Below are 57,671 nucleotides of genomic sequence, written 5' to 3' on the forward strand. Positions count from 1 at the left end.
GCCAACAGTGTCGGCAAAGTGTTGATCGGCGTCGGCATGCGCGAAGAAAACGTTCAGTTGCGCGGCCTCGGTAGTAGCCAGCCAGTCGCGTCCAACGACACCGCTAACGGTCGCACCGAGAATCGTCGCGTCGCCATCGTGGTCATCGCCGACTAATCGGCGAACACCATCTCCCGGCTGTTGCCCATCAGCAATGGCTGGTTCTGTTCGGTGACTTCCCGGATGTAATCCCACAACAGGGTGATCCGCTTGAGCTTCCTGAGGTCTTCTCTACAGTACATCCAGAACTGCCGGGTCACGGTGATTTCCTCTGGCAGTACCGGCAGCAAGCGCGGGTCTTGGGCGGCCAAAAAACATGGCAGGATTGCCAGCGACCGGCCTTGCTGCGCCGCCACGAATTGCGCGATCACGCTGGTGCTGCGCAGATGCGCGTGCGCGCCGGGGAGCACGTTGGCCAGGTAGAGCAGCTCGGAACTGAACGCCAGGTCATCCACATAGCTGATGAACGAATGCTTGCCCAAGTCTGCCGGGCGGTGAATGGGCGGGTGGTTGTCCAGGTATTGCTGGGTGGCGTAGAGCTGCAGTCGGTAGTCGCACAATTTGCAGCATACATACGGTCCGTGTTCGGGGCGTTCCAGGGCAATGACGATGTCGGCTTCACGCTTGGACAGGCTGATGAAGTGCGGCAGCGGAAGGATGTCCACCGAGATTGCCGGGTAGGCGTCGACGAAATGGCTCAACTGCGGTGTGATGAAAAAGCTGCCGAAGCCTTCGGTGCAACCCATGCGTACATGCCCGGACAGCGCGACGCCTGAGCCTGAAACCTGTTCGCAAGCCATGTGCAGCGTGCTTTCGATCGACTCGGCATAGCCCAGCAACCGCTGGCCTTCAGCCGTCAGGACAAAACCGTTGGTCCGGGATTTCTCAAACAGCAGCGTGCCCAGTGATGTTTCGAGCGAGCTGATGCGTCGTGACACTGTGGTGTAATCGACAGCCAGCCGTTTCGCCGCCGTGCTGGCCTTGCGGGTACGGGCCACTTCGAGGAAAAACTTGAGGTCGTCCCAATTCAGCGACCCGAGAGAGGTGATGTTTTTTTGCATGATGGACCGGTTTTTATGTGCGTTCTTATTAGAAGTTTGCACATCTATACTCCAAAAACCGTCTCGTCACCAAGGTGTCTGTGTACCTTGGTCTTTGCTGAACCAGCGCTCTCTTATAAGAACAAATCCCGGAGGCCAGCATGAACGTTTCCCTTACGCCCAGCGACACCACTCTGCAAACCGTCAAGTTGTTGATCAATGGCGAGTGGGTTGAATCCCAGTCCAGCGAATGGCATGACATCGTCAACCCGGCCACGCAACAGGTGCTGGCGAAGGTCCCGTTCGCCACTGCGTTGGAAGTCGACGCTGCCATCGCCGCCGCCCAGCAAGCGTTCCAGAAGTGGAAGCTGACGCCTATCGGTGCGCGGATGCGCATCATGCTCAAGCTCCAGGCGTTGATCCGTGAGCACTCCAAGCGCATCGCCGCGGTGCTCAGCGCCGAGCAGGGCAAGACCATTGCTGACGCCGAGGGCGATATTTTCCGCGGCCTGGAAGTGGTCGAGCACGCCTGTTCCATCGGCACCCTGCAAATGGGCGAGTTTGCCGAGAACGTCGCCGGTGGCGTGGACACCTACACGCTGCGCCAGCCGATCGGTGTGTGCGCGGGCATCACCCCGTTCAACTTCCCGGCAATGATTCCGCTGTGGATGTTCCCGATGGCCATCGCCTGCGGTAATACCTTCGTGCTCAAGCCGTCCGAGCAGGATCCGCTGTCGACCATGTTGCTGGTGGAGCTGGCCATCGAGGCCGGCGTGCCGGCGGGCGTGCTCAACGTGGTGCACGGCGGCAAGGACGTGGTGGATGCGCTCTGCACCCACAAGGACATCAAGGCGGTTTCCTTCGTCGGTTCGACGGCGGTCGGCACCCATGTCTATGACTTGGCGGGCCGTCACGGCAAACGCGTGCAATCGATGATGGGCGCCAAGAACCATGCGGTGGTGCTGCCGGATGCCAATCGCGAGCAAACCCTCAATGCCTTGGTCGGTGCCGGTTTCGGCGCGGCGGGCCAGCGCTGCATGGCGACCTCGGTCGTGGTGATGGTGGGCGCGGCCAAGCAATGGTTGCCGGAGCTCAAGGCGCTGGCGCAGAAACTCAAGGTCAACGCGGGCAGCGAGCCGGGTACCGACGTCGGCCCGGTGATTTCCAAGCGGGCCAAGGCGCGTATCCTCGAATTGATCGAAAGCGGCGTGCAGCAAGGCGCGGAGCTTGAACTGGACGGCCGCGACATCAGCGTGCCGGGTTTCGAGCAGGGCAACTTCGTCGGTCCGACCCTGTTCTCCGGCGTAACCACCGACATGCGCATTTACACCGAGGAAATCTTCGGCCCGGTGCTGGTGGTGCTGGAGGTCGATACCCTCGATCAAGCGATCGCCCTGGTCAATGCCAATCCATTTGGCAACGGCACCGGCCTGTTCACCCAGAGCGGAGCGGCGGCGCGCAAGTTCCAGAGCGAAATCGACGTCGGCCAAGTGGGCATCAATATCCCAATTCCGGTGCCAGTGCCGTTCTTCAGCTTCACCGGTTCCCGCGGTTCGAAACTCGGCGACCTCGGCCCATACGGCAAACAAGTGGTGCAGTTCTACACTCAGACCAAGACCGTTACCGCGCGCTGGTTCGATGACGACAGCGTCAACGACGGTGTGAACACCACCATCAATTTGCGTTGAGGAGCCGGACATGAATATCGCATTTATCGGCTTGGGCAACATGGGCGCGCCGATGGCGCGCAACCTGCTCAAGGCCGGCCATTCGCTGAATCTGTTCGACCTGAACCAGAGCGTGCTGGCCGAGCTCGCGGCGTTGGGCGGCACCATCAGCGCCTCGCCTCGTGATGCGGCGCAAGGCGCGGCACTGGTCATTACCATGCTGCCGGCTGCCGCTCATGTGCGCAGTGTCTGGCTCGGTGAAGACGGCGTGCTCGCTGGCATCGCCGCCGGCACGCCGGCGGTGGATTGCAGCACCATCGACCCACAAACCGCCCGCGACGTAGCGGCTGCCGCTGCCGGGCAAGGCGTGGCCATGGCCGATGCGCCTGTCTCGGGCGGCACCGGCGGCGCAGCGGCAGGCACCCTGACCTTCATGGTGGGCGCTACGCCGGAGTTGTTCGCGACCTTGCAGCCTGTGCTGGCGCAAATGGGCCGCAACATTGTGCACTGCGGCGAGGTCGGCACCGGGCAGATCGCCAAGATCTGCAACAACCTGCTGCTTGGGATTTCCATGGTCGGCGTCAGCGAAGCCATGGCGCTCGGTGATGCCTTGGGGATCGACACGCAAGTGCTGGCCGGCATCATCAACAGCTCGACGGGGCGTTGCTGGAGCTCGGACACCTATAACCCATGGCCCGGTGTGATCGAGACGGCTCCGGCGGCGCGAGGTTACACCGGCGGTTTCGGTGCCGACCTGATGCTCAAGGACCTGGGCCTGGCCACCGAGGCCGCGCGGCAGGCGCGTCAGCCGGTGATACTCGGCGCGGTGGCGCAGCAGTTGTATCAGGCGATGAGCCAACGGGGCGAGGGCGGGAAGGATTTTTCGGCGATTGTGAACAGCTATCGCAAGCCGCAACAGGATCATTGATATCGGGAGGCTTTTGTGGCGAGGGCGCGGGCTCCCTCGCCACAGGTGGTCTCTCGTTTTTTTGTTTCAGGCAAACACGAAATACTTACGCACGGTCTCGACCACTTCCCACGTGCCTTTCATGCCCGGTTCGACAACAAAAATGTCACCGGCGCGCAGGTGAATCGGCGCCATCCCGTCCGGGGTAATCACGCAGTAGCCTTCCTGGAAATGGCAGTATTCCCACTTCACGTAATCCACGCGCCATTTGCCAGGTGTGCAGATCCAGGTGCCCATGATCTTGCTGCCGTCTTCGCTGGTGTAGGCGTTGAGGTTGACGGTATGCGGGTCGCCTTCGAGTTTTTCCCATTTGCAGGCATCGAGTACGGGCAGCGGATGGGTGTCGCGCAGGACGGTGATGGGGGCGGTCATGTGAGCTCCGAAAGGGGCAGGAAAGAACCTGCACCCTAGCGCGCAGAGAAACCGGGCAAATGCCTGTGCTCGACACCGGGTTGTCCAGAAGCGCGCATCACTCGGCCAAATGCCTGGCCAGGGCCTTGGCATACGCGGGTAAGCGTTCGAAGTTCCGTGCGCATAACAACAGCGCCCGGTGGGCCCAGTCTTCCTGCAGCGCGACGCAATGATACGAAGGCTGGCGCGGGCGGCGCTCGATCGCAGCCTTCGGCACGACGGCAATACCCGCGCCATGGGCCACCATGCGAATCACCCCGTCGAAACCGTCGGCGCGAATGCGGATCTGCATGCGTGAGCCGATGTGCAATGCCTGCTCCTCCAGATGGATTGCCAAGGCGCTTGATGCGTTCAGGCCTACATAATCGTGGCTAAGGGTTTCGCTGAAACTTGGCGTGCGGCCGTCAGCCAAAGGGTGTCCGGCCGGTAGGATCAAGACCAGTGGATCGTCGCGAAAAGGCCAGGTCTGAAGGCCGCTGGTATCCACCGCGTCGGAAACGATACCCAGGTCCGCCGCGCCTTGGCGCAGTGCATGAGTGATTCGGGCGCTGGGCAACTCCTGTTGATCGATGTCGAGGTTCGCATGGGCCTTGAGGAAACCCGCCAGCAACTCCGGCAGGTATTCGGTCATGGCGCTGGTGTTGCACAACAGCCGCACCCGCCCTTTGACGCCCTTGGCGTATTCGCCCAAGTCCTGCTGCAGATGCTCGACGTGTTGCAGCAGCACCCGGGCATGCTGGGCCAAGGCTTTGCCCGCCGGCGTCGGGGTGACGCCGCGCCGCCCGCGTTCGAGCAAGTCGATGCCCAGGGACGCCTCCATCGCGCGGACCCGCGCGCTCGCCGCCGCCAGGGATAAATGGCTGTTGGCGGCGCCGGCGGTGATATTGCCGGTCTCGAGGATGTTCAGGTAGAGCCGCAAGTCAATGAGGTCGAAGTGCATGGAAAACTCCAGCCTCTTGCAGGAAGAGAGGCTGCCTGAGTATATGACGGATTTTCAAGCAAACGCTCGCGGCGCAGGATACGCCCATGAATACACTTATCGCGTTTTATCAAAACCTCGGTCCGGTGCTGTCCCTATTGGTCATTGGCACCTTTTTTCTGGCTGGCACGATCAAGGGCGTTATCGGCCTGGGCCTGCCGACCATCTCCATGGGTTTGCTCGGGCTGGCTATGGCGCCGACGCAGGCTGCGGCGTTGCTGATCATTCCGGCAACGCTGACCAACGTTTGGCAATTGGCATCTGGCGGGCATCTGCGAGCGCTTATCCGGCGGTTATGGCCGCTGCTGCTGGCGATTTTTATCGGCACCGGTCTCGGCACGCTGTGGATCGGCATGGTGGGCGGCGCTTGGGCGGTGCGGGCGCTCGGTGCCGCGCTGGTATTGTATGCATTGAGTGGGCTGTTATTGCCGACGCTGCGGGTCAACGCCAGCAGTGAATACTGGCTCGCTCCGCTCTGCGGCCTGCTGACCGGTGTGATCACCTCGGCGACTGGCGTGTTCGTCATTCCGGCGGTGCCGTACCTGCAAGCGTTGGGCCTGAGCAAGGATGAGCTGGTGCAAGCCCTCGGCCTGTCATTCACCGTCTCGACACTGGCCTTGGCGACCGGCCTGCTATGGCGTGGCGCCTTGGGCGGCGGCGAGTTGAGCGCTTCGCTGCTGGCGTTGGCGCCGGCGTTGTTGGGGATGTGGCTGGGGCAATGGCTGCGCCAGCGGATCAGCGCCGTACTGTTCAAGCGGGTCTTTTTCATCGGCCTCGGCGTGCTTGGCGGCCATCTGTTGATCAGCGGCTAGCCGAGGATGGACTGAGCATGTCGACGCGGCGGATATCGAAGTCGCGTTCCAGGTAGTCCATGCGTTGCTCAAAAAACTGCTTCATATGCGGCAGGTTCGAATGCATCTCCAGGTCAGCCTGGGACGCCCAGATCTCATAGAAGATGAACAACGTCGGGTCCTGCTGGTCGCGCAACATGTGGTATTCGATGCAGCCGGTCTCGGCGCGACTCGGTTCTACGTAGGCGCGAAACAGCGCTTCGAAGGCTTCGGATTTTTCGGGGCGGGTCTTGGCGTACAGGATAAAGCCGTGCAGCTGGTCCATCGTAGGTCCTGAAATTAACGTTTGTACGGATTCTACGGCAACAATCGGAGGCTTATTCTTGCGTATTGGTCAAATGAGTTTTGCTCCCGCAGTGCTTATTCCTCGCGTCACTCCCCGGTACTCTGCCGCCATCATTTTCAACCGTCCCTTCGCTGCCCGCTCCACGGCGCACGTCATGGGACCTGATGAGGCACTATGAAAAAAGTCCTGCTGCTCAATGGTGGTAAACAATTTGCCCACTCCGACGGTCGCTACAACGCCACCCTTCACGACACGGCGGTCAGCGTATTGGACCGCGGCGGTTTCGACGTGAAGACCACCTTCATCGACGGCGGCTACGACGTGAAGGAAGAGGTCGCCAAGTTTCTCTGGGCCGACGTGATCATCTACCAAATGCCTGGCTGGTGGATGGGCGCGCCGTGGACCGTGAAGAAATACATCGACGAAGTGTTCACCGAAGGCCACGGCAGCCTCTATGCCAGCGACGGCCGCACCCGTTCCGATGCATCGCAGAAATACGGCAGCGGCGGCCTCGTGCAGGGTAAGCAATACATGCTGTCGCTGACTTGGAACGCCCCACAACAAGCCTTCGACGACCCGACTGATTTCTTCGAAGCCAAGGGCGTGGACGCCGTGTATTTCCCCTTTCACAAAGCCAACCAATTCCTCGGCATGACCGGCCTGCCGACGTTCCTGTGCGTGGACGTGATGAAGCGTCCGAACATCGAAGAGGATGTGGCGCGGTATGAGCGGCATTTGATTGAGGTGTTCGGCCTTTCGCGTTAATCCGGCTAGTATCGGAACTTACCCGAAAGCAATCCCGCACCCAAGGCGAGGGGGCTTCTGTGGCGAGGGAGCTTGCTCCCGCTCGGGCGCGCAGCGGCCGCCTTTTTAGGGCTGCTACGCAGCCCAGCGGGAGCAAGCTCCCTCGCCACAAAAGCATCCTTCACACTGGATGTGCATTCCAACGAGAGGGCGTCTGTGAAAGCCAGATCCGACGAGTTGCAGATATTTGTCTGCGTGATCGAATGCGGGTCGATTTCCGCCGCCGCCGAGCAGGTCGGACAGACGCCGTCGGCGGTCAGCCGCACGTTGTCGCGCCTGGAAGCCAAGCTCGATACCACATTGATCAATCGCACCACGCGCCGCATGGACCTGACCGAAGAGGGAAAGTATTTCTTCGAGCAGGCCAAGGGCATTCTCGATCAGATGGACGAGCTGGAGGAGCGCTTGTCGTCCCGTCAGAAGAACCCCGCCGGGCGCTTGCGGATCAATGCTGCCTCGCCGTTCATGCTGCACGCCATCGTTCCGCACATCGAAGAGTTCCGCACGCTCTACCCGGACATCCAGCTCGAACTCAACAGCAACGACCTGATCATCGACCTGCTGGAACAAAGCACCGATATCGCCATCCGTATCGGCACCCTCACCGACTCGACGTTGCACGCGCGGTCGCTGGGCTGCAGTCCGTTGCACATCCTGGCCAGCCCGGCGTACCTCAAGCGGCACGGTACAGCTACCAGCGTCGCCGAGCTGGCCGAGCATTCGCTGCTGGGTTTCGCCCAGAACGACGGCCTCAACCAGTGGCCGCTGCGCCACATTCATGGGGATCGCTGGGCAATCCAGCCGGCCATCAGCGCGTCCAGCGGCGAGACGGTGCGTCACCTGGCGCTGCAAGGGCAGGGCATCGCCTGCTTGTCGGATTTCATGACCCGCGACGACATCAGCGCCGGCCGTCTCAAGGTATTGCTGGCCGATGCCAACAGCGGCTACCGCCAGCCGATCAACGCGGTGTATTACCGCAACTCCCAACTGGCATTGCGGATCCAGTGCTTCCTGGATTTCATCCAAGGCAAGCTCGCCGGGTACGCTTCGCGAGAATTCCACGGCTGATTCGTGACGTCCAGGTCAATCAACCAACCAGGTGTTGAACTCAGTCGTGATGCACACCCGCGCGCTTGAGCATCTGCTTGCAACGCTCCGACAGATGAAATACCCGCAAGTGCTTGCCAGCTTTGCTGTAGCGCTCACGCAAGGTCTTCAGCGCGGCGATGGCCGAGTAATCGACGAAGCTCAGATGACGGCAATCCAGCGTCACCAGCTCCGGGTCGTTGGCCGGATCGAACTGGTTGAGGAACGGCGTCGTCGAGGCGAAGAACAGCGTGCCGTGCAAGCGGTAGAGCTTGCTGCCGTCGGCTTCCAGATGCGTATCGGCGTACAGCTCCCGAGCCTGTTGCCAGGCGAAGTTGAGCGCCGCAATGATGATTCCGCACAGTACGGCCATCGCCAGGTCGGTGAACACGGTGATGGTGGTGACCGCAACGATCACCAGCACATCATTCTTCGGCACTTTGTTGATTACCCGCAACGAGGCCCAGGCGAAGGTCTGTTGCGACACCACGAACATCACCCCCACCAGCGCTGCCAACGGAATGCGCTCGATCATTGGCGACAGGAACAACACGAACAGCAATACCATTACCCCAGCCACCACGCCGGATAACCGGCCGCGACCGCCAGAGCTGAGGTTGATCACGGTCTGGCCGATCATCGCGCAACCGCCCATCCCACCGAACAGGCCGGACGCCAGGTTTGCCGCACCCAACGCCACGCACTCACGGTCCGGGTAGCCACGGCTTTGAGTGATTTCGTCGGTCAGGTTCAAGGTCAACAAGGTCTCCAGCAAGCCGACCATCGCCATCACCAGCGCATAGGGCGCGATGATTTGCAGGGTTTCCAGGTTCCAGGGAATGTCCGGCAAGGCAAAGACCGGCAAGCCGCCGGCGATGTGCGCCATGTCGCCCAGGGTGCGAGTCGGCAGGCCGAGCAAGTAGACCGCCAGACCAACGCCGAGGATCGCCACCAGGGCCGGCGGCACGCTACGGGTCAGGCGCGGTAGCACGTAGACGATAGCCATCGTCAGCGCCACGAGGCCGGCCATCAAATACAGCGCAGCGCCGCTCAGCCAACTTCCGTCATTTTTGAAATGCTCCAGTTGGGCCAGGGCGATGACGATGGCGAGGCCGTTGACGAACCCGAGCATTACCGGGTGTGGGACCATGCGCACCAGCTTGCCCAATCGCAACAGTCCGAACGCCATCATGATCAGCCCGCCCAACAGGATCGTGGCCAGCAGGTATTGCGCGCCGTGTTGCACCACCAGCGCGACGATCACCACAGCCATCGACCCCGCTGCGCCCGACACCATGCCGGGCCGTCCGCCGAACAGGGCGGTCAGTGTGCAAATGATAAACGCGCCATACAGCCCCATCAGCGGGTTGAGGTGAGCCACCAAGGCGAAGGCGATGCATTCGGGCAGCAAGGCGAAAGAAGTGGTGAGGCCGGCAAGGACGTCGGCGCGAAGGCGAGCTGGTTTCATGGTTTACCTGACTGGGCGTCGGTTGAGAGTCGACTGCCGGGAGTAGTGCGGAAAAACAGGCGGCGATGGTACGGAATTGTGGGGCGGGCGGCCAGCCATCTACGGCGAAGGGCGATGAAAGTCTTGTGGGGAATTTTCATCCACGCCGCGTCGCGATATCCGTCAGCGACATTTCTTGTCTGCGTACGAAAATTACTTTCAGTGGGTTTGAAGAATCGTCGTCGAAATGATTTATGAGTTTCACAACACATCGACGTGACCCCATTCGAGGAGTAACGCATGGCACCTGCTTTCGCTTATTGGCTGTTGGTCTACGCGGCTATCGCGATCATTGCATTGATCGTCCTGATCGCCCGCTACCGGCTCAATCCCTTCATCGTGATTACCCTGGTTTCCATCGGCCTGGCGCTCTTGGCCGGGATGCCGCCGTCCAGCGTCGTCGGCGCCTACGAGGCGGGAGTGGGCAAAACATTGGGGCACATCGCGCTGGTGGTCGCGTTGGGTACGATGCTCGGCAAGATGATGGCCGAGTCCGGCGGGGCGGAGCGGATGGCGCAGACGCTGATCGAGCGCTTCGGCGAGCGTAACGCTCACTGGGCAATGGTCTGCATCGCGTTCCTGGTGGGCTTGCCGTTATTTTTCGAGGTCGGCTTCGTGCTGCTGGTGCCCATTGCCTTCACCATTGCCCGGCGTGTCGGTGTGTCGATCCTCATGGTGGGGCTGCCGATGGTCGCCGGGCTCTCGGTGGTTCATGCGCTGGTGCCGCCGCATCCGGCGGCGATGCTGGCGGTGCAGGCGTTCCAGGCCTCGGTGGGGCAGACCTTGCTGTACGCGATCCTGATCGGCATCCCCACCGCGATCATCGCCGGTCCCCTGTACGCCAAATTCATCGTGCCACGTATCCAACTGCCGGCGGATAACCCGCTGGAGCGGCAATTCCTTGAGCGCGAACCCCGAGCCAAGCTGCCAGGTTTTGGTCTGACCCTGGGCACCATTTTGCTGCCGGTGGTCCTGATGCTGATCGGCGGCTGGGCCAACCTGATCTCCACACCAGGCAGCGGCTTCAACCAATTTTTGCTGTTCATCGGCAACTCGGTGATCGCCTTGCTGCTGGCGACGATCCTAAGCTTCTGGACCCTGGGCCTGGCCCAGGGCTTCAACCGCGAATCGATCCTCAAATTCACCAACGAATGCCTGGCGCCGACGGCCAGCATCACCTTGCTCGTCGGCGCGGGCGGTGGTTTGAACCGGATCCTGGTGGACGCCGGGGTGACCCAGCAAATCGTTGGCCTGGCCCAGGAGTTCCAATTGTCACCGCTGGTCATGGGCTGGTTGTTCGCCGCATTGATGCGCGTCGCCACGGGCTCGGCCACGGTGGCAATGACCACGGCTTCGGGGATCGTCGCCCCCGTGGCGATCGGCCTGGGTTATCCCCATCCCGAGTTGCTGGTGCTGGCGACCGGCGCCGGGTCGGTTATCTTTTCCCACGTCAACGACGGCGGCTTCTGGCTGATCAAGGAATACTTCAATATGACCGTCACCCAAACCTTCAAGACCTGGACCGTGCTCGAAACGCTGATTTCCCTGGTCGCGTTCGGCCTGACCCTCGGGCTTGCGCGCGTGCTCTGAGCGCGCCCCAACAGAGGTGCCGTCATGGACATCCTTTATCAGATCCGCTCCCGTCAGGATTCCTTCAGCGCCGGGGAAGGACGAATCGCCCGGCTGATGCTCGACGACGTCGGCTTTGCCGCCTCCGCCAGTCTGGATGAACTGGCCCAGCGCGCCGACGTCAGCAGCGCCACGCTGTCGCGCTTTGCCCGCACCGTTGGCTGTCGCGACTTGCGCGATCTGCGCCTGCAGCTGGCCCAGGCCAGCGGCGTTGGCAGCCGTTTCCTCGACCCCGCCGGCGCCCCCGAGCAATCGGCGTTTTATGGACAGATCGTCGGCGATATCGAGTCGACCCTGCGCCAGCACTTGTCCGCGTTCGAGGAGTCACGGTTCGGCGACGCGGTACGGATGATCGGCAAGGCGCGGATGATTCACGCGTTCGGGCTCGGTGGCTGGTCGGCGTTGTGCAGCGAAGAATTGCAGGTGCGGCTGGTGCGTTTCGGCTATCCGATCGCCGCGTGCCGCGACCCGGTGATGATGCGCATCACGGCCACTTCGTTGAGCGACCAGCATCTGGTCATTGCCTGTTCATTGACCGGTATCACCCCGGAATTGTTGGGTGCGGTCGAGCTGGCCCGCAGCTACGGCGCAGCGATCCTTGCCATCACCCGCACCGACTCGCCCCTGGCGCGCCTGGCCGATGTGCTGTTGCCGCTGCAGGGCGCCGAAACCTCTTTCATCTATAAACCGACGGCGGCGCGCTACGGCATGCTGCTGGCCATCGATGTGCTCGCCACTGAACTGGCGCTGGCCCATCCTGAAGACAATCAAGAGCGTCTGCGGCGGGTCAAGCTCGCCTTGGACGACTACCGCGGCGGCGATGACGATTTGCCGCTGGGAGACTGACATGCAATACGACACGCTTATCCGCAACGCCTTGGTGATCGATGGCACCGACAGGCCCGGCTACCACGCCGACGTGGCGATCCGTGCCGCTCGCATCGCGCGCATCGGCGATCTGCGCGATGCCCAGGCGACTGAGGAAATCGACGCCGCCGGCCGTGTGCTGGCGCCGGGGTTTATCGACGTACACACCCACGACGATACGGTGGTGATACGCCAGCCGCAAATGCTGCCCAAGCTCAGCCAGGGCGTGACCACGGTGATCGTCGGCAATTGCGGGATCAGTGCTTCGCCGGTCAGGCTGCGCGGCGATCCGCCGGACCCGATGAATCTGCTTGGCACCGCCAGCGCGTTCGCCTACCCGCGCTTCGGTGATTATCGTTCGGCGGTGGAGGCCGCCGCTCCGGCGGTCAACGTGGCGGCGCTGGTCGGGCACACGGCCTTGCGCAGTAATCACCTGGACGATCTGCTGCGCACTGCCAGCGCGGGAGAAATCGCCGCCATGCGTGAGCAGTTGCGCGAAAGCCTGGAGGACGGAGCGCTGGGGTTATCCACTGGCCTGGCCTACGCCAACGCGTTTTGCGCATCCACCGATGAAGTCATGCAACTGACCGAAGAGTTGGCCGCGTTCGGTGCGGTCTACACCACCCACTTGCGCAGCGAGTTCGAGCCGGTCTTGGAAGCCATGGACGAGGCGTTCCAGATAGGCCGTCACGCACGCAGCCCCGTGATCATTTCCCACCTCAAATGCGCCGGCGCTGGAAACTGGGGCCGTAGTCCACAGGTGCTCGCCGCCCTGGAAAATGCCGCGAAGAACCATCCTGTCGGTTGCGACTGCTATCCCTACGCGGCGAGCTCGTCCACCCTGGACCTCAAGCAAGTGACCGATGCCCATCGCATCACCATCACCTGGTCGACGCCACATCCGCACATGGGCGGTCGGGATCTAATGGACATCGCCGCCGAATGGGACGTGCCGCTGATGGAAGCGGCGCGCCGCCTGCAACCGGCCGGCGCCGTTTATTACGGCATGGACGAAAGCGACGTAAGACGAATCCTTGCTCACCCGTTGTCCATGGTCGGCTCCGACGGTCTGCCCGAAGACCCGTTTCCCCATCCGCGCTTGTGGGGCGCTTTCCCACGGGTGCTCGGACATTTCAGTCGAGATATCGGGCTTTTTCCATTGCACACCGCCGTACACAAAATGACCGGGCTTTCAGCGGCGCGCTTCGGCTTGAAGGGCCGTGGTGAAGTTCGTGAAGGGCATTGGGCGGACCTGGTGTTGTTCAATCCCCAGACCATTCGCGACGTTGCCGACTTCAACGAACCGCAAAGGGCCGCTGAGGGCATTGATGGCGTTTGGGTCAACGGCGCCCTGATTTACCGCGATGGGCAAGCCAATGGACAAAGGGCGGGACGGTTCCTGGCGCGTGAAGGTGATTTGCGCCAAGGATTTTCAGCTGTTTTATAGCGATTGGAGGCGGTTAAGCAGCTGATTTTGCTTTAATTGACGCCACAATAATGGCATTGCGACACTAAAGAAGCCGGAATCAAGGCCGAAGCATTGGGGTCAACCCATCTAAACTGGGTCTATTTCAGCCAGGGAGCAACCCATGAGCTTCGGTAAAACCACCCCAATCCTGCGGATTTTCGATGAAGCCAAGGCGTTGGAGTTCTATGTCGACTTCCTGGGCTTTACCGTCGACTGGCAACACCGCTTTGGTGACGACTTTCCGCTGTACTTGCAGGTCTCCCGTGGCGATTGCGTGCTGCACCTGTCCGAGCACCACGGCGACTGCACACCGGGCTCGGCGCTGCGGATCGAGACCGATGAGTTGGAAGCGTTTCAGCAGCAACTGCTGGACAAGCCATACCGCTACGCCCGTCCACAAATCCAGGCCATGCCCTGGGGAAGCCAGGACATGACAATCAGCGATCCGTTTGGGAATCGGTTGGTGTTTACCAATGCGATCAGTGTGTAACAGGCAGGGCCGAACAGTGCAACGGCATGCTAGTCTCGTTTCCCCAATATGAAGGCGAAGGAGAGCGCGCATGATTGATCATCGCCCAGACTCTCAAGAGTCGTATGACTTGAAGACCGATGCCGAGCGTTCCAAGAGGAACGTTTGCCCAACTCCCCGACAAAGAGCCGGAAGCTATTAATATGGTTTCGGGATTGGGGACACGAATCCACGGGCGGTTCCGAGACATCGGCGGAGTTGAGCTGGATTTACCCGCTCGATAATTCAACACCACACGAATGCTGGCGCGTGAACTGTTCGCCCGCTTCCTGTTGGAAGCGGGCGCTTCTGTAATCAAACCCTGAAATGGCTGACCATCTGCTGCAACTGGCTTCCCAAACGCGCCAGTTCAACACTGGACGCCGCCGTTTCTTCACTCGCGGCGGCGGTCTGTTCGGACACGTCGCGCACGTTGATGATGCTGCGGCTGATTTCCTCGGCCACGGCGCTTTGCTGTTCGGCAGCGGCGGCAATCTGCTGGTTCATCGACTGGATGTTCGACACCGTGCGGGTGATGTTCTCCAGTGACACACCCGCCTTGCGCGTCAGGGCGACGCTGCTGTCGGTAAGGTTGCGGCTGTTGTTCATCACGGCGGCCACTTGCTGGGTGCCGTTCTGCAGGCCGGCCACCAGGCCTTCGATTTCCTCGGTGGATTTCTGCGTGCGCTGGGCCAGGCCACGCACTTCGTCGGCAACGACGGCGAAACCACGACCGGCCTCACCGGCGCGGGCGGCTTCGATGGCGGCGTTGAGTGCCAGCAGGTTGGTCTGTTCGGCCACGGCTTTGATCACGTCCATCACCGCGCCGATCTTGTCGCTTTCCTGTTGCAGCACGCTCATGGCGTCGGTGGAACGTGCCACCTCGCTGGCCAGGCGTTCGATCTGGGCAATGGCTTCGTTGACCACCTGGTCGCCGGCACGGGCTTCGCCGTCTGCGGCGGCCGCTGCCTGGGAAGCTTCTTCGGCGTTGCGGGCGACTTCCTGGACCGTAGCGGTCATCTCGTGCATGGCGGTCGCTACCTGGTCGGTCTCGACTTTCTGGCTGTTGACCCCGGCGCTGGTCTGCTCGGTGACCGCCGATAACTCTTCGGCGGCGCTGGCGATCTGAGTCACGCCATCGCGGATGCCGCTGATCAGGTCGCGCAGGGTCACGCCCATGCGGGCGATGCCTTGTTGCAGTACACCCAGCTCATCGCGACGGGTGACGATGACGTTTTGCGACAGGTCGCCACCGGCAATGCGTTCGACCACGGCCAGGGTTTCGCGCAGCGGGCGGGTGATCTGGCGGGTGATGATGACCGCGGCAATGATGCCCACCAGCAACGCCAGCAAAGTGCTGACCAGTTGCAGCGTGCGGGCCTGGGCGCTTTCAACGTCGCGACGATCGAGCTGGATCTGGTACAGCTGTTCGCTCAAGGACACGATGGTCGCGCCCTGGTCGGTCATTTCCTTGCGCGCCTGCACCACATCGGCCATGGCCGATTTGAATGCCTGCACGGCGCTGCGGTATTGGATCAGGATCGCTTCCAGCTGACGCAGCTCATTTTGCCGAGTGCTGGCGAAATGTTCATTGAGCGGCTTGAGCGAAGCGATGGCGGCGTCCAGTTGGGCGAAGGCCTTGCGTTCGGTATCGGCCGTGCTGTTGGCGGTGTAGCCGCGTACTTCGTAGCGGGCCAGCATGAATGCCTGCTTGGCCTGGGTGATGGCCTGGAACGGGGCGAAGCGTTCATCGCTGAGGGTCATTTGCTGCACATCGGCGTCGATCGCTTCGATCAGCTTGTTGGCCGCCTCGGCATCCGCGCCCATGGTGTCGCGGGCGCTATTGCCGGTGCGGTAGGCGCCGCGCATTTTGTTCAGCGACACTTGGTAAGCGCTGATGGTCGCGCTCTGCTCCTTGAGCAGCTTGACGTTCTCGGGGCTCTTGAAACTGCTGAGTAGCGCGTTCTGTTGCGCCACGAAACCATCGAGGGAAGTCTGCACGGTCTGAGCGACGGTTTCGTCGCCGTTGGCCAGCATGTATTGCAGGCGCGTGACGCGAAGTTTGGTCAGGCCGGCGTTGAGTTGGGTGATGTCGCTCATCCAGTTGCTGCGGTCGATCAGACCGCCCAGGCTGGTCCAACTGGTCAGGGCCAGGAGACAGGTCAGTACCAGCACCAGGCCAAAGCCCAGGCCCAGTTTCATGTTGACGCTAATGTTGCCAAACCAGCTATTCATCAAATTCCTCCAGGAACGTTGCGCTGCTTGTCGTCGGTTGGCTGGAAGATTGTTGTTGTTAAGCCAGCAAATACGTTTAACGGGGATGTATCGGCGGCAAGTCCTGAATCTGAACGTTTTTTTGCCTGGATGAGGAAATTTTGAGCAAAAAAAAGCCCGCGGGAGAGCGGGCTAAAACCTTAGTTTCTTGAATGAGCGAGGAGACTGTACCGGATCGCCTGGGCCCGTGTGGTGAAGAAAAGTTCATGCGGCGCAGCGTCATGCAGTACGAAAAAGATCCTCGCAAGAGAGGAAGTTTCGGACCCGTCCTGTGAGATACGTCTCTTTTTTGATCAGAAAATGTCCGCTCTCTTGAACCGAAGGCGATATGCAGGGTCTGGTGTGCTCGAAGTAGGTATCCGTTTTCGCCTGCTCGCAAGCTTGCTGTCTTTTTGTATCGAGGGATTGAACATGTCCGTATATGCCTTAGGGACGAGGCTTATCATTTCGTCGCTGTGTTTTTTAGCGATGCATGCTGCCGTCGCCGCGCCCACCCCCGGCGACACGGACCTGATCCGCGAACGCCAGAATCGCTTGCTCGAAGAACAGCGGCGGCGCCTCGAAGAACTCAAGGAATTGCCAGGCAAGGAAGCCAAGCCGACCCAGCCGACAAAGCCTGCCGATACCCGTTGCTTCCCCATAACCACCATCGAACTCAAAGGCGCCGACGCCTTGTCCGAGCGTGAGCGCCAACGTCTGCTTGAGCCCTACCTCAACCAATGCCTCGGTGTGCCGCAGCTCAACGAACTGCTCAAGGTCATTACCGACCGCTACCTCGAAAAGGGCCTGGTGACCAGTCGCGCCTACTTGCCGCAACAGGACCTGTCCAGCGGTCACCTGCAAGTGTTGGTGGTCGAGGGGCGGCTGGAAGGCTTGAAGGGTGACGAAGGCAGCGGCCTGTCCGAACGGGAGCTGGCGATGAGCTTTCCCGGCAAGCCCGGCGAGTTGCTCAACCTGCGGAACATCGAGCAGATGGTCGATCAACTCAACCGTCTGCCGTCCAACAATGCCCAGATGGAGTTGACGCCGGGGCAGAACATCGGCGGCAGTGAAGTGCTGGTCAAAAACACCCCGCAGAAGCCTTGGCGCGCCGGCCTTTCCCGGCACAACGACGGACAGAAAAGCACCGGCGAACAGCAATGGGGAGTCTCCCTGGACTGGGACAGCCCCTTGGGCCTGGCCGATCAACTGGCCTTGCGTGGCGGTCGCGATGCCATCAGCGATCACGACAAGACCTCTCGCAACGGCATGCTCTATTACAACCTGCCGTTTGGCTGGTGGAACCTGGCCTACAGCTACAGCCAAAGCGAGTACCGGGCATTGGCCCAGGCCAACGGTTTCAACTTCAAACAGCGCGGGGACAGCCAGAATCACCAGTTGGTCCTGGAACGAGTGGTCCATCGCGACGCCGTGAGCAAGACGTCGCTCAATACGGGCCTTTCGTACCTGCGCACCAATAATTTCGTCGCAGACAGCAAGCTCACGGACAGCAGTAATCGCATCAGCGAGGCGCAGTTCGGCATCAACCATGGCCGGCGGATCGGTAACGCCTTCGTCAACGTCGACCTGGGCATGCAGAACGGTATCGGCGCCCTCGACGCCCAGGGCGACCACGACCCGGGCCCTGGCCTGCCGGATGCGCGCTATCGCAAATACACCGCCACCCTGAGTTACTTGCAGCCCTTCATGCTGGGCGGCGAGTCCTTCAGTTTCAGCAGCCTGATGACCGGCCAGCGCAGCGAGGACGCGCTGTTCAGCCCGCAGCGCATGAGCCTGGGCGGGCTCTCCTCGATTCGCGGCTACAAGGACCAGACGCTTGCCGGTGACAGCGGCGGCTACTGGCGCAACGACCTGCGCTGGAGTCGTCCGGTGACGCTGGAATGGCTGCGCCCGGTGTTCGCCGAATACGGCACCGGCCTCGGTTACGACCAGGGTGTTATTCGCGGCACCCGCTACAACGGTAGCGAGCACGGACGCATGTCGAGCAACTCCCTGGAGTTGTTCGCCCGTGGTGAGCACCTGAGCGCCAGCGTGACCTTTGCCCATTCCCTGGAACGCCCGGATGCCCTGACCGAGCGCGAAGCGCCGATCTACTTCCGCTTGGATTTATCCATCTAATTTTTGCTGCAACGAGACCTGATCATGGACGACCGCCAATACGCTTTTCTGGCCCGCCAGCCTTCTACCGCCCTGCAAGCCCGCGACGCCTTCTGGGGCATGCCCAAGCGTGGCTTGGCGTTCCTGTTGATCAACGTCATGTTCTGGCAACCGCTGTGGGCCCAGGCGGATGGCATCGTGGTCAGTGCCCCCGGCACCAGTATCGGCAAGGCCGGCAACGGCGTGCCGGTGGTCAACATCGCCAAGCCCAACGGCAGCGGCCTGTCCCATAACCGATTCAAGGATTACAACGTCGGCAGCAACGGCGTGATCCTCAACAACGCCACCAACCCCGCCCAATCCACGCAACTGGGCGGGATTATCCTCGGCAACCCGAACCTCAAGGGCACGGCCGCCAAAATCATCCTCAACGAAGTCAATGGCGGCAACCCGAGCCAGTTGCGTGGCTACACCGAGGTGGCGGGCAAATCGGCCCATGTCATCGTCGCCAACCCGTATGGCATCACCTGCAACGGCTGCGGTTTTATCAACACGCCGAAGGCGACGTTGACCACCGGCAAGCCGATCATCGAAAACGGCCAGTTGAACCGCTATCAAGTGGATCAAGGCAGCGTCTCAATCGAAGGCGCGGGCCTTAACGCCAACAACGTCGACCGCTTCGAAATCATCACCCGTAGCGCCAAGATCAATGCCGAGATCCAGGCCAAGAACCTGACAATCGTTGCCGGTCGCAACGACGTCAACGCCAGCACCCTCAGCGCCACCGCCCGTGCCGACGACGGCAGCGCCAAGCCGGAACTGGCCATCGACTCCTCGGCGCTGGGCGGCATGTACGCAGGCGCCATCAAGCTGGTGGGTACCGAGGCCGGGGTCGGGGTGAAGCTGGACGGCAAGATGGTTGCCAGTGGCGGGGATATTCAGCTTGATGCCAATGGGCATCTGAGCCTGGCTGAGACGGCGGCTGCCGGTGCGGTCGATATCCAGGCGAAAAGCCTGGAAACCCGGGGTGAGGTGTATGCCGGTAGCCGGTTGGTGGCAAAGACTCAGGGCGACCTGACCAGCCAGCAGAACCTGGTGGCGCGTGACAGCATTCACCTGGACAGCGGCGGCACGCTGACCAACAACGGCATTATCGAGGCCGGGGTCAACGTCGATAACAGTCGCAATACCTTGGGCGATGTCACCCTCTCGGCTAGACAGCTGAACAACAGCGGCAAAACCGTCATTGCCAGCCGCGACCTGAATGTCTCGACCACCGCTGCACTGAACAATCAGGGCGGTACGCTCAGTGGGCAGCGCAAGACCACGGTCACCGCCGGCGTTGTGGATAACCGCAACAAAGGCCGGATCCTCGGTAAAACCGAACTGCACCTGACGGCCAACCAAGTGCTGAACGCCCAGGGCGGCCTGATCAATAGCCAAGGCATTTTGACTGCCAACCTGAGCCATCTGGACAACAACGCGGGCGAACTCTCCAGCCTGAACAGCGCGACCCTGATCCTCGGCAGCCTGGACAACCTGACCGGCCTGGTCATGGCCGGCCAGAACCTCGACATCACCAACGCCGGCGCGATCAACAACCAGGGCGGCGAGTTGTCCAGCCAAGGCCTCGTGACCGTGCGCACCGACAGCCTGGGCAACAGCAACAAAGGCACCGTCGCCGCCAATGGCAAGCTGCTGGTTACGGCGACCGGCAAGGTCGACAACGCCAACGGAGGCCTGATCGCCAGCCGTGCTGCGCAGGCCGAGCTCCACGCCGACAGCCTGGATAACGCCAAAGGCACGCTGCAAGGCAAGGGCCTGGTGACCGTGGATGTCACGGGCGATATCGGTAACCAGGGCGGCAGCATCATCGCCCAGGACGCCAACCTGAATGTATTCGCCACTAATCTGGACAACCGCGGCGGCGTGCTAGCCAGCGTCAAGGGCGCGCTGGAGGCGCGAGCCACCGGTGTGCTGAAAAACGGCTATGACGCGAATGGCCAGGGCGGCACGATCCAGGCGCAAGGACTCAACATCAAAGCCTTGGCTGGGTTGTTCAACGACGGCGGACGCATCGCCGCACAAGCGGGCGACATCGTGATCAGCAATGCCGGTGCGGATATCGACAACCGCAACGGCGGGATGTACGCCACGGGCAAGGTCTGGGTCATTGGCCGGGCCATGGACAACAGTGGCGGCGGGCAGGTCAGTGCCGGTCGCATCGACTTTGACCTTTCGGGCGCACTGAACAACAACGCCGGCATCATCGAGAGCCAGGACAGCCTGGATATTCTTGCCGCGAGCCTGAGCAACCAGAAAGGCCAGCTGCGCACCCTGGGCCAGAGCAGCACGACGACATTCGAAATCGGCGGCTTGTTCGACAACATCAATGGCACTCTGGAAACCGCCAGCCAAGACGTGGGCCTGGACACCGGTAGCGTCCAGAACGTGGGTGGCGAAATGTTGCACACCGGCCTGGGCGTGTTCGGCATCAGCCAGGCCAACCTGGGACAGGCCGGTGGCCGCCTGGTGACCTACGGCAACCTGAACGTGATGGCCGATAGCTGGACCAACAGCACCGCGATCCAGGCGGGGCACCTGGTCGTTCATGTCAACCAATTGACCCAGACCGCCACCGGCCAATTGCTCAGCGCCAATGGCATGGAAGGCCGCGGCAGCAACTGGCGTGTCGACGGGCTGATCGGCAGCGATGGGGCGCTCGACCTGCAACTGACCGGCGCCTATACAGGCAACGGCCGCTTGAGCAGCCTCGGCACCTTGGGCCTCAAGGCCGCGCTGATCAACCTGGAGCAAAACGGCAGTATCGCGGGCGGCGGCAACACGACCGTCGTGGTCGATGGCGTGCTCAACAGCTACGGTCGCCTGACCTCGGCGGCGGACATGAGCGTCACGGCTGCCACGATCAACAACTACGGCACCCTTGGCAGCGCCGGGGCGCTGGGTGTATCGACCGGCGACCTGCTCAACGAGCGTGGATTGATCTTCAGCGGCGGCACTACCAGCCTGCGCGTCAATAGCCTGACCAACCGCTATGCCGATATCTACAGCCTGGGTGATCTGAGCATCGATCGCGACGGCTTCGGCACACGTGCCAGCCGCATCCTCAACAGCTCCGGCACGCTGCAAAGCGACGGCAACATGCGCCTGGCGGCCAGCACTATCGACAACGTCCGCGAGGTCTTGACCACCCACGATGCAGGCATCTACACCGCCTCAATCAGGGAAGTGGCCTGCGTCCCAGGTGATTGCGACGGCCCCAAGCAAAACCACGTCTGGCAGATCATCCAGCGCGACAAGTTCGGAGTCACCGCGGCCAGTGCCGCCTCCAGCATCACCACCGGCGGCAACCTGAATATCCAGGGCGACACCCTGAGCAACCGGAGCAGCAGCATCGGCGTCGGCGGCGCACTGACCGCCAACCTCGTCAGCCTGAACAACATCGGCATCGAGACCGGCGAGATTGAAACCTCGCGCACCTTCAGGTCCCAACGCACGCGCCGCCCGGGTAGCTGGCGCGCCGCCGCCAATGACTTCACCAACAAATACTGGTTGCAGAGCCCCGGTTACAACGCCAATGACCTGAGCGGTCTTGAAGCGGCGATGAGCCATTTTATCGGCAGAACCGAACGTGAGCTGCCGCAGTTCCGTACTGAGACAGCCACCACCGACAGCCAAACCTATGCCGCGATTATCCAGGCCGGTGGCGCCATCGACATTCCTACCCAGGGCGACCTCAACAGCGGCGTCGTGCGTGGCGGCTACAACTACGTCGGTGCCGGCCCGCGCACCGACACCCAGGCCGACAACGCCTTCTCGACCCGCATCAGCGTCAATCGGCAGCTACCCCCGAACCTGACCCAGCAACAGGTCGATCCGCTGGCCTTGCCGGGTTTTGACTTGCCCACCGGGCAAAACGGCCTGTTCCGCATGAGCGGCGACGGCTCGGCCACGCCAACCCAGAGCACGGGCCTGACGCCAGTGCGCGGCCTGCCGGACAGCTCGTTCCAGGCCAACCCGCAAAAATACCTGATCGAGACCAATCCGGCGCTGACCAACATGCGCCAGTTCATGAGCTCTGACTACCTGCTGACGAACCTGGGCTACGACCCCGACGTCGCCGCCAAGCGTTTGGGTGACGGCTTCTACGAACAACGCCTGATCCAGCAAGCCGTGATCGCCCGCACCGGCCAACGCTTCCTCGACGGCCAGACCTCCGACGACGGCATGTTCAAGTACCTGATGAACAATGCCATCGCCAGCAAGGACAGTCTCAACTTGTCCCTGGGCGTCAGCCTGACCGCCGAACAGGTTGCGGCCCTGACCCATGACATCGTCTGGATGGAAAACCGGACGGTGAATAATCAACAGGTGCTGGTGCCGGTGCTTTACCTGGCCCAGGCCAACCATCGTTTGGCGGCTAATGGGGCGTTGATTCAGGGTTCAGACGTGAGCCTGATTGCCGGCCAGAACCTGAATAACGCCGGCACCCTGCGAGCGACCAGCAACCTGAGGGCAAGCGCTGGCGACAGCCTGGTTAACAGCGGGTTGTTGGAGGCAGGGAATCGGCTTGAGGCGTTGGCGGGTAAGGATCTTACCAACCGGGCTGGTGGTGTTATTGCTGGGCGGGATGTCAGTGTTGTTGCCGTGGCCGGTGATTTGACCAACGAACGCACCATCACCCGCCATGCCAGCAGCACCGGCTACAAGACCGAACAACGCGACTTTGCCGACAGTGCGGCGCGGATCGAGGCCAGTCATGACCTGACAATGGGCGCCGGACGGGATATCGCCAACAAGGGAGGGGTGGTTAAGAGCGGTAATAACATGGGCTTGCAGGCAGTGCGCGATGTAAACATCACCTCCGCCGAGCAGGTGGACAGCAACACAATGGGCAGCAGGCACCGGGACCAAACCATCACCCAAAACGGTTCCAGCGCTACCGCCGGCCGGGAGCTGAAGGTGACGGCCGGGCAGGATCTGCGGGTCGTCGCCAGCAACGTCATCGCCCAGAGCGCCCTGGCGCTGACAGCCGGACGCGATATCGCGATCACGTCTGCCGCCAACGAAAGCCACCGCTCGTCCCAGAGCAAAAAAGTCAAAAGCAGCAGCGACCTGGTGCGCCAGCAATCCTCAGTCGTCGAATCGGGCGGGGACCTCAGCGCGAAGGCGGGGCAAGACCTGAGTCTTGTCGCCAGTCGCCTGACAGGGGCCAATAATGTTGCGCTCGACGCCACACGCGACATCAGCCTGTTGTCTGCAACGGACGAAGCCGCAGAGTTTTACTCGAAGAAAAGCAAAGGATCCTTTGGCCGCAGTAAAAGCGAGCAACGGGAAAGCTATGACAGCACCAACGTCGCGTCGGTGGTGGAGGCGGGGCAAGACCTGACGGTCAATACCAGCCAGGCCGCCAGTGGGGGTGTCACGCTGGACGGCGGTCGCAACGTTACGGTGATCGGCAGCCAGTTGAACGCCGGCAATGATTTGGTGGTGGGGGCCACCGGTGATGTGGCGGTGCTCTCGGGTATCGAAGAACACGGTTCCTACAGCAAGAAAACCAAGTCGGGTTTCCTCGGCTTGTCCAAGAGCGGCAAAAGCGAGCTGAAAACCACCGCCTCCCAAGTGGCCAGCGAGCTGGAAGCAGGCAACGATGTGGTGCTGGTCGCGGGCAATGACTTGCGTTTACGCGCCAGCGAAACCACCGCCGGTAATGACGTGGAACTGCGTGCGGGCCTGGTCAAGGACAGCGGCGACATCAACCTCGTCGCGGCCAATGACACCGCTTACAGCCATAGCGAGCAATACAAGAAGAAAACCGGGCTCTCGGTCTCGGGCGGCTTCCTGTCGTTCTCCTCGGCGAAAGAGTCGGGCCGGATCGCGCAAAGCAGTACCAGTGTTGGCAGTCAGGTGACGGCTGATCGTGATGCGACTTTGCAGGCAGAGCGCGATATCAACCTGGTGGGCAGCGGAATCGAGGCTGGGCGTAATGTCAGTCTGAATGCCGGGCGTGATGTGAATGTCCTGGCGGCGCAGAACAGTCATTCCGAGCGGGATTGGGAGAAGAACAAGCAGGCTGGGATTGGTGTTTCTTCGGATGCTAATGGCATCAATTTTTTTGCTGGTGCCGATAGCCTCAAGAACAAGAATCGTCTGGAACAGCAAACCGCTGCCGCTAGCCAGATCAGTGCCGGGCAAGATGTTGCAATCAACGCTCAACGCGATATCAACCAGACGGGTTCCGATTTGCGTGCCAGCCGTGACATAGGCCTCACGGCAGGACGCAATATCAACGTGGATGCTGCGCGTGAAACCCAACTGACCGAGCAGGAGCGCGAAGCCAGTCGTAATGGGCTTGGCATTTCGTTCAATCATAACTACGGCAACACCAAGGATGCGGTCAGTGGCGCAGGGAAAGGGGAGGACGGCGTCAGTAAGGCGTCCAGTACCCTAAAAGGCGTCGATGCCGTCGCCCAATTCGTCAACGGACCGACCGTCGACGTCAAGTTTGGCAACAGCACGCAAACCAGTAGCCAGCAGGTCATTGAGCAGACCAATCGCGCGTCGACGTTCGATGCGGGCAACGACCTGAATCTCAATGCCGGCAACGACGTCACGGTCAAAGGTGGTCAGCTAAAGGCCGGGCGGGATATCAACGTCAAAGGTCGCGACGTCACGCTGGATGTAGCGAAGGGAAGTGTCAGCCAGGAAAGCACTGATCGCCAAAGCTGGAGTGGGATTCATGGGGGCACCAGTGGAGGCTTCAAGCTAGGTGTCGGCGGCAGCTACGGTGTTGCCACCGAGGATGGCGTTCACGGCAGTTCGACAGCCACTCAGGTTGCCGTTGGAAGGGATGTCAATGTGGACGCCCGCCACGACATCAACCTGATAGGCACTCAGGTCAAGGCTGGGCGAGATATTGCGCTCGATGCTGGTAATGAGTTGAACATCCGGTCGGCGCAGAACGCCAGCGACAGTGAGAGCAATCGACACAACGGTGGTGGTGAGGCAGGCCTGACGTTCGGCTCTCAAGGCGTAGGCGTCTACGTCAGCGTGAACATCGGCAAGGGCAATCTCGACCGGGAAGGTAACCGACAGCAAGAAGCCTACCTCTACGCGGGCAACCGCCTGGGCTTCACCAGTGGCCAAGACACCAACATCAGTGGTGCCACCCTGCGCGGCGATGAGGTCGTTGGCCGTGTCGGCGGTAATCTGAATATCTCCTCGGCGCCTGACACAGGCGAAGTCAAAGGCAAAGAGTTCGACCTCAGCGTTACCGCGACCGTTGGTCCAGGGGCTGGCATCAGCGGCTCGGTGGGATATGGACAAACGACCGGTGAGACCCATTGGGTCGAACAGCAAACCAGCATCACCGGCAAAAACAAAGTCGACATCCGGACCGAGGATCACACTCAACTGGATGGTGCGCTGATCGCCGCCGATAACGGCAACCTCAAACTGGACACCGGAACCCTGGGCTTCAGTGACATCGCCGGTAAGGACAAGGAGCACGGCTATTACCTGAACGTGGGTGGCAGCTACTCCCAGGGTGGTGGCGGCGCTCAGGACAGCAGTCAAGTTGGCAAAGGCGAGAAAGATAAAAACGGCTGGAGCATCAGCGGTTGGGAGTATGAGAAGGATCGTCAGCAGACCGTCCGGGCCACTGTCGGGGCCGGCGAAGTTATGGTGCGCAATGATGCTAAAACCGGGGCCGATTCGACGGTTGCGCTCAACCGGGATGTAAGCAAGGCCTACGAAATCACCAAGGATGATGAATCTCGGACCGACTTGTACGTCACCAAATCCTCGGTAGACGCGGTGATGGATCCTTACGGGACGGTGCAGGCTTGGAAAAACAGCATCAAAAGCTACCCCGAGAGCACCGTGAAAGCGTATGAGGACGCACTCAAGCTGGTCAGTGGGCCGGTGCAGGCCACCAAGCAGATCTGGACCAACATCCAGGCGCAGCGGGTTTCAATTGATGAGGTCCCTGCTTCCGCGAGGGCTGCGTTGGGGGATGAAGTTGCGCTGAACGTTGCGAAGAATCTGGTTCGAAATGGTAAGGATCCGGATGACATCGCGAAGCTGGAGCCTAAGGATGTAATTGCTATCCAATACTTTGCGGACCTATTCACAACGTTTGCCAAGCAACAAGAAAGCTGTGGCGCTACAGGAGGCTGTGCATCGGGAGAGGAAGGCCAGAAGGATCCAGTCCACTATGTTGATGCGGATGGCAACAGCAGGATTGTGAATTTTAAGCCGGTGGTACCAAGTACCCCCGGCGGAAATGTGTTGGTTCAAACTGACGCTTTACAGACCTATCTCGATAAATTGAACCCAGCGCAAGCGCAGCTTGTACGCTTGGGAATACAAGCCGTCATGGGACCAGCCAAAGCCGCGGTGAGTCTGGCCGGTAATGTAGTGGTAGATAAGCTGTTCGGAGACAAAATCGCCGACGCTAAAGATGCTTTGTCAAAATCCCTAGCGAGCGAGCTCAGTGGTAAAAGCAAGGAAGACTTGGAGCATAGCGATGATCGTTTCAAGGAACTTTTCAAGCGTGGGGCAACTGATCAAAAAGGTGATGTATACGTTCGTGGTGCAACGACGCTACTGGATATTGCCTTGGGGACCGTCACCAACGCTGCCGGGTCTGTAGCCGGCAAGGCCATTGGTATTGTGGGTAAGGGGTCTTCGGATGGTGTAACGAAAGGGCGCGATGAGCTGGGGGGTGGTCCGAAGGATGCTGATTGGGACAAGAAGTTTGCGGAGAGTCCGCCGAAGGGGTGGGTGGAAACGGGTGGTGCAAAAGCGACAGGCCAGATTGTACCTGACGCAATTAGCCCTACTTATCGAGAGCTTCAGGGATTAAACAAAGGATTCCAAGCCCATCACACCCTGCCTCAATATTTGGGGAAAATGCTGGGGTATACGAAAAATGACATGCTAGATCACCCTGCGACTCTAATTACCCAGTACTCTCATACGGGAAAGGTGAATCCTGATGCTATGCATAAAGCTATCAGTAAGTATTTGCCACCCATGGTACGTGGTAAGCCGGCTACGTATACTCCTGGGCAAATAAGCTCGGGGTTGCAGAAAGCCTATGGCGATATAGGGCGGCCCGAATTGTTTGACTCAATCAAGCACCTGATTAAATAGGTATGCAAACATGACTGATAAACAAATATATGAATTAACCATTGATGATCTTGCTGATTTTGGTGTTTGGTACTTTCCTATGGATGAATCTGCGGAAGATGAGCTAACAGTCCGTCCTCTCCTTGATAAGGAGACTTGTACTGACGCTCAAATAATCGTTCGCGCTAGTTTTGTTGGGAAAAATGGTTCTAGTTACTTAGGTTATCTGTACTGGGATGGTGGTGGGGAAGTTGAGTACTTAAAACCTGTCATCCTTCTTGAAGATGGCTCCTTTGTTACATTCTGGAATGGGATGATTGAGCCTTCTTGGGCAGACTACTCTGCAAGAGCTCAAGAGCTAAGGAGTGGACTTCCTTTTTCATATATTTCAGAGTCTCTTCTCGAGCTGCCTAAAATTTCAGGGAGGCTTGAAGGACTATATTATTTAGATGGAGATCACATTTCCTGGGTAAGTTGATGGTGCAAAAGGGCCCGACCAAGCTCTGCCCAATAACCAAAGGCTGCTTTCAGGAACTCCTGGTCAAGTAACTGGCGGTAGCTCAACAAAGCTAGGGCAGAATCTGAACCAAGCAATGGGGAGAAATCGCACAGACTCGTGGGCTGGTTATCAGGCTCAGCACCTGATTCCTTCGGAGTTAAAAAATCATCCTATTCTGAAGAAGGCAGGCATTGATCTGGATGACTCCTCTAATGGCATATTTTTGCCGGCAAGCAAGGCTAAGCCAGAGGGCGCCATAAGCGGTATGCCGAGACATACAGGTAGCCATCCAAGCTATACTGAGGCTGTACGAAAAAGTTTGAATGTAAAAAAAAGGGGACAGATTTATTTTTTTTCGCTAAGTACTTAAATAAATCAGTCCCCTTTTTTGTGCCAGCGACAGTGAGAGCAATCGACACAACGGTGGTGGTGAGGCAGGCCTGACGTTCGGCTCTCAAGGCGTAGGCGTCTACGTCAGCGTGAACATCGGCAAGGGCAATCTCGACCGGGAAGGTAACCGACAGCAAGAAGCCTACCTCTACGCGGGCAACCGCCTGGGCTTCACCAGTGGCAAAGACACCAACATCAGTGGTGCCACCCTGCGCGGCGATGAGGTCGTTGGCCGTGTCGGCGGTAATCTGAATATCTCCTCGGCGCCTGACACAGGCGAAGTCAAAGGCAAAGAGTTCGACCTCAGCGTTACCGCGACCGTTGGTCCAGGGGCTGGCATCAGCGGCTCGGTGGGATATGGACAGACCACCGGTGAAACCCATTGGGTCGAGCAGCAGACCAGCATCACCGGCAAAAACAAAGTCGACATCCGCACCGAGGATCACACCCAACTGGATGGTGCACTGATCGCCGCCGATAACGGCAACCTCAAACTGGACACTGGAACCCGGGGCTTCAGTGACATCGCCGGTAAGGACAAGGAGCACGGCTATTACCTGAACGTGGGTGGCAGCTACTCCCAGGGTGGTGGCGGCGCTCAGGACAGCAGTCAAGTTGGCAAAGGCGAGAAAGATAAAAACGGCTGGAGCATCAGCGGTTGGGAGTATGAGAAGGATCGTCAGCAGACCGTCCGGGCCACTGTCGGGGCCGGCGAAGTTGTGGTGCGCAATGATGCTAAAATCGGGGTCGATTCGACGGTTGGGCTCAACCGGGATGTAAGCAAGGCCTACGAAATCACCAAGGATGATGAATCTCGGACTGACTTGTACGTCACCAAATCCTCGGTAGACGCGGTGATGGATCCTTACGGGACGGTGCAGGCTTGGAAAAACAGCATCAAAAGCTACCCCGAGAGCACCGTGAAAGCGTATGAGGACGCACTCAAGCTGGTCAATGGGCCGGTGCAGGCCGCCGGACAGGCCTGGAACAGCATACAGGCACAGCGGGTATCAATAGAGGAGGTTCCAGCTTCTGCAAGAGCTGCGTTGGGGGATGAGGTTGCGCTGAATGTTGCGAAGAATCTGGTTCGAAATGGTAAGGATGCTGGGGATATCAAGGAGCTGAAGCCTGAGGATGTAGCCGCTATCCAAAGCTTCGCGAAGAGATTTGCAGACTTTGCCAAGCTGCAAGAAAGCTGCGATGCCAAGGGGGGCTGTGTATCAAATGATTCGGAGACACAGCCTCGTACTCTTGCTTGGTATACGGATACCGATGGTACCTTAAAGTGGCGGAAGGTCGAAGACGTGCGGGTCGACACGCCGGGCAGAAAGCTGCTGCAAGAAACCGCGCGATTGCAGACGTACTTGGACGGTCTACCAGTAGAACAAGCGCAGCTCCTGGGCTTGGGGATTCAGGCAGTCATGGGACCCGCCAAAATGGCGGTCGGTCTCGCCGGCAACGTGGTGGTCGACAAGCTGTTTGGCGACAAAATCGCTGCGGCAAAAGATTCAATATCGAAATCGATTGCAAGCGAACTTAGCGACAAAGATAAGACTGACTTGGAGATTAGCGATAATCTCTTCAAGACTCGCCACGAGCAGGACCGGGATAAACAGTCTGGAGATGTGTACGTTCGTGGCGCAACGACGCTGCTGAATATCGCGTTGGGGACTGTCGGGAATGCTGCGGGGGCTGGGGCGGGTAAGGTCGTTGGGATTGTTGGGAAGGGGTCTACGGATGGTTTAACGAAGGGGAACGACGGGCTGGGGATTGGTCGGGGAGATCCTGATTGGGATAAGAAGTTTGGGGAGAATCCGCCGAAGGGGTGGGTGGAAACGGGTGGGGCAAAAGGGCCCGACCAAGCTCTGCCCAATAACCAAAGGCTGCTTTCAGGAACTCCTGGTCAAGTAACTGGCGGTAGCTCAACAAAGCTAGGGCAGAATCTGAACCAAGCAATGGGGAGAAATCGCACAGACTCGTGGGCTGGTTATCAGGCTCAGCACCTGATTCCTTCGGAGTTAAAAAATCATCCTATTCTGAAGAAGGTAGGCATTGATCTGGATGACTCCTCTAATGGCATATTTTTGCCGGCAAGCAAGGCTAAGCCAGAGGGCGCCATAAGCGGTATGCCGAGACATACAGGTAGCCATCCAAACTATACTGAGGCTGTACGAAAAAGTTTGAATGAGATGGACCGAAATCTACCTGTGGAGCAGTTGCAAAAACAGGTTTTCGACTTGCAGGGTCGGTTGAGGAATGTTACTGGGTCGGGCATGCCTGTCCGCAACGTAGACGGCGCTAAGACAGAGGTGTGGTTGAAATGGTTAGGGAAGTAGAGTTGGGTGAAAATAGCAATCTGGTAAATGAAGTTATTGGCTTTGTAAATAGTGGGATGCTCTTGAGATCTGTCAATCAGGTTGTTTTGGGGGATGCCGAAATTGCTGATCTTGCAACGGCAAAAAAATATGCCTGGGTTCAGGTCTATGGGGGAGAATCTTTCACTTGGGCTGACTTAAGATCTGAGAGAATGAGTGAGGTTTGGGATGTTGTTTACGGTGGGGGCGAAAAATATACTGAGATGGATACTAAACTATCCGAACTTTTGGATGAGTTAAGTCACTCAGTTCAAAAGCAGCTCTCCCCGAAGCATAGAGAACTATTGGATGATGTTGTCTCGGATCTAAAGTGCTGTCTGTATAGTCGAGCTGTTCAAGGTAAGACTAATAATTTTTTTGAGGGAATATTTTCCGCCTATTTAAGCGGTGGGTGGCCATGTGGCTGGGTAGGTGACTGGCCCAAGGGCGGTCTCCTTGTATATCGTGACGATGCAACAAATACGAGGGGGGGCAGGGGCAACGCCTGAGATTCTCCACAGATTTAATGGAGAAAAGGGAGATTTGTTTGTTTTCTAGGTTCTAGATCTCCGTACAGAATCGCGAATTGATTCATCGCACTTTTCCAGTCATGTGCCGCAGAGCCCCAGTTTGCAGTGCGAAAAGGGGACAGAAAAGGGGGCTGTTCAGAATGGCACTTACTTAACGGCTAACTAGCTGATACGCCTGTAAAAAATGAAAAAAGGCTGGCCTGCTAACCTGCGCATGGCTGCCACCTACTGACGGGAAAGGGGAGAGATTTATTTAAAGAAAAGGTGAAAGCCATCGCTCTGTTGGTTAAATAAATCTGTCCCCTTTCTGATAAGAATTACCTAAGGTATGGGATCGCCTGATTGAGCAAAGCTCTTCGAAAGCGCGGGTATTAACAAGCAAGGAGTTTGTTGATGAATTTGGTAAATGATTTTGACAGCCTGCTTGAAGATATTTTCGAAGGAAGGAAGGACTTGGCTGTGTTTGTCGTTAGCGGTAGGTGCTACTACCTCGCAGATGATAAAGAAAATTTTTGCATTGATGTAAGACCTGAGTATCGAGAGTATGTTGAGCGCGGTGTTATGGATGGTGATCTTTATGATGCTGCCATTTCTGCTTTTAGAGGTGGCGTCCCGGTCCTAGATGTGAATACATTTCAACGTTATCTAGATAACAACGGGGTTGAAGTTTACTCTTCGGCTTGGATGGGGGATTTTTTTAAGTATGGTCACTCCGTTGCCTATTTTGCTGAGTTCTATAGACATATAGAAGACGTTCTGTCTGGTAGCGCAGAAGCTCGTCTGGACGAGTGGGATAAGCTAAGGATGAGGCTGCCTCGATTCTACATAAATCTTGATGATAGGACATTTCAACATGTTGATTGGGATCGGTCGCATGAGTCTTATGTCCCTTCAGATTGGAATGCAAAAGCGTCTAGTGAGTTCGGAGAGTTGATTCCGAGCGAGGAAAAATATTGGATAGTGGATGGAATGGATTTTTGGCGTTTGCAATCTCAGGGGTAATTCTGAGGCGGTAAAAAATACTGGAGTAGTGGAAAAAATGGCAGTTTTATTTGCTTCTTCCAAAAAAAGGGGACAGATTTATTAGTTTGCTCATTTCTTAAATAAATCTGTCCCCTTTTTTGCTTTTTTGTGATGGGGTTATATTTTCAGTCGGTGGGTTTGAAAGGCTATAGTTTTTATATTGAGGCCGAGAATGAGAAGAAGTAGACTTGTTAGCGCAGTGATGCTGGCTTTTGCATTGTTGGCAGTCGTGTGGGGGGTAAGTACATTTTTTGCGATGATGGTTGCGGTTTTAATAGCACTGTTGTTTCAGACTGATTCAAATTGGGTTTTTATTTGGGTCGGGTTTCCCTTGTCATGGGGCCTTGCATTGTATTGGGTTGTTACTCGCTGGGACTACGTTAAGTCTTTTATCTCCGGGCGGGGAGGGTGGTAGCGAGTGCGATAAAGGGGCGTTAATTGTTGATTTTTATCTTTAATAAATTTGTTCCGCTTTTCACTTTTTCCAGACTGTGCTCCAGGGATTGGGAAGGAAGTCCCCTTTTTTATTCTAGGAATACCGATCCCGGAAAAATTCTGAAGAAATAGGGGTCAGATTTATTTTGTGTGTGTGAAAAAAAGGGGGCAGATTTAATAGTTTGCTCATTTCTTAAATAAATCTGTCCCCTTTTTTGATTTTTGATGATGTAACAGCGTTCGATACGCGAATATCGATTGGCGCTTTTAAATCCACAACTTACGAAGGGCAAATGAAACTTGCAGCCAAAGAGTTGTCGGGTGCTATTCAGCAAGGCCAAGTGAGAGCCTCAAGCTTTACTGCTAAGCAGCTCCAGCAGATTAACGACGGAGCAAAGAAAATCGATGGATACACATGGCATCATCATCAGGATAGTGGGCGGATGCAGTTGGTTCCTGAGTTGATCCATAAAAAAACGGGACATATCGGTGGTGAAGCTATGGGAGGTGGGATGTGATTTTGAATGAGCCGGGGTACTTTAGTGATGAGTTGATGGCTTTCGTTATTACTTGTCTTTTCTGTGAAGCTATAAACAAGGATGAGTTTAATGTCTGGTGTGCTCAGGCTTCGTCGCTGAATGCTGCTCCAGCATTTTTATATGACTTGATGGTTTTTCATGATGAGATTTTAAAAGTCTATAAAGTTGTTGGCTATGTGCCCTGCTGGGAGCATGAGGAGGATGACGAATATGCGTTGTACGGTATCGCCGTTCGGCGAGGGTTTGAGCCGTTTGATATGCCCGTAACCCCAAGTGAAGCACTTGATTTCCTTAACGCGTCACCAAGAATTGAACTGCTATTTGATCAGGTTTTTGACTTTATAAAGCTATAGCTTTAGTGCGAAGAAAAAAAGAGAGAAAAAGGGGCCAGATTTGAATGGCACTTACCATTCTGCTGTTGTCGAAAATACTTCGATAGTCTCTGGTCATTCAAATTTTGCAGGGAAGTAATCATGAAAAAAACCACCTTTTTAGTTCTAGCCATGGCCCTGGCAGGCTGTCACTCAAACGTCAGGGATTCCTCGCCAAGCCTGCTCAAGGATGGCGTGCAGTTGCAACAACCCAAGGTCGTCGCTGACGCAGACCACGCCAAGATCATCATGAAGGCGACAGGGTTCACTCACCCTGTGCAGTTCATACGACGCAGTTCCGATGCGGATCAGCGTGCCGAGATCTTGGGAACCGTGGTCGATTCCGGTCGTGGCAAAGTATTTGGCTGGATCGCCAAAGTGAACGAGGTTGCCAACAGCGCCACCGTAAAACGCTTCCCCCAGCTGGAGGTGCAGGCTGATCCCGGGCAGGCGATTGAAGTGATCGGTGAATCGCGGGTCTACGACTCGAACTACAACCGCTATGCCGAAAAAATTGTTTATGCATGCGGCCCTATGAGTTCCACCTTCAAGCCCGAGAAGCAAAAGGTTTACCTGGTGGAGTTCGTGATCATTGGGGCAGGTTGTGAGCAGCATGTTTACGATGTCACTCAGCCACAGGAGCGTATTCCCGTAGCGAGCATCCAGGGGCACTGAGTCCGACTAAGAATTACTGACCGCCGGGCGCGATATCGCTATCACCTCCGCCGCCAACGAAAGCCATCGCTCGTCCCAGAGCAAAAAAGTCAAAAGCAGCAGCGACCTGGTGCGCCAGCAATCCTCAGTCGTCGAATCGGGCGGGGACCTCAGCGCGAAGGCGGGGCAAGACCTGAGTCTCGTCGCCAGTCACCTGAAAGGGGCCAAGGACGTTGCGCTCGACGCCACGCGCGACGTCAGCCTGCTGTCCGCAACGGACGAAACCGCAGAGTTCTACTCGAAGAAAAGCAAAGGCTCCTTTGGTCGCAGCAAAAGCGAGCAACGGGAAAGCTATGACAGCACCAACGTCGCGTCGGTGGTGGAGGCGGGGCAAGACCTGACGGTCAATGCCAGCCAAGCCGCCAGTGGCAGTGTCACGTTGGACGGCGGCCGCAACGTCACGGTGATCGGCAGCCAGTTGAACGCCGGCAATGATCTGGTGGTGGGGGCCACCGGTGATGTGGCGGTGCTCTCGGGTATCGAAGAACACGGTTCCTACAGCAAGAAAACCAAGTCGGGTTTCCTCGGCTTGTCCAAGAGCGGCAAAAGCGAGCTGAAAACCACCGCCTCCCAAGTGGCCAGCGAGCTGGAAGCAGGCAACGATGTGGTGCTGGTCGCGGGCAATGACTTGCGTTTACGCGCCAGCGAAACCACCGCCGGTAATGACGTGGAACTGCGTGCGGGCCTGGTCAAGGACAGCGGCGACATCAACCTCGTCGCGGCCAATGACACCGCTTACAGCCATAGCGAGCAATACAAGAAGAAAACCGGGCTCTCGGTCTCGGGCGGCTTCCTGTCGTTCTCCTCGGCGAAAGAGTCGGGCCGGATCGCGCAAAGCAGTACCAGTGTTGGCAGTCAGGTGACGGCTGATCGTGATGCGACTTTGCAGGCAGAGCGCGATATCAACCTGGTGGGCAGCGGAATCGAGGCTGGGCGTAATGTCAGTCTGAATGCCGGGCGTGATGTGAATGTCCTGGCGGCGCAGAACAGTCATTCCGAGCGGGATTGGGAGAAGAACAAGCAGGCTGGGATTGGTGTTTCTTCGGATGCTAATGGCATCAATTTTTTTGCTGGCGCGGATCGCACCAAGGAGAAAAACCGGCTTGAACAGCAAACCACTGCGGCCAGCCAGATCAGTGCCGGTCAGGACCTGATCATCAACGCCAAGCGCGATATCGCCCAGACTGGCTCGGACCTTGAGGCATTCAACGATATCGATTTGACGGCAGGTCGGGACATCAAGATCGACGCCGCCCGTGAAAGGCTGCTGATCGAGCATCAGCGCGAGAGCGAGCGAAACGGCGCCAGCCTGAGCATGAACCACAACTACGGTCGGACTCGTGATGCGGTCAAAGGAGCCGGTCAGGGAGAAGACAATGTCAGCAAGGCCTCCAGCACGCTGAGGGCAGTGGACAGCGTTTCCCAATTCGTTTCAGGGCCCACGTTCGACGCGAAGATCGGCAACAGCAAACAGAGCACCAGCGAACAGAGCACCAGCGAACAGATTGTTGAACAGACTCGCCGCGCATCGACGCTGGACGCGGGCAACGATCTAAATATGATTGCCAACAATGATGTTCGGGCGAGTGGCAGCCAGTTGATCGCTGGGCGCGATATCAATATCAAAGGTCGCGATGTCACCCTCGATGCCGCCAAAGGCAGCTATGCCGAAGAAACGCGTGAACGGCAAAGTTGGGGCGGGATCCACGGTGGTACCAGTGGCGGCTTCAAGATTGGTGTTGGCGGCAGCAATGGCATTGCCAGCGGCGACAACGAGCAGCAAACCTCAACCGTCACAGCCCTTGATGCGGGGCGAGACGTCAACCTGCGTGCAAGCAATGACCTGAACTTGATTGGTACTCAAGTCAAGGCTCAGCGTGACATCGACCTGCGTGCTGCAAACAACCTGAACATCCGTGCTGCTCAAAACGACAGCGCCAGCGACAACACCCGCAAGAGTGGCGGCGGGGAAGTCGGCCTCAGCGTCGGCTCTGAAGGCGTCGGTATCTATGCCAGCGTCAACTTGGGCAAAGGCAATCTGGAGCGTGAGGCCCAGCGGCAACAACAGGCCTATCTGTATGCGGGCAATCGCCTGGGCTTCACCAGCGGCAAGGACACGAATATTGCCGGTGCGGACCTGCGCGGTAATGAAGTCATCGGTCGCGTGGGCCGCGACCTCAATGTTTCGTCGGTGCCTGATACGGGCAAGGTCGAAGGCAAAGAGTTCGACCTCAGTGTGACGGTGACCGTGGGGCCGGGTGCGGGCGTGAGTGGCTCGGTCGGTTATGGCCAGACCACCGGCTCGACAGAATGGGTCGGGCAACAGACCCGTATCACCGGGCAAGACAAGGTCGACATTCGTACCGAAAACCATACTCAGCTGGACGGCGCCTTGATCGCCTCGGACACCGGCAAGCTAAAACTCGACACCAGCACGCTGGGCTTCAGCGACATCGCGGGCAAGGACAAGGAGCATGGCTATTACCTGAACGTCGGTGGCAGCTACTCCAAGGGTGGCGGCGGAACCCAGGACAGCAGTCAGGTCGGCAAGGGCGAAAAGGACAAGAACGGCTGGAGTGTTGAAGGCTGGAACTACGAGAAGGACCGCCAGCAGATCGTACGGGCCACCGTGGGTGCTGGCGACGTTGTGGTGCGCAATGACGCCGGGACCGGAGCCGACTCGACGAAAGGCTTGAACCGCGATGTTGACAAGGCCTACGAAATCACCCGGGACGATGAGCACCGTACAGACTTGTACGTGACCAAGTCCTCCGTGACGGCGGCCCTTAGTCCGTATGAGACCGCCAAAGAGTGGACCAGACAACTTCGCAATTACGACGAAACGGCCAAGCAGAACTTCCAGCAAGCCGGTTACGACTTCAACGCGGCGGTCAACAAGATCGAGGCGGGGTTGGGGCGAAAGATGGATGCAAGTGCCTCGGCGATGGTGGGCGTTGATTTCGCCGAAGAAACCATGGAAGCGTTGATCATCGGCGGCCTTACGCGTGCCCAGGCCATGAAGACCATGAGCGATCCGGATTTTCAGAACCGGGTGTTGGCTGAGGTGGGGATGCTTGCTGGCGTGGATGTGAAGCAGGTCCAGGACATCAGCAATAAAATTCAGGCGTCTTCGTCTGATACAGAGGCCAAGAATAACTCAGGCTTAGTCCTCCCCCCCACTGACGTCGTGGCCAATGATCAGAACCTCAGCCTGGGCCAAGTCATTCTACGTAAATCCTCTGCGATTAATGATTACGTTGCCCAGCATGAGGACGAGAAGCAGGCAATATCGATGGTCATCGCCATGGCACAAGGCCCCAAAGGGCTGGTGCAACTGGTTGTCATCAACGCCGCCTCTGAAACCAAGTCGGGCAAAGCCCTGCTTGAAAAAACCCAACAATTCAGCGAAGCCGTCGGGAAAGAAATCGCAGCTGAAATAGAAAATGATCCGGGCTTCGAAACGGATGAATACCTGATCGGCGGTGGCCAGTTCATGGCTTCGGTGCTGACGGGAGTTCTTTCGAAAGGCAGAGGTGCGAAAGAGCCTAAGTCTGTTTCGGTGGTGGATGGGAAGGGTGCATCAGGTTCAAACGAGGTTTTGGGTGGCGCGCATCGCGATACATCGAAACCTGTAAACGACAATCTTGACTCTCATCATTGTCCTGCAAGATCCTGTTATACGGATGCTCCGATCAGTTCTGTTGATGGTCCTGCGATCAAAATGGACCCAAATGACCACAAGTTTACTGCTAGCAATGGAAATTCAGATGCTGCAAAATCTTATAGAGCGCAGCAAGAGGAATTGCTAAAACAAGGGAAGCTTGATGAAGCTATAAAAATGGATGTCGACGACATACGAAGTAAGTTTGGTGATAAATACGACGCGGCTATTGAGCAAATGTTAAAGTATTCAAAAAGTCTTAATCCTGAAGATTTTAAACCGAGGTAGATTTCATGAGGTTAAATTACAGTCAGTCTAATGGTCTCGAAAATTTCTTTTGCGGGCAAGGTAGAGAGGAAGTCAGGAAAGTTATTGGTTTGCCATATAGGGTTTTTCCTAAAACTGAATTTTCAGAAAATTCAATTGACGCCTTTGGTGAAGCTGTAATGCAAGTTTGGTACAACTGTTCTAATGAGTTGTTGGGGTTGGAGGTGTATCTTCCTAATGCTTGTTTTTATTATGATGGTAAGCAAATTTTAGGTCTGTCCATTGAGGATGTTGAGAGTTTTTTTATGGCAGAGGGTGTGTCTTTTGAAGTGGAGAAAGATCAAACCGGCATAAACGTTAATCAGAACTCGGTCAGGTTTTATGCTCCTGATATGAACGATTTAGGGGGGCAAGCCACGGTGGAGGCTGTATATGTTGGATTTAAGTAAGGGCGGGACTTTAATTTAAAAAGTTAGCCTTAATTGCTACGGTGCAAAAGGCGCAGGGACTGCTCTAGAAACTACTAGTCCTGTGGTTGTCAGTGGTACGCGGGCAATTGATAAGGCTCAAAGCTACGAAAGTGGTCTTCGAGACCTATACGGTAGTGTTCCTTATGCGGAGCGTCAGTACACAACTGTTATCAATGGGCAACGTGTTAACGGTGTTGCGGACAATGTGACTATTGTTAATGGGCAGCGGACTGCTGTTGAAGCTAAATTTGTAGAGGACTGGGGCAGCTCTCTTCGAAATCCTGCTAGCCCAGTGGGCTCAAAGCCTTGGTCGGCCGCTGAGCAGACCAAAATGGTGGATCAGGCGAAGAAATACTCATCCGGTTTCGAGGGCGGCGTTATTTATCATACGAATAGTCCAGAGTTGGCTAGTTACTATTCGAAAGTATTTACTGATGCAGGCGTTAAAAACTTTAAGTTTGTAATGACGCCAGTGAAAAACTGAGGTGATATCTTGGCTAACCAAATAGAAGAATTGGAGAAGGTTTTAGGCGGAAAGCTAGAAAGGTCTGATGCGAGAGTCATTCCTGGGACGGATGGTGCAACCACCAGGGAGGCTATTTATTTTTCTGATGATGGGAAAAGTAAATTTCGTAAACAATTTAAAAAAATAACGTGTTTTGCTGAACCTCCGAATGCAACTAGTGGTGGGATCAACGAAGCTGGATGCAGCATCACACCGGGACATGGCCCGCTCTTTCATGCTGTCGTATATCACGGTGATATTGACGGCTGGAGAAAAGACATCAAAGCCGGTGCAGAAGGTCTTGGTCTACTGTTGGCCCGAATCGAAGGTGATCAATTTATTATTTCCGATGGTCGTTCGATCCCTCTGTCAGATTGCAAAATAGAGTTCTCTTGAAAAAAAAAGGGGACAGATTTATTTTTTTCGCTAAGTACTTAAATAAATCTGTCCCCTTTTTTGCAGCGTTACCGCGACCGTTGGTCCAGGGGCTGGCATCAGCGGCTCGGTGGGATATGGACAGACCACCGGTGAAACCCATTGGGTCGAGCAGCAGACCAGCATCACCGGCAAAAACAAAGTCGACATCCGCACCGAGGATCACACCCAACTGGATGGTGCACTGATCGCCGCCGATAACGGCAACCTCAAACTGGACACTGGAACCCTGGGCTTCAGTGACATCGCCGGTAAGGACAAGGAGCACGGCTATTACCTGAACGTGGGTGGCAGCTACTCCCAGGGTGGTGGCGGCGCTCAGGACAGCAGTCAAGTTGGCAAAGGCGAGAAAGATAAAAACGGCTGGAGCATCAGCGGTTGGGAGTATGAGAAGGATCGTCAGCAGACCGTCCGGGCCACTGTCGGGGCCGGCGAAGTTGTGGTGCGCAATGATGCTAAAACCGGGGCCGATTCGACGGTTGCGCTCAACCGGGATGTAAGCAAGGCCTACGAAATCACCAAGGATGATGAATCTCGGACCGACTTGTACGTCACCAAATCCTCGGTAGACGCGGTGATGGATCCTTACGGGACGGTGCAGGCTTGGAAAAACAGCATCAAAAGCTACCCCGAGAGCACCGTAAAAGCGTATGAGGACGCACTCAAGCTGGTCAATGGGCCGGTGCAGGCCACCAAGCAGATCTGGACCAACATCCAGGCGCAGCGGGTTTCAATTGATGAGGTCCCTGCTTCCGCGAGGGCTGCGTTGGGGGATGAAGTTGCGCTGAACGTTGCGAAGAATCTGGTTCGAAATGGTAAGGATGCTGGGGATATCAAGGAGCTGAAGCCTGAGGATGTAGCCGCTATCCAAAGCTTCGCGAAGAGATTTGCAGACTTTGCCAAGCTGCAAGAAAGCTGCGATGCCAAGGGGGGCTGTGTATCAAATGATTCGGAGAAACAGCCTCGTACTCTTGCTTGGTATACGGATACCGATGGTACCTTAAAGTGGCGGAAGGTCGAAGACGTGCGGGTCGACACGCCGGGCAGAAAGCTGCTGCAAGAAACCGCGAGATTGCAGACGTACTTGGACGGTCTACCAGTAGAACAAGCGCAGCTCCTGGGCTTGGGGATCCAGGCAGTCATGGGACCCGCCAAAATGGCGGTCGGTCTCGCCGGCAACGTGGTGGTCGACAAGCTGTTTGGCGACAAAATCGCTGCGGCAAAAGATTCAATATCGAAATCGATTGCAAGCGAACTTAGCGACAAAGATAAGACTGACCTGGAGATTAGCGATAATCTCTTCAAGACTCGCCACGAGCAGGACCGGGATAAACAGTCTGGAGATGTGTACGTTCGTGGCGCAACGACGCTGCTGAATATCGCGTTGGGGACTGTCGGGAATGCTGCGGGGGCTGGGGCGGGTAAGGTCATTGGCATTGTTGGTAAGGGGCCTTCGGATGGTATAACGAAGGGGGGCGACGGGCTGGATATTGATCCGAAACATCCGGATTGGGCTAAGGAGTTTGGGGATAATCGGCCGAAGGGGTGGGTGGAAGAGGGCAGTACAAAAGGCAGTACGAGTACTACCGATAAAGTAACTGAAGGCGAAGTGGGCACCTATGGATTGACGGCACCTCGTAGCGTAGGTGATGGCTTAACACCGGACCATATCCCTTCTTTTGCAGCTGTTAAGGAGGCGTTACGCCAACTTGGCGTTGAGTTGACTGATTCTGAATTGAAAGCCCTTCGAAACAGTACTAATTGTGTTGTAGTTAAAACCTGTAGTCATATGGCGGACTCAAGAACTTTTGGCGGTAGAAATAATCAAGAGAAAATAAAAAAAGATGGCTCTGATCTTTATAGGGCGGCTGAGGCAGATATCAATACTTGGGTCCCGGTGTGGAAGAGTGAAGGCTGGTCCGCGGGTAAAATAGACACTACCCGCAAAGAAATTCATGATTTGAACAAAAAATTATTTGATGGGATGGGTGTTAAATATGAATCCAAATGATTATGTAGGTCGCCCGATAATTGACTTGTTGGCGGAATTAAAAGATGTGTTTCCTTTGGTTGAGTACACTAAAGTTGAGTGTGATGAATTTTTAAAGCTGCCAGAGTGCGGCGTTTACTTTCAAGCAGGTAGCGAGGGGATTGTCGTAGCCTACAGAGTATATTACCAAGCAATGGGGGAGTATCACCCTGCTGCTGCTGAGACACAAAAAGCATGTCTTGGGATTGCAACCGTTGAAGATTCAGTTGCTTTATTTGGCCAGCCCGTGCGTGATATACCATCTGTTCGTATCCCTGGTATCGCTCCTACCAGCCCGGGATATGAGTTTTTAACTGATGGACTAGTAGTGGTCGTGCATTATGACGCTGACAGTCGTCTTGTTAAATATGTTCATGTGAAGAAAGTTAGTTAAACGGGAAAAGGGGACAGATTTGAATGGCACTTACTTAACCTTCTTCGGGTGTCCATTCTTCCTGACCTCGGCCCTTGCTGATCGACGTGTTTTCATCAGCATGGGGTAAGGCTTGGGTCTTCGTTTTATGGCGCGCGGCTCAATCCTGCCAGGACGCTTTCTGACACGTTTCTGGGCGATCAGCTCAAGCAGGTTTAGCATCTGATCTTCTTGCTCTTGAGCCCCGTACTGCCTCAACGCAAGGCACAGCTCAAGGCTATGCTTGAAGCTCAGTTCGCGCGGCAGGCAGTCGGCCAACAGAGCTGATTGCGCCATGAGCATCCGTATCAGGTTGTGCGCCAGCAGGTAGATCCACAACTCCTTGACGGCCATATCAGGCGTCTTGCAGCTCAGCGCTTCAAGCCCCAGCGTAGTCTTGAGGTTGCGCAGATCCAACTCCACATGCCATCGGTCTTTGAACAGTGATTTGAGGGAGGCTTTTGGCACCTGCTGTGGACAATTCAAAGTAGTGACGAGGATTTTTCCACCGGCTTTCAACTCACGTACTGTCAACGTTTCAGGTGCCTCGTCGTAATAGGCCTGACTCATCCAGGACGGCTTTGCCTTGGGCTTTTTCAACTCAACCAAATAAAAAAAGGGAACAGATTTATTTTTTTCGCTAAGTACTTAAATAAATCTGTCCCCTTTCTTGATGGCACAAGGCCCCAAAGGGCTCGTGCAACTGGCTGTCATCAACGCAGCCTCTGAAACCGAGCCGGGTAAAGCGCTGCTTGAGAAAACCGAGCAATTCAGTCAAGCCGTAGGAGAAAAAATCGCCAACGAGATTGAAGGTACAAAGCTCGATTCAAAATTCGAAACGGACAAGTACCTGATCGGCGGCGGTCAGTTCATGGCTTCGGTGTTGACGGGGGTACTTTCGAAAAGTAAAGGCGCGAAAGAGCCTACGTCTGTTTCGGTGGTGGACGGAACGGGTGCAAAAGGATCCGTGCCTTCGAAAACGGCGGTTCAAGGACTTGAGGTCGACGCCTATAAAAACCTTAAGGCAAGAGAGGTTGTTGGAGATGGTCTAGAACACGACCATATCCCTTCATTTGCTGCGTTGCGCACAGCAAAGGAAGCAGAGTTGGGCCGCCCGCTTACTGAGTTGGAGACCAAGACTCTCTACCAAAACTCTACTGCTGTAGAGGTTCCACGAGATGTACATATTGCAGGTCCGACGTATGGCGGGAAGAACACTCCTGCTCAGATTCAGCAAGATGCTGCGGATCTGTGCGGTGCAGTCTGTCGTGACACAGAAGCTTTGCGGGCAAATCTGAACAGTAGAGGTTATGATTCGAAGTTGGTAGATGAAACTGTTCAAAAAATAGTGGAAAGAAATCGCAATACGGGAGTTATTAAATAATGAACGCTTGGTCGGATTTTGTTCAGGCTCTTGGTCGAAATGAAAGCGGGGAAATAGTCACCGGCTTATGTCGAAGAGTCGGAGAGCTGCCAGCTGTTTCGGAAACCCCGGATAGCTATAATGACCCGGAAGGTAAGACAAGATTCTATAAGTTTATTAAATCTGGCATAGAGATTGGGTTTCGTTCGGGAAAATTAAATCACATTCATTTTTTGGTGCAGCCTCACGAAGGTTATTCGGCATATAAGGAAGATGTGCTTGGTCGTATAGCTCAAGCATGGCGTGTTGAAGATGTTATTGCAGAGCTAGGCTCGCCTAGCAAAGAGGCGCCAGGTAGAGTCGATATGTTAATCGGCTATGTACAGCAGTGGCTGAAGTATGAGTTTGAGACGTACGCTCTACGCATGGAATTTTCGGAGGATGGACGCTTGTGGAAAGCGACGCTAATATCAAATTGATCGCTTTAAGCGTAGCAATGGATTAGATGTTTGTGTGATTTTTAGATGGCGCAAAAGCGACAGGGGGCGGGCGAAACTGCAGGTTCAATAAGGAACGTCAATCCAGGTTATCCAGACGCTGGGTGAACTTATAACTGCGTTAATTGTTCGATTGCTACTGATGCAACGTTGGCAGGTAACCCAGCATCTGCGAAAAAAAAAGGGGGCGGATTTATTCGTTTGCTCAGTTCTTAATAAATCTGTCCCCTTTTTGGTCCTTTTTGGTCGAAGGTCGAATATTCAAGTGGCCACAATAGATTTGAGGTATTTAAGATGCAAGAATGGTCGTCGCTGTGCAAGTTAAAGGTTGGGGAAGGTTTTGATGTACGAGAGCAATGCGTTCTCGCCATGGAAGATGGCGCATATAAAATTTCGGACGATCAGTATTTTTTAGCTGATATTTTTTTAAATGAGGGAAAAGAGGAGCTTCGTTTGCTATCCCTCTACTGGGCCAGCAGTGAGCCTGCATTTCGGAGAGCCTACTACCGGGATGTTGAAAATGATGACATGGCTGTACGCCCGCCGCCGTCTGAATTGCTTCCAATAAGGGCTGGTGGAACCTATAGTCAGATAAAAGCTTCTCTTAGCTCTCCTGCTTCTGAAAGGTTTATGGAGTACGCCTCTTATCGTGTGATGTCTGATGGCGCGTTTGTTCATAAATGCTTGGAAAACTCCTCGGCTGTTTATTATTTTCGCTTGCCTGAAATTGTTGAAGATGAGTTGCCTTACGCGATACTGTGGAAGCTTTTTAGTGGGTGAATTATTGCCCAAACCGAGTATCGACTCGGAGCCGGAAGGCATAAACTTTCCGTTAGGTACGTTATTGGAACCGGATACTCACGTCCAGTTGAAATGACCGTGGATTTGGTCGGGGGCCGTACCTATGGGGTTTATGGCGTTTCTTCGATGAAATGGTGGTATTACGAAGTTCGTGATGTCGATACAGGGCGTTCCGCGAAAGTTATAGAGCCGGCGGTCACGACGACGCCTTCCGAGAGAAAAGAGAGAAAAGGGGACAGATTTATTTTGTGAGGCGCAGAGGGGAGCTTATTGGTTTTGCTATGCTTATAAATAAATTTGAGCACCAAATTATTGGTATCAAACTCGCTAGCCAGGGTGAAACACCAACACAAGAAATAACTCAAGCAATTGAAAAGCACACTAATGAACTCGAGCGCTTTACAGTTGCTTATGAGACTTGCCTGGGTGACCTCGCCTTATTACGCGTCAATCTAAACAGCAACAGACTCAATACTCGACAGGCCAAAGATGAACTGACAAAAAACCACGCAGCACAGAAGCGGAAGCACCGATCAGAGCGCAGCCGGTATTGCGAGGGTCTGTGGTTATCGTTCGGTGGAGAGTTTTCGCAAGGCGTTTCGAAATGCAGTCGGACTGCCACCCTCCGCTTACCGCGAGCGCTTCGGCATTGGCGTGCCCCGCGAACAGACGGCTTAGCGTGACAAACGTCAGCGAGGCGCAAGCAACCGGCGCATGCTTCACTGCGTCTCGTGACCCGGTCCCGGTAACCCATATCGACAGGCAACGACCTGCTGAAGCGTTTAACGCGTGGTCATCCTTCTGAGGGACACAGAGCGTCTTGGCCATGAAATCGTCCGCTGAAAACCTTGATGGGTCAGGCTTGACTTAAAAAAATGTTCGTTATAGTGTCCGATCGTCTTTTAAGCGGAACGGATGCCAAAAAATGAACGCCCCGGAGAAAACGGATTCTATCTCTGTAAGAAGTGACGACGGCGCTTTAGGCGAATCGCTGATTATCGAGCGCTTCTTCAGCATAGCGGCTACCTCTCCGGATACGTTGGCTGCGAAGGACTCGGTCTGTGAGCTTTCATATGGTCAACTGGCACGTTTAGTCAAACAACTGGCGTGCGGACTCCGTGAACGGGGGGTGATGTCGTCTGACTTCGTCGCTGTCGAAATGACGCCGTCGGTTGATTTGATCGCTGTTTTACTGGCGGTCCAACTCTGCGGCGCCGCCTACGTGCCTTTGGACAAGTCCGCTCCAGTACACAGAAACACGGCCATCCTTTGCGACTGTAATCCCAGGCTGATCGTTGGAGAGCCTGACAGCTCGCTTAGGGATGAAAAAACGTTCATACCGGCTTCTCAGTTGGTGCAACCGGACAATGACGGGTATGTCTTTGCGACTGTTGGCTCCCATCAACGCGCCTACGTCATCTACACCTCCGGAACCACTGGGCGACCGAAAGGTGTACCGATTACACATGGCAATGTGGCCGCTTTGTTCGAAGGCACTCAGCCCGCTTTTCAATTCAATCACGCAGACGTCGTTGTTCTATATCACTCGTATGCGCTTGATTTCTCTGTATGGGAAATATCAAGTGCGCTGGGATTCGGGGGCAAGCTGCTGATACCAACAACCGAGATAAAGTTATCGCCGGATCGGTTTGCTGCATTTATCAAAACCGAAGAGGCGACCGTCCTTAACCAGACACCTTCTGCGTTTGCAATCAACGCGGAATCGTTGGTCCGACTTCCTGTTGATGAACTAGCGTTGCGGTTCATCATATTTGGTGGTGAGAGGCTCAATCCGAGTACACTGCGAAACTGGTTCAGCATTTTTGGCGATTCCAAGCCGGTCTTGGTCAATATGTATGGCATCACCGAAGTTACTGTACATGCCACGCTCCATATTGTGACCCAGAAAGAGTCCTCAGAGCCTTCTTCCGTGATTGGTAAGCCGTTACCGGGATTTTCGTATCAGATACTCAAAGATTCGCCGAACACTGTAGGTGGAGAGTTGATACTGAGTGGTCCTCAGATTGCGGACGGTTACCTGAATCGGCCCGAGTTGACGGCTGAGAGATTCATAACGCGTGAGGGGTGTCACGAACGCTTTTATCGTTCGGGGGATCTAGTCGATGTGGCGGATAACGGCGACCTTATTTATATAGGTCGAGCCGATCAGCAAGTCAAAATAAATGGCTACCGGATAGAGTTGGGCGATATCGAGTCAGCGTTTGGGCAGGTGGCGGATGTGCTTGAAGTCTGTGTGCTTCCTTTTAAAGACGCTAAATGGGGCGACTACCTGTTCTGCTGCTTTTCCTCGTCCAGTGACGAAGCCAGTACCGTCAAGCAACTAAAGCAATACGCTAGGAAGATGCTTCCCGGTTACATGCACCCGTTGCGTTACAAGAAAATTCCCGTGTTTCCAAAGACCGTTAATGGAAAAGTTGACAAGCGTGTTATCAAAAGTAATCTGGAGGGACTCTGAATGTTGGAAGATACGTTGAAGGCGGATATTGCCGCAGACTACACGGCCTGGATTGAAGAGGCACTGGAAAGCCCGGTGGCCCAAGACGAAAACTTTCTTGATGTTGGCGGTAATTCAATGATTGCCCTTGAGCTCAATAAGCGCCTTCGTAAAAAGTACAATATTGAAGTTTCAATCGAGAAATTGTTCAATAAAAGCATTGCGGACGCCATCAATCATTCGTTGAATCAGTAACAGGGAGATGAATATGGACAAAAGTTATTTTCTCACGGAAGAACAACTGGCTTCCTTTGAAAAAAATGGCTTCATCGGACCTTTGACGATTTACACGCCTGAAGATATGCATGCCATCTGGAATGAAGTCAGACGAGCGCTGCCTGACCGGAGTAGCGCAGCGTATCCGGCAGACTCCTTTGGCAGCGGGACCAACATATCCAACTACGATCGACACCTAGATGTCGACAAGCTCGCGGAGCACGTCACGAATTTGAAGATTGTTTCTCCCGTGACCGGCATTCTGGGGGCCGATGTGATCTGCTGGCGCACAGAGTTTTTCCCAAAATACCCAGGCGATGAAGGCACCGATTGGCATCAGGCCGACACGTTTGCCAATGCCAGTGGTAAGCCGCAAATTTTGTGGCCAGGTGAAACCGAGTCAGCTTTTGGGAAAGGTACATTGACTGTCTGGACCGCCTTCACTGATTCGACCATCGAAAATGGATGTCTCGAAATCATGCCAGGCACCCATCTCAAGATGAACTACGACGAAACTAAGCGCATGGAATATGACGGCGACAGCGTCAATACGCTTGAGAAAGAAGGGAAAAAGCGCGGATTCTTCGGTTATGACTACCGTGAACTTCAAGTCGATCCTGACTGGAAGCCGGACGAGGCGATGGCTGTGCCGCTGGTCATGAAAGCGGGGCAATGCGTGATCTTCTGGTCGACATTAATGCATGCGTCTTATCCCAATACGTCAAAAAAAGATGACCGAATGGGATTCGCAACGCGCTATGCACCCAGCTTCGTCGATATCTATCCTGACACCGATACCGTTCACGAGTATGGCGGCAAAACATCACTTGAGAAGTTTGGCAGTGTCGTGGTTGCTGGGCAAAGTCTGAATCCCAAAAATTCCATTGCTGAAAAAACACTTCGCGGCAAGCCCTTTAACAAATTGACTGTCTAATCGAGAACGCCATCATGGAGCAGCACCAAACTTATCTGAGCGATACCTATCATTATCACGCCTCCACATCTGTGTGTGGTGTGGGTACGGATGATAGAGGGCAATGGATTGCGCTTGAGGATAATTTATTTCATCCGCAGGGCGGCGGGCAACCTTCCGATTGCGGTTGGGTAAATGATAAAGCGGTTTCATTTTCGCGCCATCAGGATGGTCTGGTAGTGCTCCATGTGGATACCGATCACGTCTTTAGCGTTGGCGAGCACGTCGATGTTTCAGTCGATGCTGAGCTCAGGAAGCGCCACGCCGCTTTGCACACTGCCGGGCACATGATCAATTGGGTGCTGGGTGAGATGGGGTGGATTGCAAAATCAGGTCACCATTTTCCGGGAGAGTCGAGGGTTGAGTTTTTCGCCGCACAAGGCGCACTGCCGGTCGGTGATGAGCTGAAACAAAAAGTGGAGCAGCGGATTCAGGAGCTGATTCTTTCTGGAAAAGACGTCAAGACCTGGGATGAAGCGGGGTCGAGGTATTGCCTGATTGAGGGTTTCGACGCGATGCAATGTGCAGGCACCCATATTGATAAAACAGCAAGACTCGTCGAGTTTCAAATCAAGTCCCTAAAGCTGAAAAAGGGTGTATTGAGGGTGAGTTACGACGTCAATCATCAATAAGGGAAGCGGAACTATGAGTGAAGTAAGTGTAAGGCTTCCCCGGTCAACGATTTATCTGATTGATCTTGGACTTCTTGTTGTTGCCGTCGCTTGGGGAGCCAGCTACTCGTTAATGCAAATCATCGTTCACGCGGGTGTGGGCGTGCCTTTATTTCTTATGCTCAGGTTTTTGCTGGCGATACCGTTCATGGCGTTAGGGGCGAGAAAATCTATTTTCAATATAAAAAAGGGAGAGGTCGTCAGCGGTGTGTTCTTCGGCGCACTGCTGTACGTGATTCTCACTTTCGAAACCCTTGGTGTTAAATACACGACGGCCTCAAACGCGGGATTTCTTATAGTCGTGTCGGTCGTGCTAGTTCCTTTCTTTGAGCGAATTCTGGGGGGGCGTAAACAACACAGCGCTGTCTTCATGGCGGGTGGCATCTCGATTGTCGGTTGTGGATTGCTATGTTTTGGGAAGGACGGATTTTCGGGAGCTAATTCAGGCGATGCGCTCATTCTTGTGGCCGCCCTGGTTCGGGGCTATCAGATCTACATGTTTGGCAGGAAGAGCCCAGGGGAAAAATTTTCGCTCACCAATATCACGCTAATCGAACTTGTCGTAGTCGCGACGTTGGCAGCTATCAATGTTCTTGCCTTCGGAGGTTTTGACGCGTCCCAGTTTGACAATCTCACCGCAGAGATCTGGGCATACATACTGTTCTTGAGCGTTTTTGCGACCGCATTTGCTTTTATCATGCAGCTCTACGCTGCAAAGGTCTCCAGCTCAACACGTGTCGGACTCATCTTATCGCTCGAGCCGTTCTTCGCAGCGCTGTTTGCCGTTCTCATCGTGAAAGACAGTTTCAATATAGTTCAGATGCTGGGCGGCGTCATGATTGTATCTGCTGCACTGTTAGGGCGATGGGCAGAGGAAAATCGAGATGCGTTGCAAAAACGATCTAATTAATGCCGTGCTCATACCTCATGCGGGCGGCAGTGCGTCGGAGCTGCGTGAGTTCTCTGCAGTCCTTCAAGGGAGATTCAATGTAACCGCCTACGAATTGCCAGGGCGTGGGCGAAGGCGTAGCGAGTTGCCTGTCACTGCGCTGGCTGATGTGTTATCAGACCTGATAAGTGTTATCCCTGAAACTGGCCCTGTCGTCATTATTGGTTATAGTTTTGGAGCGTACCTTGGGTTGTTGGTTGCGCACCACTTGAGGATAGCGCAGGCGGAAAGGTCTATCACGCTTGTTCTGTTAGCGAACGAACCAATCCATAAGCGCCGATACTATTTACGAGGTATTCCTGAAAGAAAGCGGACTGACTTTCTAAAAGATTTTTGCGGAAAAATGGGTGGGGTGTCGGAAAGTGTGATGGCAGATGACTGGCTGAGAAATCAACTTTTCAGGAAGTTGACCGATGACTTGCTTGTAGCCGATCAGGTACCTTTCAACTTGCCTTTATTAGGCAATGCTTCGGTTCTAATTATTTATGGGCGCGATGACCCCTTGGTAACATCGGATATGGGTAATTGGCAAGAGCTCTTTGATGCATCAATAAAGCTGGTCAGTGTACCTGGGGGACACTTCGTTCTTCAGTCTCACTCCCGGCTCGTGTTCAACGAGCTGATAGCTTTCTACGAAATATGCGAACTCAGCACTTCAACCGGTAGCATAGGACATGACAACTGTCGCCTGAACGGATAAATTGTGACTTTGATACGAATGATCAGTATCACCAGAAAATGCGTAGAAATCACCTTTATTTAAGGTCTCTTTTACGCCGTCGATTTCCAGCGTTAAAATGCCTTCATGAACAAATATATGCTCTTTTGTACCCCTGTTGTGTGCGGGGCTGTTGATAACTACTTCGGGGTCCATACGGAGATTCCAGATTTCAGATATGTTCCCGAGATTGATCCGAAAAAGCATGTCTTGAGAAAGTTTGCCAGTTTTTTCTTTGAATCGCTCAAGGCGCGGATACATATTTTCCTGACTTAAAAGCAGATCACCCAAGGGTAAGCGCAGAGCGATAGCCACTGAGTCAAGAGTATCAATTCTGGGGTTGGAGTTCCCTGATTCAAGTTGCGAAAGTGCAGCCTTTGATACCCCGGAAAGTTTTGAAAGTTCACTAAGTGATAACCCTCTTATGTTTCGCAGATTTTTGACTTTGTTACCAATATCAGTGCACGTCTTTTTGAGTCTGTCTTTCTGTTGCATGTTGATGGCTCCATAAAAATCTAATGATATAGAAGTAATATGAGTTAGTAAAGTTGATGGTCTTCTATCGCTGCATCGTCATCTGTTTAGGCTGTAGTCTTTGCTGCCTCAGGCCGCAAGCGTCGTGATTTGTATCCGTGAAAATACAGACATGACATTAAGTCAGCTTGCAATATCTTTCCACAGAGAGCTGCGGTCCCCAAAGCATATCCCTTCTTCAACCTGTCCGGCTTTTCGGATGACTGCCAAGTGAAATTGTGTATTGGCAACATTGCCATGAATACAAATATGTTCATGTGTGTGCGTTATCGAACTCGATAACGCCTAATGGTCTATAAGGAGGTCGATATGTTAGATCGCCAACAGCTGGAAGCATTTGCGTGTGTCATTGAATATAAAAGCTTCGAGCGTGCAGCCTCAGCGCTTAACATTGCTGAACATTGCCGATGGGCAGTTAGTGGACTTGATGCCACAACGCAGCCATCTGGAACCCCTCTACTGGCATGATTGGACGAATCACTCCGTAGTCAACGAGGTTGTCGGTAAGCGGATTATTGATAGCGCGAGCACGTCCCTGCAATCAATGTCTTCTATCGGAAGCTCCTCTAGATGATTCGGCCAGCCGTCCCTGAAGACTTACCGTCGATGGTAGAAACGTATAACCAGGCGATCGCCGATAAGGTATTTGCCAACTGTAATGTTCCCCATCACGATATCAAAAAGTTCGCATTGACCTATTTCGGAGAAAATCCGCGCTTTGCCGTGCTGGTTTATCTCTCTAACGCGGGCGACACCATTGCATGGGGTGCGCTCAAGCCGTTTTCCGCCCGGCCTGACGATCAAACCATGGCTGAAGTCGCCGTGTATGTACGACGTGACATGCGAGCCCGCGGCGTGGGTATTCGATTATTGCGCGCCCTTGAGGGCTGCGCGCGGGCCGCGGCTTTCGAGTCTTTGGTCGCAATTATTCTGGGGCCGAATCACGCCAGTGCGCGCGGTTGTATCTCCCAGGGTTTTTCAGAATGCGTACGCATCCCCCAGATTGCGAGACTGGAGAATCATCGGGTCGACATAGTCTGGCTACAGAAAAAAATGGAGCGCACTACCCATGGCATTGATCGTTGATGAGTCGTATCAGCTGGGCAGTTTTCGTGACAACGAGGACTCCTTGCGACGCCTGAAATCACAGGCGGGTATCGCGCTGGACCTGGAGTTCGAACACCTGCGGCAAGCAGGGTTGGCTCAAGGGCAACGAGTCCTGGATGTGGGCTGCGGTCCAGGCATCATTACCACGCAGATTGCGCTACGAACCCAGCCGAGCCGGCTTGTGGCGCTTGATTGCAATCAAACCAGCATAACGGAGACGCGCCAGCAACTGGTCAGTGAGGGGGTCGACGAGGCTCAGGTTCGCCAGGCCAATCTCTACGACGATAACCTGGCCGAACCTGAGTCCTTCGACTTCAGCTATGCACGCCTGGTTTTCCAGCATTTGTCCGATCCCTTGCTGGCCCTGCGCAACATTCACCGCAGCCTGTCCATCGCAGGACGCCTGTGCATATGCGATATCGACGACCGGTGGTTCGGGTCGGCACCAAACCCTCCTCAACTGCAGTCCTTCCTGGCACGTGTTGCTCGAGCTCAGGCCGCCCGAGGCGGGGATCGACATGTGGGCAGCAAGCTGGCGAGCTACCTGGAAGAAGCCGGATACGCTGATATTCGGTGCAGCATGCTCTTAGTCTCGACATCATTGATCGGTGCGACGGCGTTCTGTGACTTGGTCTTTGGTTACAAGATGGAGGTGATTCCAGAAAACGAGTTGCAGGGGGCCCAGCGTGAAATGGCGGCCATCAAGGAATGTATCGAGGGGCCGGGCGGATGGGCAGGCATAGGCGTATTCTTTGTTTCTGGAGAGAAACAGTAACTGAATGGAATCATGGAGCACTTTATGACTGACAAAGCCGAACGTAATGCCGTTGTACGCCAGGCAATCGCCTCGACTGCCCAAGTTGCCTCTAGCGCCATTCTGGAAGGCAATATCACCATCGGTGCGGGCACCGTTATAAGCCACGGCGCGGTCCTTGTTGCGCAAGGAGGTACACTGACCATCGGGGAGGATTGCGTCATCATGGAGCATGCCGTGATTCGCAGCACGTCCCATGATGATTGCCATATCGGAAACCACGTGTTGGTAGGGCCACATAGCCATTTGACCGGTTGCAGTATCGGCGATGAGGTTTTTGTCGCCACTGGCGCATCAGTGTTTAACGGAGCGCGTATCGGCAAGGGCGCGGAGTTGCGCATCAACGCGGTCGTTCACATCAAGACGGTGGTGGAGAGCGGCGCAACGCTGCCGATTGGCTGGATCGCCGTGGGCGATCCAGCTCAATTCTTTTCTCCGGACCAGCACGAGCAAATCTGGAGCGTACAGAAGGAACTGGATTTCCCGGGTTACGTTTTCGGCGTTAATCGGGAGACAGACGGGGTTGTCAAGCAAATTATGGAGCGGTACGCACGCTTCCTGCGCAAGCAGCAGGTGGACGATGAATGATGATTCCGACAGCACCCGCGCACTGACCGTTATTGACGGCCACAGCCACATCGCGTCCACGCACTTCACGCCACTGAGTTTCCTGGAAGGCGTGGCGGAAAATATCGAAGTGAAGCTTCGCGCCAGCGGATACCCAGTTGCAAAAATAAGGATTGTCGACCAGTTTCTGCGCGAATTATGTGACCACCAGGGGGATGCTCAAGTCGCCGCCATGGACCGAGCGGGCGTCAATCGCTCGGTATTGTTACTGCCAGACTTTTCCTTTGCATTGCCGGATACGCCACTGAGCATAGAAGAAATGTTCAACGAGCACCGGGACATTCTCCAGCGTCATCCCGGACGCTTTGAGGTGTTTGCCGGCGTTGACCCGCGCTGGGGCAGGGACGGGCTTGAGCTGTTCATTCGAGGTGTCGAGGAGTATGGGTTCAGCGGCTTGAAACTCTATCCGCCCTGTGGATACCAAGCCAATGATCCGCTGCTGACACCGTTCTACGAGTATTGCAACGCCCATCGCCTTCCAGTGCTGCTGCACATCGGGCCCACTTCTCCCGTGCTGTCTTTCGCCCAGGCCCAGGCCATGTGGGTGGACGAGCCTGCGCGACGCTACCGTGACACACCGTTTATCCTGTCGAGTCTTTTTTCAACTCGAACCAGGCGGTGGCCACCGTCTCGAAAGTGTGTTCAGTCTCAGCAAGTTTGGCTTGCCTTACCTCATCACGCTGGGTTTTGGGATCAATGCCCAGAGCGAGCAGCTCACGCGCCTCCGCGGCTTTCCTCCGGGCGTTGGCTAGCGAGAGGTCGGGATATGGACCAAGCGCCATATTGATACGGCTTCTGGTCAGGGGCTCGCGGTAATTGAAATTCCACATCATCGAGCCGCTCGCGCGTACTCGAAGCTGTAAGCCATCGCCTTCGCTGAGCACGAAGTCTTTACCAGTCGCCTTGACTGCCTTGATCTTGCGATCGGAGAGGCGGGTTGCGTTAGTAGGCATGGGGGGCTACCTCCACCACCGTTTTGGTATCCTGAAATAGCATTTGACAGTCCGGGATACCGCCTGGGATACCAAAGCGCCTGGAACTCAGAAATCCTCCAAAGCTCCCAAAAGCGCTGAAATCCTCGTATTTACTGGATTTCAGGCACAAAAAAAGACGTCCTTGGACGTCTTTAGATGTTGAAGTGGTGGAGCCGGGGGGATTTGAACCCCCGTCCGCCAGTACTCCGCTGTCGGTACTACATGCTTAGCCGTGTCTATTAAGTTAACCCTCAGCGACCCGACTGGCAGGGTGCTTTGGGCGAGTTGTGTAAGTTTTAGCCGCTTCGTCCACAACGTACTGCACGGCGATTCCGTTCTATATGACAATCACTTTGGGTTTACGGACATCCCCTCGTGATTGCTGGACCCGAAGGTACCAGAAGGGAAGGGCTAAGGCTGCTTACGCAGCGAGAGCGTATTCCCCGTAGGTTTCGTCATTGGCAACTATAGGAAGTTGCAACAGTGGATTTACGAGTTCTGTTACCAACTCGGCATGCACCTAAAGTTTCGCAACCGGCGTCGAATCCTAAACGGCCCCGAGCCTGGCGCTCCGTGAATCTTGAGGAGCGGCAGGCATGCGCAGTGTACGCCAATCCGCGTCTGAGGCCAACCCGAAGGTTGGCCCCAGGCAATGCTACTGATCGCCTTTCGCGTTGTTTTGCAGCTTTTGGATGGCCTGGTTGGTCAGCGAGATGCAATTTTCGGTGCCTTCTTTGGTGCCTTTGGCGTGCTCAGCCTTGGCTTGTCCGACAGTGGCGTCGATGTCGGTCTTCAGGCCTTCGCTCATTTGCTCGGTGCTGACTTTGGCGTCGCTGATCTTTTGCAGATTGATTTTGCAAAGGTCATCTTGGCTTCCTGCAAACACCGGAGAGGCCAACATCGCAGCGGAAATGAACAAGCCAGCAAGTGCGGTGCGCTTCATGTGTATCTCCTTGAACGTATGGTCTCGGTGCTGTCGAAATGTCATGGACAGGCCCGAGTTAGGGGAGGGCCCAACGGAGTCGGACCTATCCAAGTGACTACAGCGAAGCGCAGGAATTCGATTTTTCTTCGATTTCCATGGCAGTTCCCTCGCTTTTGCTGGGTCTGGGGCGGGTGACGCGGTCCACCAGATAAACCAATCCGTGGTAGTCGATTTTTCCATGATGCGTCAGGCCTATCTCGCACGTGCGGCTCGTAGAGATGCCCTCGGTGCAATATTGAACCGCGTCGTTGAGCGTTCGTAGCGAATGAGCGTTGAGTTCCGGCGTGGTGAAGCCTTTGTCACCGGCGAAGCCGCAGCAATGGATGCCTTCCGGAATGACCACGTTTTTACTGCACTTGCGCGCCAGATCGATCAATGCCTGGCTTTCGCCAAGGTGCTGCGTGCTACAGGTGACATGCACCGCGATGGCGGCTTCCTGCGGTGTGAACTCAAGGCGATCCATCAAGTGAGTGCGGATGAAGCGCACCGGGTCATAAAGGTCCAAGCGTACCTCTGCCAAGTCTTGGACCAGCCGCAGTGTGCAAGGGCTGGTGTCGCAGTAGATCGGGTCGAGCCCGCCGCGACTGGCATGCAACAGCGCGCCGATCAGTTCCTGGCGCTTGTGTTCGGCCTGTTCGGCGTAGCCTTTGGACGCGAAGGGCTGGCCGCAGCAAAGGCTGTCTACGTTGTCCGGGAAAACCACTTGGTAGCCGGCCTTTTCCAGCAGGCCTCGGGTCTTGTCGTGCAGCGACATCTGCTCCTTGTCTGCCGCCGCAGGGCCCATGGCCCTTGACACACAGGCTGCCAGATAGACCACTCTGGGGCGTGCATCCGACACGGCGGGGCTGAAACGAATGGCCTTTTCCGGCTGCGGCATAGCGTTTGTCCACTGTGGGACTTGGCCCTTGGACAGCCGCGTCAAGGTGGCAGAAAGTTTCGCCAGACGCGGCGCCCCCAACAGCATTCGTGCACCATTGGCGACATGCAGGGTAAAACGAGCTCCCTGCATGGCAGCGGCGAAATTGCCTGCCAACCAATCGGCGGTTTTCGTACGCGTTGCTTGGCGCCCGCGAAGCTTTTTCACCAGTTCGCCGGTATTGATTCCTACAGGGCAGCGTTGGGCGCACAGTCCAGTGGCCGCGCAAGTGTCGATGCCCTGGTATTGATAAGCGGCCTCCAGTTCAGACGTGTCGACGCCTGCGCGCTTTTTCGCCTGGATGTCCCGCCAGATGACGATGCGCTGACGCGGGCTCAAGGTCAGGTCCTTCGAGGGGCAAACCGGTTCGCAGAAGCCGCACTCGATGCACTTATCGACAATCTCGTCGGCTGCAGGCAGTGGCTTGAGGTGCTTGAGGTGGATCTGCGGATCCTCGCTGAGCACCACGTCCGGGTTGAGGATGCCGTTGGGGTCGAGCAGGCGCTTGAGCTGCCACATCAACTGGTAGGCATCGCTGCCCCATTCCAGTTCGACGAACGGCGCCATGTTGCGCCCGGTGCCGTGTTCAGCTTTCAAAGAGCCGCCAAACTCCACGGCCACCAGCTGCGCCACGTCGTCCATGAACGCCTGGTAGCGTGCGACTTCTTCGGTGCTGTTGAAGCCTTGGGTGAAGACGAAGTGCAAATTACCTTCGAGCGCGTGTCCGAACAGGATGGCTTC

General features: G+C 55.9%; 45 protein-coding genes, 1 other RNA gene and 7 pseudogenes (2 of these 53 cut by a window edge). 40 read left to right on the plus strand and 13 right to left on the minus strand.

Translation table 11 applies throughout. The annotated features are described in order from the left end of the window. Positions 1-156 carry the 3' portion of an OmpA family protein gene (locus J3P82_RS04025; RefSeq protein WP_434560892.1) on the plus strand. It extends 348 nt beyond the left edge of the window, so the window shows 156 of its 504 coding nt (coding positions 349-504); the start codon falls outside the window, past its left edge; the stop codon is at positions 154-156. Here J3P82_RS04025 and J3P82_RS04030 read toward each other — a convergent pair. Continuing rightward, positions 153-1,100, minus strand: coding sequence for a LysR family transcriptional regulator (locus J3P82_RS04030; protein WP_434560894.1), 948 nt, complete (start codon positions 1,098-1,100; stop codon positions 153-155). The two genes, J3P82_RS04025 and J3P82_RS04030, sit on opposite strands and share 4 nt — an antisense overlap. A 140-nt stretch (positions 1,101-1,240) precedes the next feature. On the opposite strand from J3P82_RS04030, the gene J3P82_RS04035 reads away from it, so the two are divergent. Continuing rightward, on the plus strand, positions 1,241-2,767 hold the full coding sequence (locus tag J3P82_RS04035; protein ID WP_434560896.1) for a CoA-acylating methylmalonate-semialdehyde dehydrogenase: 1,527 nt from the start codon (positions 1,241-1,243) through the stop codon (positions 2,765-2,767). A 10-nt stretch (positions 2,768-2,777) separates the two neighbouring features. After that, positions 2,778-3,674 (plus strand): 3-hydroxyisobutyrate dehydrogenase, encoded by an 897-nt coding sequence (gene mmsB / locus J3P82_RS04040; protein ID WP_434560898.1) that lies wholly within the window; start codon positions 2,778-2,780, stop codon positions 3,672-3,674. A 66-nt stretch (positions 3,675-3,740) separates the two neighbouring features. On the opposite strand, the gene J3P82_RS04045 is transcribed toward mmsB, so the two are convergent. Next, on the minus strand, positions 3,741-4,085 hold the full coding sequence (locus J3P82_RS04045; protein ID WP_003177747.1) for a cupin domain-containing protein: 345 nt from the start codon (positions 4,083-4,085) through the stop codon (positions 3,741-3,743). A gap of 97 nt (positions 4,086-4,182) precedes the next feature. Further along, a complete protein-coding gene (locus J3P82_RS04050; protein WP_434560900.1) occupies positions 4,183-5,064 on the minus strand; it encodes a LysR family transcriptional regulator in 882 nt (293 codons plus the stop codon). Between the two features lie 86 nt (positions 5,065-5,150). Between J3P82_RS04050 and J3P82_RS04055 the strand changes: the two genes are divergently transcribed. Beyond that, positions 5,151-5,915 carry a sulfite exporter TauE/SafE family protein gene (locus tag J3P82_RS04055; protein WP_434560902.1) on the plus strand — a complete coding sequence of 255 codons (765 nt, stop codon included), beginning with the start codon at positions 5,151-5,153 and terminating at the stop codon, positions 5,913-5,915. Here J3P82_RS04055 and J3P82_RS04060 read toward each other — a convergent pair. After that, the gene (locus J3P82_RS04060) at positions 5,905-6,219 is read right to left on the minus strand and encodes a putative quinol monooxygenase (protein ID WP_434560904.1); all 315 of its coding nucleotides are present in this window, start codon (positions 6,217-6,219) and stop codon (positions 5,905-5,907) included. The genes J3P82_RS04055 and J3P82_RS04060 overlap by 11 nt on opposite strands. Positions 6,220-6,414: 195 nt before the next feature. Here J3P82_RS04060 and J3P82_RS04065 point away from each other — a divergent pair, with 195 nt between their 5' ends. After that, positions 6,415-7,005, plus strand: coding sequence for an NAD(P)H-dependent oxidoreductase (locus J3P82_RS04065; RefSeq protein WP_434560906.1), 591 nt, complete (start codon positions 6,415-6,417; stop codon positions 7,003-7,005). Positions 7,006-7,200: 195 nt separating this feature from the next. Further along, positions 7,201-8,112, plus strand: a complete 912-nt coding sequence (locus J3P82_RS04070; protein ID WP_434560908.1) for a LysR substrate-binding domain-containing protein — start codon at positions 7,201-7,203, stop codon at positions 8,110-8,112. A gap of 40 nt (positions 8,113-8,152) precedes the next feature. On the opposite strand, the gene J3P82_RS04075 is transcribed toward J3P82_RS04070, so the two are convergent. Then, positions 8,153-9,598, minus strand: coding sequence for a SulP family inorganic anion transporter (locus tag J3P82_RS04075; RefSeq protein ID WP_434560910.1), 1,446 nt, complete (start codon positions 9,596-9,598; stop codon positions 8,153-8,155). A gap of 279 nt (positions 9,599-9,877) precedes the next feature. Here J3P82_RS04075 and J3P82_RS04080 point away from each other — a divergent pair, with 279 nt between their 5' ends. The 4 genes from J3P82_RS04080 to J3P82_RS04095 all read left to right on the plus strand — a co-directional run bounded on the left by J3P82_RS04080 (position 9,878) and on the right by J3P82_RS04095 (position 14,091). Beyond that, a complete protein-coding gene (locus tag J3P82_RS04080) occupies positions 9,878-11,227 on the plus strand; it encodes a gluconate:H+ symporter (protein WP_434560912.1) in 1,350 nt (449 codons plus the stop codon). A gap of 24 nt (positions 11,228-11,251) precedes the next feature. Then, on the plus strand, positions 11,252-12,112 hold the full coding sequence (locus J3P82_RS04085) for a MurR/RpiR family transcriptional regulator (RefSeq protein ID WP_434560914.1): 861 nt from the start codon (positions 11,252-11,254) through the stop codon (positions 12,110-12,112). 1 nt (position 12,113) lies between these two features. After that, positions 12,114-13,580 carry an N-acyl-D-amino-acid deacylase family protein gene (locus J3P82_RS04090; RefSeq protein WP_434560917.1) on the plus strand — a complete coding sequence of 489 codons (1,467 nt, stop codon included), beginning with the start codon at positions 12,114-12,116 and terminating at the stop codon, positions 13,578-13,580. Positions 13,581-13,722: 142 nt separating this feature from the next. Then, positions 13,723-14,091, plus strand: coding sequence for a glyoxalase superfamily protein (locus J3P82_RS04095; protein ID WP_186612203.1), 369 nt, complete (start codon positions 13,723-13,725; stop codon positions 14,089-14,091). Between the two features lie 333 nt (positions 14,092-14,424). On the opposite strand, the gene J3P82_RS04100 is transcribed toward J3P82_RS04095, so the two are convergent. Together J3P82_RS04100 and J3P82_RS04105 are read right to left on the minus strand one after the other, a co-directional pair. Next, on the minus strand, positions 14,425-15,288 hold the full coding sequence (locus J3P82_RS04100; protein ID WP_434563684.1) for a methyl-accepting chemotaxis protein: 864 nt from the start codon (positions 15,286-15,288) through the stop codon (positions 14,425-14,427). A gap of 42 nt (positions 15,289-15,330) precedes the next feature. Beyond that, positions 15,331-16,344 (minus strand): annotated as a pseudogene (locus J3P82_RS04105) (methyl-accepting chemotaxis protein); the annotation flags it as partial. Between the two features lie 450 nt (positions 16,345-16,794). On the opposite strand from J3P82_RS04105, the gene J3P82_RS04110 reads away from it, so the two are divergent. The 16 genes and pseudogenes from J3P82_RS04110 (at position 16,795) to J3P82_RS04185 (ending at position 42,252) form a co-directional block, all read left to right on the plus strand. After that, positions 16,795-18,501 (plus strand): ShlB/FhaC/HecB family hemolysin secretion/activation protein, encoded by a 1,707-nt coding sequence (locus J3P82_RS04110; RefSeq protein ID WP_434560919.1) that lies wholly within the window; start codon positions 16,795-16,797, stop codon positions 18,499-18,501. Positions 18,502-18,525: 24 nt separating this feature from the next. Continuing rightward, on the plus strand, positions 18,526-27,657 hold the full coding sequence (locus J3P82_RS04115) for a hemagglutinin repeat-containing protein (RefSeq protein ID WP_434560921.1): 9,132 nt from the start codon (positions 18,526-18,528) through the stop codon (positions 27,655-27,657). A gap of 10 nt (positions 27,658-27,667) precedes the next feature. Continuing rightward, positions 27,668-28,114: a hypothetical protein gene (locus tag J3P82_RS04120; protein ID WP_434560923.1), complete on the plus strand. Its 447-nt coding sequence runs from the start codon at positions 27,668-27,670 to the stop codon at positions 28,112-28,114. A gap of 115 nt (positions 28,115-28,229) precedes the next feature. Next, a complete protein-coding gene (locus J3P82_RS04125) occupies positions 28,230-28,505 on the plus strand; it encodes an AHH domain-containing protein (protein ID WP_434560925.1) in 276 nt (91 codons plus the stop codon). A gap of 25 nt (positions 28,506-28,530) precedes the next feature. Beyond that, positions 28,531-30,861: pseudogene (locus tag J3P82_RS04130) on the plus strand (AHH domain-containing protein); the annotation flags it as partial. Further along, positions 30,846-31,388 (plus strand): hypothetical protein, encoded by a 543-nt coding sequence (locus J3P82_RS04135; protein ID WP_434563686.1) that lies wholly within the window; start codon positions 30,846-30,848, stop codon positions 31,386-31,388. The pseudogene J3P82_RS04130 and the gene J3P82_RS04135, both read left to right, overlap by 16 nt. Positions 31,389-31,802: 414 nt before the next feature. Continuing rightward, the gene (locus J3P82_RS04140) at positions 31,803-32,411 is read left to right on the plus strand and encodes a hypothetical protein (protein WP_434560927.1); all 609 of its coding nucleotides are present in this window, start codon (positions 31,803-31,805) and stop codon (positions 32,409-32,411) included. 749 nt (positions 32,412-33,160) lie between these two features. Continuing rightward, a complete protein-coding gene (locus J3P82_RS04145) occupies positions 33,161-33,385 on the plus strand; it encodes an HNH endonuclease (RefSeq protein WP_434560929.1) in 225 nt (74 codons plus the stop codon). Continuing rightward, a complete protein-coding gene (locus J3P82_RS04150; protein WP_434560931.1) occupies positions 33,382-33,759 on the plus strand; it encodes a hypothetical protein in 378 nt (125 codons plus the stop codon). Before J3P82_RS04145 ends, J3P82_RS04150 begins: the two co-directional genes overlap by 4 nt. 120 nt (positions 33,760-33,879) lie before the next feature. Beyond that, positions 33,880-34,452 (plus strand): hypothetical protein, encoded by a 573-nt coding sequence (locus J3P82_RS04155; protein WP_434560933.1) that lies wholly within the window; start codon positions 33,880-33,882, stop codon positions 34,450-34,452. Positions 34,453-34,561: 109 nt separating this feature from the next. Next, positions 34,562-38,440: a hemagglutinin repeat-containing protein gene (locus J3P82_RS04160; protein ID WP_434560935.1), complete on the plus strand. Its 3,879-nt coding sequence runs from the start codon at positions 34,562-34,564 to the stop codon at positions 38,438-38,440. Positions 38,441-38,445: 5 nt separating this feature from the next. Next, positions 38,446-38,868 (plus strand): hypothetical protein, encoded by a 423-nt coding sequence (locus J3P82_RS04165; protein ID WP_434560937.1) that lies wholly within the window; start codon positions 38,446-38,448, stop codon positions 38,866-38,868. Positions 38,869-38,950: 82 nt separating this feature from the next. Continuing rightward, positions 38,951-39,373, plus strand: a complete 423-nt coding sequence (locus J3P82_RS04170; RefSeq protein WP_434560939.1) for a hypothetical protein — start codon at positions 38,951-38,953, stop codon at positions 39,371-39,373. Between the two features lie 9 nt (positions 39,374-39,382). After that, entirely contained in the window at positions 39,383-39,790 is a 408-nt protein-coding gene (locus J3P82_RS04175) for a hypothetical protein (protein ID WP_080396151.1), read from the plus strand. 64 nt (positions 39,791-39,854) lie between these two features. Further along, a pseudogene (locus tag J3P82_RS04180) lies at positions 39,855-41,840 on the plus strand (hypothetical protein); the annotation flags it as partial. Further along, positions 41,827-42,252 (plus strand): hypothetical protein, encoded by a 426-nt coding sequence (locus tag J3P82_RS04185; protein ID WP_434560941.1) that lies wholly within the window; start codon positions 41,827-41,829, stop codon positions 42,250-42,252. The pseudogene J3P82_RS04180 and the gene J3P82_RS04185, both read left to right, overlap by 14 nt. Before the next feature lie 30 nt (positions 42,253-42,282). On the opposite strand, the pseudogene J3P82_RS04190 reads toward J3P82_RS04185, so the two are convergent. Further along, positions 42,283-42,891 (minus strand): annotated as a pseudogene (locus tag J3P82_RS04190) (transposase); the annotation flags it as partial. Positions 42,892-42,967: 76 nt separating this feature from the next. Here J3P82_RS04190 and J3P82_RS04195 point away from each other — a divergent pair. The 10 genes and pseudogenes from J3P82_RS04195 (at position 42,968) to J3P82_RS04240 (ending at position 50,955) form a co-directional block, all read left to right on the plus strand. Continuing rightward, positions 42,968-43,654 carry a hypothetical protein gene (locus J3P82_RS04195; protein ID WP_434560943.1) on the plus strand — a complete coding sequence of 229 codons (687 nt, stop codon included), beginning with the start codon at positions 42,968-42,970 and terminating at the stop codon, positions 43,652-43,654. Continuing rightward, entirely contained in the window at positions 43,654-44,112 is a 459-nt protein-coding gene (locus J3P82_RS04200; RefSeq protein ID WP_434560945.1) for a hypothetical protein, read from the plus strand. Before J3P82_RS04195 ends, J3P82_RS04200 begins: the two co-directional genes overlap by 1 nt. A 312-nt stretch (positions 44,113-44,424) precedes the next feature. Then, positions 44,425-44,910: a hypothetical protein gene (locus J3P82_RS04205; RefSeq protein WP_434560947.1), complete on the plus strand. Its 486-nt coding sequence runs from the start codon at positions 44,425-44,427 to the stop codon at positions 44,908-44,910. Between the two features lie 570 nt (positions 44,911-45,480). Further along, positions 45,481-45,609, plus strand: a pseudogene (locus tag J3P82_RS04210) (AraC family transcriptional regulator); the annotation flags it as partial. Between the two features lie 247 nt (positions 45,610-45,856). Further along, positions 45,857-47,407 carry an amino acid adenylation domain-containing protein gene (locus J3P82_RS04215; RefSeq protein ID WP_434560949.1) on the plus strand — a complete coding sequence of 517 codons (1,551 nt, stop codon included), beginning with the start codon at positions 45,857-45,859 and terminating at the stop codon, positions 47,405-47,407. Continuing rightward, on the plus strand, positions 47,408-47,641 hold the full coding sequence (locus J3P82_RS04220; protein ID WP_434560951.1) for an acyl carrier protein: 234 nt from the start codon (positions 47,408-47,410) through the stop codon (positions 47,639-47,641). Between the two features lie 13 nt (positions 47,642-47,654). Next, positions 47,655-48,596: a chlorinating enzyme gene (locus J3P82_RS04225; protein ID WP_434560953.1), complete on the plus strand. Its 942-nt coding sequence runs from the start codon at positions 47,655-47,657 to the stop codon at positions 48,594-48,596. Between the two features lie 14 nt (positions 48,597-48,610). Continuing rightward, complete coding sequence (locus tag J3P82_RS04230; protein ID WP_434560955.1) at positions 48,611-49,267, plus strand: hypothetical protein; 657 nt, start codon at positions 48,611-48,613, stop codon at positions 49,265-49,267. A 13-nt stretch (positions 49,268-49,280) separates the two neighbouring features. Beyond that, entirely contained in the window at positions 49,281-50,216 is a 936-nt protein-coding gene (locus J3P82_RS04235) for a DMT family transporter (protein ID WP_434560957.1), read from the plus strand. Then, entirely contained in the window at positions 50,191-50,955 is a 765-nt protein-coding gene (locus J3P82_RS04240; RefSeq protein WP_434560959.1) for a thioesterase II family protein, read from the plus strand. Before J3P82_RS04235 ends, J3P82_RS04240 begins: the two co-directional genes overlap by 26 nt. Here the strand turns inward: J3P82_RS04240 and J3P82_RS04245 are convergent. Next, positions 50,911-51,468 (minus strand): helix-turn-helix domain-containing protein, encoded by a 558-nt coding sequence (locus tag J3P82_RS04245; protein WP_434560961.1) that lies wholly within the window; start codon positions 51,466-51,468, stop codon positions 50,911-50,913. The genes J3P82_RS04240 and J3P82_RS04245 overlap by 45 nt on opposite strands. Positions 51,469-52,077: 609 nt before the next feature. On the opposite strand from J3P82_RS04245, the gene J3P82_RS04250 reads away from it, so the two are divergent. From J3P82_RS04250 to J3P82_RS04265, 4 genes and pseudogenes are all read left to right on the plus strand, one after another. Further along, a complete protein-coding gene (locus tag J3P82_RS04250; protein ID WP_434560963.1) occupies positions 52,078-52,593 on the plus strand; it encodes a GNAT family N-acetyltransferase in 516 nt (171 codons plus the stop codon). Next, a complete protein-coding gene (locus J3P82_RS04255) occupies positions 52,577-53,389 on the plus strand; it encodes a class I SAM-dependent methyltransferase (RefSeq protein ID WP_434560965.1) in 813 nt (270 codons plus the stop codon). The genes J3P82_RS04250 and J3P82_RS04255 overlap by 17 nt, the downstream gene beginning before the upstream one ends. A gap of 24 nt (positions 53,390-53,413) precedes the next feature. Beyond that, entirely contained in the window at positions 53,414-54,016 is a 603-nt protein-coding gene (locus J3P82_RS04260) for a gamma carbonic anhydrase family protein (protein WP_434560967.1), read from the plus strand. A gap of 298 nt (positions 54,017-54,314) precedes the next feature. Next, a pseudogene (locus J3P82_RS04265) lies at positions 54,315-54,587 on the plus strand (amidohydrolase family protein); the annotation flags it as partial. A 58-nt stretch (positions 54,588-54,645) separates the two neighbouring features. On the opposite strand, the pseudogene J3P82_RS04270 reads toward J3P82_RS04265, so the two are convergent. The 4 genes and pseudogenes from J3P82_RS04270 to J3P82_RS04285 all read right to left on the minus strand — a co-directional run. Next, a pseudogene (locus tag J3P82_RS04270) lies at positions 54,646-55,008 on the minus strand (integrase arm-type DNA-binding domain-containing protein); the annotation flags it as partial. A 186-nt stretch (positions 55,009-55,194) separates the two neighbouring features. Then, positions 55,195-55,588: a transfer-messenger RNA gene (ssrA, locus tag J3P82_RS04275) on the minus strand. 96 nt (positions 55,589-55,684) lie between these two features. Further along, complete coding sequence (locus J3P82_RS04280; RefSeq protein ID WP_039592339.1) at positions 55,685-55,972, minus strand: hypothetical protein; 288 nt, start codon at positions 55,970-55,972, stop codon at positions 55,685-55,687. Positions 55,973-56,069: 97 nt separating this feature from the next. Next, on the minus strand, positions 56,070-57,671 hold the 3' portion of the coding sequence (locus J3P82_RS04285; protein ID WP_434560969.1) for an FAD-binding and (Fe-S)-binding domain-containing protein. The gene runs 1,266 nt beyond the window's last position; only the last 1,602 of its 2,868 coding nucleotides appear in the window; the start codon falls outside the window, past its right edge; it ends in the stop codon at positions 56,070-56,072.

Origin of the sequence: Pseudomonas sp. Z4-20 (assembly GCF_051131955.1) — a bacterium.
In the GTDB taxonomy this organism is placed as follows: Bacteria; Pseudomonadota; Gammaproteobacteria; order Pseudomonadales; family Pseudomonadaceae; genus Aquipseudomonas; species Aquipseudomonas marvdashtae.

What these genes read in the sequence shown, in the direction of transcription:
- J3P82_RS04030 (WP_434560894.1), bottom strand. Translation starts at nt 1,100, where the DNA reads ATGCAAAAAAACATCACCTCTCTCGGGTCGCTGAATTGGGACGACCTC.
- J3P82_RS04035 (WP_434560896.1), top strand. Translation starts at nt 1,241, where the DNA reads ATGAACGTTTCCCTTACGCCCAGCGACACCACTCTGCAAACCGTCAAG.
- mmsB (WP_434560898.1), top strand. Translation starts at nt 2,778, where the DNA reads ATGAATATCGCATTTATCGGCTTGGGCAACATGGGCGCGCCGATGGCG.
- J3P82_RS04045 (WP_003177747.1), bottom strand. Translation starts at nt 4,085, where the DNA reads ATGACCGCCCCCATCACCGTCCTGCGCGACACCCATCCGCTGCCCGTA.
- J3P82_RS04050 (WP_434560900.1), bottom strand. Translation starts at nt 5,064, where the DNA reads ATGCACTTCGACCTCATTGACTTGCGGCTCTACCTGAACATCCTCGAG.
- J3P82_RS04055 (WP_434560902.1), top strand. Translation starts at nt 5,151, where the DNA reads ATGAATACACTTATCGCGTTTTATCAAAACCTCGGTCCGGTGCTGTCC.
- J3P82_RS04060 (WP_434560904.1), bottom strand. Translation starts at nt 6,219, where the DNA reads ATGGACCAGCTGCACGGCTTTATCCTGTACGCCAAGACCCGCCCCGAA.
- J3P82_RS04065 (WP_434560906.1), top strand. Translation starts at nt 6,415, where the DNA reads ATGAAAAAAGTCCTGCTGCTCAATGGTGGTAAACAATTTGCCCACTCC.
- J3P82_RS04075 (WP_434560910.1), bottom strand. Translation starts at nt 9,598, where the DNA reads ATGAAACCAGCTCGCCTTCGCGCCGACGTCCTTGCCGGCCTCACCACT.
- J3P82_RS04080 (WP_434560912.1), top strand. Translation starts at nt 9,878, where the DNA reads ATGGCACCTGCTTTCGCTTATTGGCTGTTGGTCTACGCGGCTATCGCG.
- J3P82_RS04085 (WP_434560914.1), top strand. Translation starts at nt 11,252, where the DNA reads ATGGACATCCTTTATCAGATCCGCTCCCGTCAGGATTCCTTCAGCGCC.
- J3P82_RS04090 (WP_434560917.1), top strand. Translation starts at nt 12,114, where the DNA reads ATGCAATACGACACGCTTATCCGCAACGCCTTGGTGATCGATGGCACC.
- J3P82_RS04095 (WP_186612203.1), top strand. Translation starts at nt 13,723, where the DNA reads ATGAGCTTCGGTAAAACCACCCCAATCCTGCGGATTTTCGATGAAGCC.
- J3P82_RS04100 (WP_434563684.1), bottom strand. Translation starts at nt 15,288, where the DNA reads ATGGGCGTGACCCTGCGCGACCTGATCAGCGGCATCCGCGATGGCGTG.
- J3P82_RS04110 (WP_434560919.1), top strand. Translation starts at nt 16,795, where the DNA reads ATGTCCGTATATGCCTTAGGGACGAGGCTTATCATTTCGTCGCTGTGT.
- J3P82_RS04115 (WP_434560921.1), top strand. Translation starts at nt 18,526, where the DNA reads ATGGACGACCGCCAATACGCTTTTCTGGCCCGCCAGCCTTCTACCGCC.
- J3P82_RS04120 (WP_434560923.1), top strand. Translation starts at nt 27,668, where the DNA reads ATGACTGATAAACAAATATATGAATTAACCATTGATGATCTTGCTGAT.
- J3P82_RS04125 (WP_434560925.1), top strand. Translation starts at nt 28,230, where the DNA reads ATGGGGAGAAATCGCACAGACTCGTGGGCTGGTTATCAGGCTCAGCAC.
- J3P82_RS04135 (WP_434563686.1), top strand. Translation starts at nt 30,846, where the DNA reads ATGGTTAGGGAAGTAGAGTTGGGTGAAAATAGCAATCTGGTAAATGAA.
- J3P82_RS04140 (WP_434560927.1), top strand. Translation starts at nt 31,803, where the DNA reads ATGAATTTGGTAAATGATTTTGACAGCCTGCTTGAAGATATTTTCGAA.
- J3P82_RS04145 (WP_434560929.1), top strand. Translation starts at nt 33,161, where the DNA reads ATGAAACTTGCAGCCAAAGAGTTGTCGGGTGCTATTCAGCAAGGCCAA.
- J3P82_RS04155 (WP_434560933.1), top strand. Translation starts at nt 33,880, where the DNA reads ATGAAAAAAACCACCTTTTTAGTTCTAGCCATGGCCCTGGCAGGCTGT.
- J3P82_RS04165 (WP_434560937.1), top strand. Translation starts at nt 38,446, where the DNA reads ATGAGGTTAAATTACAGTCAGTCTAATGGTCTCGAAAATTTCTTTTGC.
- J3P82_RS04185 (WP_434560941.1), top strand. Translation starts at nt 41,827, where the DNA reads ATGAATCCAAATGATTATGTAGGTCGCCCGATAATTGACTTGTTGGCG.
- J3P82_RS04200 (WP_434560945.1), top strand. Translation starts at nt 43,654, where the DNA reads ATGAACGCTTGGTCGGATTTTGTTCAGGCTCTTGGTCGAAATGAAAGC.
- J3P82_RS04205 (WP_434560947.1), top strand. Translation starts at nt 44,425, where the DNA reads ATGCAAGAATGGTCGTCGCTGTGCAAGTTAAAGGTTGGGGAAGGTTTT.
- J3P82_RS04215 (WP_434560949.1), top strand. Translation starts at nt 45,857, where the DNA reads ATGAACGCCCCGGAGAAAACGGATTCTATCTCTGTAAGAAGTGACGAC.
- J3P82_RS04220 (WP_434560951.1), top strand. Translation starts at nt 47,408, where the DNA reads ATGTTGGAAGATACGTTGAAGGCGGATATTGCCGCAGACTACACGGCC.
- J3P82_RS04225 (WP_434560953.1), top strand. Translation starts at nt 47,655, where the DNA reads ATGGACAAAAGTTATTTTCTCACGGAAGAACAACTGGCTTCCTTTGAA.
- J3P82_RS04230 (WP_434560955.1), top strand. Translation starts at nt 48,611, where the DNA reads ATGGAGCAGCACCAAACTTATCTGAGCGATACCTATCATTATCACGCC.
- J3P82_RS04235 (WP_434560957.1), top strand. Translation starts at nt 49,281, where the DNA reads ATGAGTGAAGTAAGTGTAAGGCTTCCCCGGTCAACGATTTATCTGATT.
- J3P82_RS04240 (WP_434560959.1), top strand. Translation starts at nt 50,191, where the DNA reads ATGCGTTGCAAAAACGATCTAATTAATGCCGTGCTCATACCTCATGCG.
- J3P82_RS04245 (WP_434560961.1), bottom strand. Translation starts at nt 51,468, where the DNA reads ATGCAACAGAAAGACAGACTCAAAAAGACGTGCACTGATATTGGTAAC.
- J3P82_RS04250 (WP_434560963.1), top strand. Translation starts at nt 52,078, where the DNA reads ATGATTCGGCCAGCCGTCCCTGAAGACTTACCGTCGATGGTAGAAACG.
- J3P82_RS04255 (WP_434560965.1), top strand. Translation starts at nt 52,577, where the DNA reads ATGGCATTGATCGTTGATGAGTCGTATCAGCTGGGCAGTTTTCGTGAC.
- J3P82_RS04260 (WP_434560967.1), top strand. Translation starts at nt 53,414, where the DNA reads ATGACTGACAAAGCCGAACGTAATGCCGTTGTACGCCAGGCAATCGCC.
- J3P82_RS04280 (WP_039592339.1), bottom strand. Translation starts at nt 55,972, where the DNA reads ATGAAGCGCACCGCACTTGCTGGCTTGTTCATTTCCGCTGCGATGTTG.